The organism is Streptococcus australis (assembly GCF_003943615.1).
Taxonomy (GTDB): domain Bacteria; phylum Bacillota; class Bacilli; order Lactobacillales; family Streptococcaceae; genus Streptococcus; species Streptococcus australis_C.
The window spans coordinates 1-57,671 of sequence record NZ_RJPZ01000003.1; the positions used below are offsets into that span (position 1 = coordinate 1).

The 57,671-nt window shown below is 42.0% G+C and carries 48 protein-coding genes and 8 pseudogenes (1 of these 56 running past the window's edge); 20 read left to right on the top strand and 36 right to left on the bottom strand.

Features of this window, described 5'->3' with window-relative positions; all coding sequences use genetic code 11:
* The 4 genes from D8785_RS03665 to D8785_RS03680 all read right to left on the bottom strand — a co-directional run.
* The coding region (locus tag D8785_RS03665; RefSeq protein ID WP_142999348.1) for a DUF389 domain-containing protein at positions 1–388 on the bottom strand (388 nt) is incomplete at its 3' end.
* The gene (locus D8785_RS03670; RefSeq protein WP_001253404.1) at positions 385–708 is read right to left on the bottom strand and encodes a potassium channel family protein; all 324 of its coding nucleotides are present in this window, start codon (positions 706–708) and stop codon (positions 385–387) included. The genes D8785_RS03670 and D8785_RS03665, both read right to left, overlap by 4 nt.
* A 13-nt stretch (positions 709–721) precedes the next feature.
* On the bottom strand, positions 722–1,063 hold the full coding sequence (locus D8785_RS03675) for a hypothetical protein (protein WP_000397556.1): 342 nt from the start codon (positions 1,061–1,063) through the stop codon (positions 722–724).
* Positions 988–1,290, bottom strand: coding sequence for a TMEM175 family protein (locus D8785_RS03680; RefSeq protein ID WP_004240734.1), 303 nt, complete (start codon positions 1,288–1,290; stop codon positions 988–990). Before D8785_RS03680 ends, D8785_RS03675 begins: the two co-directional genes overlap by 76 nt.
* Before the next feature lie 794 nt (positions 1,291–2,084).
* Here D8785_RS03680 and gshAB point away from each other — a divergent pair.
* The gene (gene gshAB / locus D8785_RS03690; RefSeq protein WP_125374533.1) at positions 2,085–4,331 is read left to right on the top strand and encodes a bifunctional glutamate--cysteine ligase GshA/glutathione synthetase GshB; all 2,247 of its coding nucleotides are present in this window, start codon (positions 2,085–2,087) and stop codon (positions 4,329–4,331) included.
* Positions 4,332–4,467: 136 nt separating this feature from the next.
* A pseudogene (locus tag D8785_RS09910) lies at positions 4,468–4,789 on the top strand (transposase); the annotation flags it as partial.
* Between the two features lie 617 nt (positions 4,790–5,406).
* On the opposite strand, the pseudogene D8785_RS03700 reads toward D8785_RS09910, so the two are convergent.
* Positions 5,407–6,198, bottom strand: a pseudogene (locus D8785_RS03700) (DUF389 domain-containing protein); the annotation flags it as partial.
* Between D8785_RS03700 and D8785_RS03705 the strand changes: the two are divergent.
* Positions 6,184–6,464 (top strand): annotated as a pseudogene (locus D8785_RS03705) (transposase); the annotation flags it as partial. The pseudogenes D8785_RS03700 and D8785_RS03705 sit on opposite strands and share 15 nt — an antisense overlap.
* A gap of 91 nt (positions 6,465–6,555) precedes the next feature.
* On the opposite strand, the gene D8785_RS03710 reads toward D8785_RS03705, so the two are convergent.
* The 5 genes and pseudogenes from D8785_RS03710 to D8785_RS09735 all read right to left on the bottom strand — a co-directional run.
* Positions 6,556–8,619 (bottom strand): heavy metal translocating P-type ATPase, encoded by a 2,064-nt coding sequence (locus tag D8785_RS03710; protein WP_125374534.1) that lies wholly within the window; start codon positions 8,617–8,619, stop codon positions 6,556–6,558.
* Between the two features lies 1 nt (position 8,620).
* Positions 8,621–8,899: a DUF6110 family protein gene (locus D8785_RS03715; protein WP_002893755.1), complete on the bottom strand. Its 279-nt coding sequence runs from the start codon at positions 8,897–8,899 to the stop codon at positions 8,621–8,623.
* A gap of 180 nt (positions 8,900–9,079) precedes the next feature.
* Positions 9,080–9,670: pseudogene (locus D8785_RS03720) on the bottom strand (IS256 family transposase); the annotation flags it as partial.
* A gap of 148 nt (positions 9,671–9,818) precedes the next feature.
* A pseudogene (locus D8785_RS09850) lies at positions 9,819–10,152 on the bottom strand (diacylglycerol/lipid kinase family protein); the annotation flags it as partial.
* Between the two features lie 3 nt (positions 10,153–10,155).
* A pseudogene (locus D8785_RS09735) lies at positions 10,156–10,299 on the bottom strand (IS982 family transposase); the annotation flags it as partial.
* A gap of 350 nt (positions 10,300–10,649) precedes the next feature.
* On the opposite strand from D8785_RS09735, the gene D8785_RS03730 reads away from it, so the two are divergent.
* Together D8785_RS03730 and D8785_RS03735 are read left to right on the top strand one after the other, a co-directional pair.
* Positions 10,650–11,258 carry a DUF1269 domain-containing protein gene (locus D8785_RS03730; protein WP_002893760.1) on the top strand — a complete coding sequence of 203 codons (609 nt, stop codon included), beginning with the start codon at positions 10,650–10,652 and terminating at the stop codon, positions 11,256–11,258.
* A gap of 244 nt (positions 11,259–11,502) precedes the next feature.
* On the top strand, positions 11,503–11,724 hold the full coding sequence (locus tag D8785_RS03735) for a tyrosine-type recombinase/integrase (RefSeq protein WP_002893762.1): 222 nt from the start codon (positions 11,503–11,505) through the stop codon (positions 11,722–11,724).
* Positions 11,725–11,833: 109 nt separating this feature from the next.
* Here the strand turns inward: D8785_RS03735 and rpsI are convergent, their stop codons facing one another.
* The 5 genes from rpsI to rlmB all read right to left on the bottom strand — a co-directional run bounded on the left by rpsI (position 11,834) and on the right by rlmB (position 14,961).
* The gene (gene rpsI / locus D8785_RS03745) at positions 11,834–12,226 is read right to left on the bottom strand and encodes a 30S ribosomal protein S9 (RefSeq protein ID WP_002893764.1); all 393 of its coding nucleotides are present in this window, start codon (positions 12,224–12,226) and stop codon (positions 11,834–11,836) included.
* An 18-nt stretch (positions 12,227–12,244) separates the two neighbouring features.
* Positions 12,245–12,691 (bottom strand): 50S ribosomal protein L13, encoded by a 447-nt coding sequence (gene rplM / locus D8785_RS03750; protein WP_002876943.1) that lies wholly within the window; start codon positions 12,689–12,691, stop codon positions 12,245–12,247.
* 153 nt (positions 12,692–12,844) lie between these two features.
* Complete coding sequence (locus tag D8785_RS03755) at positions 12,845–13,708, bottom strand: DegV family protein (protein ID WP_125374535.1); 864 nt, start codon at positions 13,706–13,708, stop codon at positions 12,845–12,847.
* Positions 13,709–14,203: an NYN domain-containing protein gene (locus tag D8785_RS03760; protein WP_125374536.1), complete on the bottom strand. Its 495-nt coding sequence runs from the start codon at positions 14,201–14,203 to the stop codon at positions 13,709–13,711.
* Between the two features lie 29 nt (positions 14,204–14,232).
* Entirely contained in the window at positions 14,233–14,961 is a 729-nt protein-coding gene (gene rlmB, locus D8785_RS03765; protein ID WP_125374537.1) for a 23S rRNA (guanosine(2251)-2'-O)-methyltransferase RlmB, read from the bottom strand.
* 104 nt (positions 14,962–15,065) lie between these two features.
* On the opposite strand from rlmB, the gene D8785_RS03770 reads away from it, so the two are divergent.
* The 3 genes and pseudogenes from D8785_RS03770 (at position 15,066) to D8785_RS09930 (ending at position 19,433) form a co-directional block, all read left to right on the top strand.
* Positions 15,066–16,031 carry an aromatic acid exporter family protein gene (locus D8785_RS03770; protein ID WP_125374538.1) on the top strand — a complete coding sequence of 322 codons (966 nt, stop codon included), beginning with the start codon at positions 15,066–15,068 and terminating at the stop codon, positions 16,029–16,031.
* Positions 16,032–16,202: 171 nt separating this feature from the next.
* Positions 16,203–19,166, top strand: a pseudogene (locus tag D8785_RS03775) (M14 family metallopeptidase); the annotation flags it as partial.
* 102 nt (positions 19,167–19,268) lie between these two features.
* On the top strand, positions 19,269–19,433 hold the full coding sequence (locus tag D8785_RS09930; protein WP_398575130.1) for an LPXTG cell wall anchor domain-containing protein: 165 nt from the start codon (positions 19,269–19,271) through the stop codon (positions 19,431–19,433).
* 59 nt (positions 19,434–19,492) lie between these two features.
* Here D8785_RS09930 and D8785_RS03780 read toward each other — a convergent pair whose 3' ends face one another.
* The 10 genes from D8785_RS03780 to D8785_RS03830 form a co-directional block, all read right to left on the bottom strand.
* Positions 19,493–21,160, bottom strand: a complete 1,668-nt coding sequence (locus D8785_RS03780) for a glycoside hydrolase family 13 protein (protein ID WP_125374540.1) — start codon at positions 21,158–21,160, stop codon at positions 19,493–19,495.
* Between the two features lie 64 nt (positions 21,161–21,224).
* Entirely contained in the window at positions 21,225–22,355 is a 1,131-nt protein-coding gene (locus D8785_RS03785) for an ABC transporter ATP-binding protein (RefSeq protein ID WP_023024380.1), read from the bottom strand.
* Positions 22,356–22,478: 123 nt separating this feature from the next.
* On the bottom strand, positions 22,479–23,339 hold the full coding sequence (locus D8785_RS03790; RefSeq protein ID WP_125374541.1) for a helix-turn-helix domain-containing protein: 861 nt from the start codon (positions 23,337–23,339) through the stop codon (positions 22,479–22,481).
* Positions 23,339–23,734 carry a Mini-ribonuclease 3 gene (locus D8785_RS03795; RefSeq protein WP_023024384.1) on the bottom strand — a complete coding sequence of 132 codons (396 nt, stop codon included), beginning with the start codon at positions 23,732–23,734 and terminating at the stop codon, positions 23,339–23,341. The genes D8785_RS03790 and D8785_RS03795 overlap by 1 nt, the downstream gene beginning before the upstream one ends.
* Positions 23,727–25,070, bottom strand: a complete 1,344-nt coding sequence (gene cysS, locus D8785_RS03800) for a cysteine--tRNA ligase (protein WP_125374542.1) — start codon at positions 25,068–25,070, stop codon at positions 23,727–23,729. Before cysS ends, D8785_RS03795 begins: the two co-directional genes overlap by 8 nt.
* A gap of 17 nt (positions 25,071–25,087) precedes the next feature.
* On the bottom strand, positions 25,088–25,609 hold the full coding sequence (locus D8785_RS03805) for a dihydrofolate reductase family protein (protein ID WP_117744705.1): 522 nt from the start codon (positions 25,607–25,609) through the stop codon (positions 25,088–25,090).
* Between the two features lie 22 nt (positions 25,610–25,631).
* Complete coding sequence (locus D8785_RS03810; protein ID WP_125374543.1) at positions 25,632–26,498, bottom strand: GNAT family N-acetyltransferase; 867 nt, start codon at positions 26,496–26,498, stop codon at positions 25,632–25,634.
* Between the two features lie 12 nt (positions 26,499–26,510).
* A complete protein-coding gene (cysE, locus tag D8785_RS03815) occupies positions 26,511–27,128 on the bottom strand; it encodes a serine O-acetyltransferase (protein WP_125374544.1) in 618 nt (205 codons plus the stop codon).
* Positions 27,129–27,152: 24 nt separating this feature from the next.
* Complete coding sequence (gene pnp, locus D8785_RS03820) at positions 27,153–29,369, bottom strand: polyribonucleotide nucleotidyltransferase (protein WP_260469864.1); 2,217 nt, start codon at positions 29,367–29,369, stop codon at positions 27,153–27,155.
* Between the two features lie 650 nt (positions 29,370–30,019).
* The gene (locus D8785_RS03830; RefSeq protein WP_125374546.1) at positions 30,020–31,336 is read right to left on the bottom strand and encodes a DUF6287 domain-containing protein; all 1,317 of its coding nucleotides are present in this window, start codon (positions 31,334–31,336) and stop codon (positions 30,020–30,022) included.
* 176 nt (positions 31,337–31,512) lie between these two features.
* Here D8785_RS03830 and pepF point away from each other — a divergent pair, with 176 nt between their 5' ends.
* The 5 genes from pepF (at position 31,513) to D8785_RS03855 (ending at position 37,731) form a co-directional block, all read left to right on the top strand.
* Positions 31,513–33,309 carry an oligoendopeptidase F gene (gene pepF / locus D8785_RS03835; RefSeq protein WP_123160616.1) on the top strand — a complete coding sequence of 599 codons (1,797 nt, stop codon included), beginning with the start codon at positions 31,513–31,515 and terminating at the stop codon, positions 33,307–33,309.
* Positions 33,310–33,781: 472 nt separating this feature from the next.
* On the top strand, positions 33,782–34,519 hold the full coding sequence (locus tag D8785_RS03840; protein ID WP_125374547.1) for a response regulator transcription factor: 738 nt from the start codon (positions 33,782–33,784) through the stop codon (positions 34,517–34,519).
* On the top strand, positions 34,516–35,853 hold the full coding sequence (locus D8785_RS03845; protein WP_023024409.1) for a sensor histidine kinase: 1,338 nt from the start codon (positions 34,516–34,518) through the stop codon (positions 35,851–35,853). Before D8785_RS03840 ends, D8785_RS03845 begins: the two co-directional genes overlap by 4 nt.
* Before the next feature lie 200 nt (positions 35,854–36,053).
* Positions 36,054–36,803, top strand: a complete 750-nt coding sequence (locus D8785_RS03850) for an amino acid transporter (RefSeq protein ID WP_125374548.1) — start codon at positions 36,054–36,056, stop codon at positions 36,801–36,803.
* Between the two features lie 52 nt (positions 36,804–36,855).
* Positions 36,856–37,731: an ABC transporter ATP-binding protein gene (locus tag D8785_RS03855; protein ID WP_123160618.1), complete on the top strand. Its 876-nt coding sequence runs from the start codon at positions 36,856–36,858 to the stop codon at positions 37,729–37,731.
* 902 nt (positions 37,732–38,633) lie between these two features.
* Here the strand turns inward: D8785_RS03855 and trxA are convergent.
* From trxA to D8785_RS03885, 5 genes are all read right to left on the bottom strand, one after another.
* Positions 38,634–38,948 (bottom strand): thioredoxin, encoded by a 315-nt coding sequence (gene trxA / locus D8785_RS03865; protein WP_125374550.1) that lies wholly within the window; start codon positions 38,946–38,948, stop codon positions 38,634–38,636.
* A gap of 12 nt (positions 38,949–38,960) precedes the next feature.
* Positions 38,961–39,185 (bottom strand): DUF4649 family protein, encoded by a 225-nt coding sequence (locus D8785_RS03870; RefSeq protein WP_023024402.1) that lies wholly within the window; start codon positions 39,183–39,185, stop codon positions 38,961–38,963.
* 187 nt (positions 39,186–39,372) lie between these two features.
* Positions 39,373–40,017: a CadD family cadmium resistance transporter gene (locus tag D8785_RS03875; RefSeq protein WP_125374551.1), complete on the bottom strand. Its 645-nt coding sequence runs from the start codon at positions 40,015–40,017 to the stop codon at positions 39,373–39,375.
* A gap of 608 nt (positions 40,018–40,625) precedes the next feature.
* Positions 40,626–40,895, bottom strand: coding sequence for a 30S ribosomal protein S15 (gene rpsO / locus D8785_RS03880; protein ID WP_004193424.1), 270 nt, complete (start codon positions 40,893–40,895; stop codon positions 40,626–40,628).
* 174 nt (positions 40,896–41,069) lie between these two features.
* Positions 41,070–41,798 carry a pseudouridine synthase gene (locus D8785_RS03885; protein WP_125374552.1) on the bottom strand — a complete coding sequence of 243 codons (729 nt, stop codon included), beginning with the start codon at positions 41,796–41,798 and terminating at the stop codon, positions 41,070–41,072.
* 171 nt (positions 41,799–41,969) lie between these two features.
* On the opposite strand from D8785_RS03885, the gene def reads away from it, so the two are divergent.
* On the top strand, positions 41,970–42,584 hold the full coding sequence (gene def / locus D8785_RS03890) for a peptide deformylase (RefSeq protein ID WP_125374553.1): 615 nt from the start codon (positions 41,970–41,972) through the stop codon (positions 42,582–42,584).
* 28 nt (positions 42,585–42,612) lie between these two features.
* On the opposite strand, the gene D8785_RS03895 is transcribed toward def, so the two are convergent.
* Positions 42,613–43,464, bottom strand: a complete 852-nt coding sequence (locus D8785_RS03895) for a mechanosensitive ion channel family protein (RefSeq protein WP_125374554.1) — start codon at positions 43,462–43,464, stop codon at positions 42,613–42,615.
* Positions 43,465–43,615: 151 nt separating this feature from the next.
* Here D8785_RS03895 and sstT point away from each other — a divergent pair.
* Positions 43,616–44,832: pseudogene (sstT, locus tag D8785_RS03900) on the top strand (serine/threonine transporter SstT).
* A gap of 154 nt (positions 44,833–44,986) precedes the next feature.
* Here sstT and D8785_RS03905 read toward each other — a convergent pair.
* From D8785_RS03905 to D8785_RS03920, 4 genes are all read right to left on the bottom strand, one after another.
* Positions 44,987–46,405: a C69 family dipeptidase gene (locus D8785_RS03905; protein ID WP_125374555.1), complete on the bottom strand. Its 1,419-nt coding sequence runs from the start codon at positions 46,403–46,405 to the stop codon at positions 44,987–44,989.
* Between the two features lie 80 nt (positions 46,406–46,485).
* A complete protein-coding gene (locus D8785_RS03910; RefSeq protein ID WP_125334950.1) occupies positions 46,486–48,822 on the bottom strand; it encodes an endonuclease MutS2 in 2,337 nt (778 codons plus the stop codon).
* Between the two features lie 96 nt (positions 48,823–48,918).
* Positions 48,919–49,473, bottom strand: coding sequence for a CvpA family protein (locus D8785_RS03915; RefSeq protein WP_048688423.1), 555 nt, complete (start codon positions 49,471–49,473; stop codon positions 48,919–48,921).
* A gap of 10 nt (positions 49,474–49,483) precedes the next feature.
* Positions 49,484–49,774: a cell division protein ZapA gene (locus D8785_RS03920; protein WP_023024429.1), complete on the bottom strand. Its 291-nt coding sequence runs from the start codon at positions 49,772–49,774 to the stop codon at positions 49,484–49,486.
* 152 nt (positions 49,775–49,926) lie between these two features.
* Between D8785_RS03920 and D8785_RS03925 the strand changes: the two genes are divergently transcribed.
* The 4 genes from D8785_RS03925 (at position 49,927) to recD2 (ending at position 54,523) form a co-directional block, all read left to right on the top strand.
* Positions 49,927–50,406, top strand: coding sequence for a glutathione peroxidase (locus D8785_RS03925; protein ID WP_048715183.1), 480 nt, complete (start codon positions 49,927–49,929; stop codon positions 50,404–50,406).
* Between the two features lie 55 nt (positions 50,407–50,461).
* Positions 50,462–51,352 carry a ribonuclease HIII gene (gene rnhC / locus D8785_RS03930; RefSeq protein ID WP_048715185.1) on the top strand — a complete coding sequence of 297 codons (891 nt, stop codon included), beginning with the start codon at positions 50,462–50,464 and terminating at the stop codon, positions 51,350–51,352.
* A gap of 3 nt (positions 51,353–51,355) precedes the next feature.
* Positions 51,356–51,994 (top strand): signal peptidase I, encoded by a 639-nt coding sequence (gene lepB / locus D8785_RS03935; protein WP_125334952.1) that lies wholly within the window; start codon positions 51,356–51,358, stop codon positions 51,992–51,994.
* Between the two features lie 93 nt (positions 51,995–52,087).
* Entirely contained in the window at positions 52,088–54,523 is a 2,436-nt protein-coding gene (gene recD2 / locus D8785_RS03940) for an SF1B family DNA helicase RecD2 (protein WP_125334954.1), read from the top strand.
* Between the two features lie 28 nt (positions 54,524–54,551).
* Here recD2 and dinB read toward each other — a convergent pair whose 3' ends face one another.
* Complete coding sequence (dinB, locus tag D8785_RS03945) at positions 54,552–55,664, bottom strand: DNA polymerase IV (RefSeq protein ID WP_125334956.1); 1,113 nt, start codon at positions 55,662–55,664, stop codon at positions 54,552–54,554.
* A 225-nt stretch (positions 55,665–55,889) separates the two neighbouring features.
* Here dinB and pflB point away from each other — a divergent pair, with 225 nt between their 5' ends.
* On the top strand, positions 55,890–57,671 hold the 5' portion of the coding sequence (gene pflB, locus D8785_RS03950) for a formate C-acetyltransferase (RefSeq protein ID WP_125334958.1). The gene runs 534 nt beyond the window's last position; the window shows 1,782 of its 2,316 coding nt (coding positions 1–1,782); it begins with the start codon at positions 55,890–55,892; the stop codon falls past the right edge of the window.

A 57,671-nucleotide genomic window follows, 5' to 3' on the forward strand; every position in this document is an offset into this window, starting at 1 on the left:
CTGCTATCCCACCCGCAATAGCAATGAGAACATCCCAAATGGTTGGAGAGGTTCGTGCAATCAATTCGCTACTTGCATAAGATAAGGGAGAAATCCAGAAATATAGAGTCGAGACAAGCAAACTGACCAATACTTGAGTAAATAAAACCCCTAGAGATTGCTTGATTAAACGCGTATCAAAAATAGCTAAACCAAACCCCAGTCCAATAATCGGTGTCATAAGAGGGGAAATCAGCATGGCTCCAATAATAACAGCTGTTGAATTCATATTTAGACCGATAGAGGCAATAAAAATTGCACACATCAAAATCGCTGTATCTCTCAATCGAACATGAAGGTCATCGTATAATTTCTCACGGTATTCCCGTGTTGAATAATTGGCAGTCATTTGTCCTCTCCTCTTTCCTTATTTAAATCGGTATAATAATTAATAATAACAGCTGATAAACAGCCAAAAAATATGAGCCCATAAATCGTCAAGAAGACACTGGTAATCCTTCCAATCAAGGTCACAGCTAGGAGATCCCCGTAGCCGACAGTCGTCGAAGTCACAAAAGCATACCAAAGACCGTCTCCGTAATTTGTGATAGCAGGTTCAACTAGGAAAAGCACGCCTCCTGACCCAAAAACAAAGGTCACAAAACTCAGAGCAAACCGAGTAAAACCCGTAACCTGTATAATATGCCATAACATTTTTAAACGTCTCATTTGTTCTCCTTATTCATACTAGCTCCTGACCGAGCCGTTTTTTCCAATAATCAAAGTGAAGATAGGACATGATCTCCATCAGAGAAAGATAGACAAACTGATAGATCTGATTTAAGCTGATTATCAACTGATATTGTTTGAAAAATGACTGGAAGAAAGACCAGATATGACTGTCTTGAATCAGTCCCTTCTTAACATCAGACAGGATATTAGCTAAAGCTCCCAAGGACTGAAACGGTAAATCCTTGACATTTATATAGATCCGGTCCACCACATCATTCAGACTGGTATCTTGGATGGCATGAAATTCTCCAAAGAGAACTCCTGCCGCTCCAAGAGTAGAAACAAATTCCACCAAATAATTTCTGAGGAAATTTTCTCAACCTTTTCCCATAATGTGTTTAGTGCCATCCATAACGATCCCAACCAGAAAAAGGAAAGAAAACAAGCAAAGAAATTTTGCCGTAAATCCCAAAAAGCTTCAAGACTTGGTGTTGTTGGTTTTTCTAACTCTAAAATCAAGATGGTCATAATAATTGCTAGAACAGCATCTGTCAATACAATTAATCTGTCTTTCTTCATCGGATTGCATCCCCTTTCTTTTTTGTAACATTCTATCTTATCGCATAATATTGGATATTCTTTCATAATCCGACTACAAACAAAAATAAACCAAAAAGTCTGTCCCTATTATGCTATATTTAACTCTAGAAGTATTCATCCATCTAATTAATAAATATATCATATTTCACAATAAATGAATACTATCAAAGATTCATCCCCTTTCACTTCATCATTTAGTGTTGCTTAGATTTATCAAAAACAACCAAATTTGTATTAATTTCAAGTATCACCTAGTTACAAAAATTTGGGGTGAACAGAAAAAGCATCCCGTATTTTTGATACGAAATGCTTTCAATAAGTTTAAATAAGTTTTAACGTTTACTAAATTGTGATGCTTTACGAGCTTTTTTCAAGCCTGGTTTGGAAAGTATGGATTTCAGTTGGACTAAAAACAGCGTAATATAACGGCTTTTCAGAACTATATCTACTAATTAATTTCATAAAATATGAATCATTATTTTTTAAATAGGGGAATAGTTTAGGTCTGTAAGAATTAACTTATACACTTACAAGGTTTATTCTGATCGACTTTATAACTGTCTACGAAAAAAAGACAGAAATGAGAGATTGAGTGTGGGGAAAAAACTATTAGGTGTAGTTTCAATACTTCTACTAATGCTTTTGCTTATATTTAATGCAAGTAAATAGTCAATTCGTCTGAGCATTTCCTTCTCCATCTCCGTAGCAGAAAGTTGAGTTTATTTAACAAACTGATAAAATAATAGAGAAACTAGTTATTTCGAGGCCCAATCATGAACCTATCAAACGTATTTCAAAAATTATCCCCAAATACTCCCATCTTACAAGCTACCTTTGGTCTGGAGCGCGAATCTCTACGAATCAATACTGAAGGCCGTGTCGCTCAAACGCCACACCCTGAAAAATTGGGTTCTCGCAGTTTCCATCCCTATATCCAGACAGATTATAGCGAACCTCAACTAGAGCTCATTACACCGGTAGCACAGTCGACCACGGAAGCTCGTCGCTTCCTCGGGGCCATCACCGATGTGGCTATTCGCTCAATGGATAAGTCAGAATATCTTTGGCCTTTATCCATGCCACCTGTGATTGTAGAAGAAGAGATTCAGATTGCCCAGTTGGAAAGTGACTACGAGTATCAATACCGAGTTGGTTTGGCAGAACGCTACGGCAAATTGCTCCAGTCCATATCTGGAATTCACTATAATTTTGAACTCGGCAAAGATCTGACCCAGCAGCTCTTTGAAGTCAGTGACTATGACGATTTACTGACCTTCAAGAATGCCCTCTATCTCAAGTTAGCTCAGAACTTCTTGTGTTATCGCTGGCTCTTGACCTACCTTTACGGAGCAAGCCCGCTAGCAGAAAAAGGGTTTTTGACAGATGAAATTGGTTGCGTGCGGTCGATTCGTAACTCCAACTACGGCTATGTCAATGCCCCCGATGTTCACATTTCCTTCTCTTCACTGGAGCAATACGTGACCGACATCGAAAACGCTGTTGGATCTGGGCAACTGTCCTCTGAAAAAGAATTTTACTCTGCCATCCGTTTACGCGGTGCTAAGACTAGCCGGGACTTTTTGACTAAGGGCATCTCCTATCTAGAGTTCCGCAACTTTGACCTCAACCCCTTTGAGCCACTGGCAATCAGCCAAGAAACACTAGACACCACCCACCTCTTTGCACTCGCACTCTTGTGGCTAGACGACATGGAGCAAGTCGACGAAGAATTGGCAGTAGCTGCTACTCTCAACAACCAAATCGCTCTCAGCCATCCCCACACACCACTTCCTAAAGAGGCTGACCCTAAACCTATCGTGACAGCCATGAAGGACATCGTCGCTCACTTTGGACTGGATGACTATTATAGCCAGCTTATCACTAAGGTGGAGGCCTCTCTTCTTGATCCACGTTTGACCCTTTCTGGAAAAATAGCAGAGCAGGTTGAAGAAGGGTCCCTTGAAAAATTTGGCCAACAACAAGGACAAGCCTTTCATGACTATGCTTGGACAGCACCTTATGCCCTCAAAGGCTATGAAAACATGGAACTCTCCACCCAAATGATTCTCTTTGACGCCATTCAGCTGGGCTTGAACGTAGAAATTTTAGATGAGGAAGACCAATTTCTCAAACTCTGGCATGGTGACCATGTGGAGTACATTAAAAATAGCAACATGACATCCAAAGATAACTACGTAATTCCACTGGCCATGGCTAATAAGGTTGTGACCAAAAAGATTTTGGACAAGGCTGGTTTTCCAGTACCTGCGGGAGCAGAATTTGCTAACAAGGACGATGCCTTGCGGTACTACGGACAAATAGCCAACTCTGCTATTGTTGTCAAACCCAAATCCACCAACTTCGGTCTGGGCATTTCCATCTTCCAAGAGTCAACAAGCCTTTCTGGCTATGAAAAAGCCCTAGACATCGCCTTTTCGGAAGATAGCCATGTGCTAGTCGAGGAGTTTGTGGCAGGGACCGAGTACCGTTTCTTTATCTTGGATGGAAAATGCGAGGCTGTCGTGCTCCGCGTTGCGGCCAATGTCGTAGGCGACGGAAGCTCAAGCATCCGAGAATTAGTCGAAAAGAAAAACCAAGACCCTCTGCGTGGTCGCGACCATCGCTCACCTCTTGAAATCATCAATCTGGGTGATATTGAATTACTCATGTTGGAACAGCAGGGTTACACACCTGATACAGTCTTGCCTAAAGGTAGCCAAACCTTTCTGCGTGGTAATTCTAATATCTCAACTGGAGGCGACTCCATTGACATGACTGACCAGATGGGCGAGAGTTACAAACAACTAGCTGCCGATATGGCGACTGCTATGGGGGCTTGGGCCTGTGGAGTCGATTTGATTATCCCAGACTACACCAAGCCTGCTAGTAAGGAGCTACCAAATTGCACCTGTATCGAACTCAACTTCAATCCTGCCATGTACCTGCACGCCTATACTTACGTAGGGTCAGGACAACGTATCACACCGAAAATTTTACGGAAGTTGTTTGGAGAGATATGAGAATAAGATCAGAGATTTTCTGAGCTTACTTTTTTATATTTGATAAATGGTAAAATATAGTGCAACAAAAAACTCATAGAGCCCAATCTCGTGTAAACTGTAAGTAACCACACTAAACAGAACACGGGAGAAATCTATAAGCTACTATCATATTACCATAATTGAGCGAATTAAGATAGAGACTTACCTAGAATTAGGTCTCAAACCCTGCCAAATAGCTAGAAAATTAGGCGTTCACAAATCAACCTTCTCAAGAGAATTAAGTGTGGTAATGACACTTACTCTGCACAAGCAGCACAAACACACAATGAACAATTGGCGAAGCAGAAGGGAAGAAAATCGAGTTAGACTCCTGTGAATTGAAGTAGGAAATTAAAGAGCGATTACAATCTTCATGGTCTCCAGAACAAATTTGTAGTCGTTATCAACTTGAAAATAGGTCCATTGTGTCCTTCAAAATCCAATTTGTAAAATTAAGCTAGAAAAAAAGCATCTCGTATTTTTGATACGAAATGCTTTTAATAAATGTAAATAAGTTTTAACGTTTACTAAATTGTGACGCTTTACGGGCCTTTTTCAAGCCTGGTTGGAAACATTTCTATTTGAATAAGTTTCAAGATGGGCTTAAAATCAATGTTTACCCACGTTTTCAGAAAGAACAATTTCATCTAATTTGAATATATTTCATTTAAATAGTGTGAACTTTATCCTAAAAATACATGAATTGAGCTGATAAATACTAAAAAGTTCACACCATTAGTTAAATTATTTTTTGTTACATACATTTTTTTAGATGATAGACCTCCTAATTTATTTCTTATAGCATTTGAGCAAACCTCCGTTATCAGAAAACAACCAGAAAGAAAGACCGCAAAATTAATATTTTCTTTCTGGTTGTTTTTTTATAAATTGAATTTGCAGTAAAATACTTTACTCATTTATACTACCCCTAACTTCTATGTACTTTCTTTCATCTAAAGAAAAATCTCGTATTCATCAATTTTATTTCGTTATAGGTAAGAAAGAAGAACAAACAAGAAAAACACGGCATAAAAACCTATTCAGTTCATCGTCCTCAATCCTTGTCTGCTTCATTTTCTTTTACGAGATCGTTTTGTGAATCTTTTTCAGAGAGTTTTTGATCGATATACTTGTCAATGTTTTCGTAAAATTCCTTGGTCGTCTCACTATCTAATTTTGTCGAATTATGGACTTGATTGACTTTCAATTGAACAGATTGAATACCGTAAGAGGCTTGTTTTTGGCGAATGGTTTCTAATTCTTCTTCTGAAATTGGATCTCCAACAACCGTCAAGACCAATTCATTATTCCTTGACCTGTAGACTTGATTAATGACTGTATGATTGGCGAACTCTTTTCCTACAAACTGTTTGATCCCTTCTTTTCGCGCTTGATCTATCGTCAGAGTGACTGCTGAATAACTGGCTGGAAGAACCAATAATACAATCAAGGATATCAAGCCAATTTTCATTTTAATGTTTAGCTCTTTAAATGAACTTAAAGGAGATTTTCTCATCAAAATTCTTGTTCCAACAATGTTGGTTAGCATGATAAAGACACAGTTAATCAAGAAAAGATAGAGAGCCCCAAATAAAAATCGTACATTTCCATTAGCTAAACCATAGCCTGCAGTACAGATAGGTAGCATCAAAGCTGTTGCAATGGCTACTCCTGGCACGATATTGTTTGCTTCTTTTTTTCTTGAACCAATGACACCTGCTATCCCACCAGCAATAGCAATGAGAACATCCCAAATGGTTGGAGAGGTTCGTGCAATCAACTCGCTACTTGCATAAGATAAGGGAGAAATCCAAAAATACAGAGTCGATACAAGCAAGCAGACCATCTCTTTGAGCTTATTGAAGAAACAATTTCTTGTGTAAATCCTATTTTTCAAACTGTTTTTAAGACCTTTTTGAAAGATAAGGGCAAGATCATAAATGCACTAGAACCGCCCTACTCAAACGCAAAACTAGAAGCTACTAATAACCTCATCAAGATCAACAAACGAAATGCTTTTGGCTTCCGGAACTTTAAAACTTCAAAACTAGAATCCTCATTGCATTGAACATCAAAAAGGAGAGAACCAATTTGGTCCTCTCCAGGGTATAATTTTCCATCAACCCACTACAGTTGACAAAGAGCCGTTATTCTCAAATGAGACAACTCCTTTTAGTTTTTATAACCTCAGCTTCTCGGTCTCTTACCTACTTTTAATAGAAAGACTACGAAGGACGATTCTTAAAGTAGTCAGATTGTGCAATATCGAAAGATTAGATGGGCTTAACCAATTTAACAACCCAAATCCAATTAAACTTCCATTTATTACAACTGTTTCTTGAATATTTCTTTGAATTAATTTCTGCAACGATTCAGATAAAGAATTCAATTCCTCGAAGAAATCTAAACGATTATCTAATAATAAAATATCACTCATCTGCTTAGAAATATCAGCACTTTCATTCATCACAACCCCAATATCTGCAAGCGTCAAGGCAGCAGAGTCGTTTAACCCGTCTCCAACCATCAAAATAGTTCGGCCAGCTTTCTGTAATTCCTGAACCAACTGAAACTTACCATCTGGTTTTAAATCAGTATAAACGTTGTCAAATGGCAGATCTTTAACCAACTCTTCTGTTCTAGCCAACGTATCACCAGTTGCCAGAATCAGTTTTTTCCCTTGGCGTTTTAGCTTTTTCAATGCAGCTTTCGCCTCGCTTCTCAAGGGAGTGTGGATACAAAACATCCCAATTAATTCTTTCTTATAAGCCAAAAACAATAAATTGTAATGAGTCTTATATTGCTCAATCAAGGCCAGCTGCTCAGAACTAATTCTTACCTGTTCGTCTTGCATTAGTACATAATTTCCAATGACAACCGATTGACCATCAATTTGCGATTTAATCCCTTTGCTTGCAACATACTGAAGCTTGCCATGCATTTCTTCGTGTTCAATGCCTTCAATTTCAGCTTGTTTAACAATTGCATTGGCAATAGGATGATAGATATGTTCCTCCAAACATGCACTTATTCTTAAAATATCTTTCTCAGTATAATCTCCGAAAGGAAGAACCTTTTCAACCAAAGGATAACTCGTCGTGATGGTACCCGTTTTATCAAACAAGAAAGTATCCACTTCCAGATATTTTTCTAATACATCACCATCTTTAATAACCATTTCTCGATTTAGACCTTCCTTTATGGCCGTAAGGTAGGCTACAGGTGTGGATATTTTTAGAGCACATGAAAAATCCACCAATAAAAAGGAAATGGCTTTTGAAAACGAACCTGTTAACAGATAAGTCAAACCAGCACCTAAGAAGTTATATTTTACAACCTTGTCTGCCATCCTAATAAAATGACGTTGTTTTGTCTTCTTACTCTCTTCAGATTTTTTCATCAGATTGATGAGTTGCAAAATACGACTGTTTATCTGATTATCAGTCACACGAATTCTTAACTCTCCTGTTTCCAAAACAGTATTCGCACATACAGAATCTCCCTCTTTCTTTTCAACAGGGAAGCTCTCTCCAGTCAAGGAACTCTCATTGACCATGCCTAATCCTGAAACCACTTGGCCGTCAAACAAGATTTCATTCCCTTGGGAGACAACTAATACATCACCTACTTGAACATCAGAACTCTTGATGCTGATGACCATGTCTCCCCGCACTAAGAAAACATCACTTTCTTTAGCAAGAAGGCTTTGTTCCAAATCTGTTGCTGTTTTTTTTAAAGACCACTGATCCAGATGATTACCCAAATCAAGCATAAACATGATGTTGCTAGCTGTCTTGGATTGGTTCATAAACAAGGACAACAAAATGGCCGAACAGTCCAAGACCTCCATGGTTAGTTCCTTGCGCGCTAAAGTTTGATAGGCTTCTTTGACATAACCCAAAGCCTGATAACAAGTCCAAATATAACGAATAGGGTAGGGTACAAAACTTCGAAACAGCAAACGCTTAATCGCTGCACCCGATACAATTGAATAAGCACTCTCTTCTCTACGAATGGGAAGAGTCATCAAGTCCGAAACTTTCCCCTTGTCAATTTTTTTTAAAAAGGCCTCTGCATTTTCTAATACAGAGAAGCCTTCTTTCATACGTAGAGTAAAGTGCTGCTGATCCATATAAAACTGAATAGAGTCGATCCCTTTTTCATCTTTAGCCAAGGAACGAAGATAATCTTGAATATCCAAGGTCAGTGAAAACGAGGACGATAATCGGATATGTTGATATCCTCTGTGTAGCACTTTAAAAGACATATTATTCACCTGTCAGGCTATCTAATTGTTCTTCTTTCTTTTCCTGTTCGTATAAATATTTAGCGTCTTGTAAAACATCATCACCGTGTTGTTTTACAACAGAAACAGATGCATCCAGTCCATCTTTCAATTTGTAAGCTTTAGCCAAGGCCTTAGAATAGCCTTTCTTAGCTTCTTTACTTGCTAAGACTTTCAAGCCAAGCGTCCCAAATGCTACCCCTCCTAAGAAGAGAGATGATTTTTTCGCAACTTTTGCGACGTTTAATACTTCTTTTAACATGTTTATTTCCTCCTTGTAACTATTGTAGCGAAAAATGACAGCAAAAGCAATTGCTGATATCTGATATATAGATAAAATTCTCTATACTGATATCTAATTATATTATGATGAAAACAATATACTTTATTTTTTGATACTGTCAATAATTATGTGTAAACACTTAAGTAGAGTTACGGAGTGTTAATTAAATAAGCTTTCAAGTGTATCAGAACATTGACCAAACCCTTTATGGATTCGTTGACTTCGCTTGAAATTATAATCTTCAAACAACGTAACTAAGTAACGTTCCAGAGCCTCCTCATTAGGAAAAAGAACCTTCTTTTTCGTTTGACGTTTGATTTCTTTGTTAAGAGACTCAATGAGGTTTGTCGAATACATGCTGTGCCAAATCTGGTAGGGAAACTGATAAAAAGTTAAAAGATTATCCGTCTTCTCCAGACTTTCCATGACTTTCCTATACTTTGGTTTCCATTCGGCGAGAAAGTCCTCTAAAGCTTGTCCTGCCATTTCTAAATTTTCAGCACGATAAATCATTATAAATTGCCCCAGAATAACCGCTCTATCTGCCCGTTTCACTTTACTAGCTAGATTTCGACTAATATGAATTAAGCAACATTGTTGTTTAGCTAATGGGTAAGCCTGACTGATAATCTGCTCAAGCCCCTTAAAGCCATCTGTAACTACAAGAGAAACCTGTTGGATTCCTTGGTTTTGAAGCTTGTCTAACAGGGTGGACCAAGAAGCATTGTTTTCTTGAGGCAACTGTGCATAGCATATCTCTATGCGACTAAAGTCGCTAGAGCTATCCTAATTGCGCACCGCCAGTTCTCATAGAAAAAAACACCTTGCAAGATGCAAAGTGTTTTCGTTTGTATTCTGCTGTCCAGCAACGAATTAACGTTTAGAGAACTGGCTAGCTTTACGAGCCTTTTTCAAGCCTGTTTTCTAGTATTTTTATATCTATTGGCAGATTATCCGACTTATCCCCATCAACATCTGACTCTAACTCAACCTCTGAAGAAATCCTAATATTGCGTACTTTGATATATTCGATATTATTGTTACCTACTAGATCCCCTTTTTAATAAATCTGGGATAGCCGATAATTTAGAAATGATGGATGAATCCTTTAAAATCAAGATATTTCCATATTCATCTGTATTTTCATCAAATAGTTTTTTGTCTGCATAGTAATTGGATAGAAGAACTAAGACCTGAGTAGCTTCACCTTCATAATTGCCATTTTTGCTTTCAAAAGGTAATAATTGCTTGTTCATAGCTTGGCGAATCAGTTGCACCAGCCAAATTAATTGTCTTGACCGACGAATAAAGCGACTTCTTTCAAGGATTCGACCATAAGGAAACAGTTGGCAGATTCTATAAAAGTGTCGATGTGATTCGGCACGCTCATCAGACTCGCTACACAGAGCTGGTACATAATATCTGCTATAATTTTCTGGAAGATTTGGTCAAGCGGTCTTTTAGCCGTGTGACAGGCATACAGGAAAAACACTATTTATTTACTTTTTGCACGGGAGGCTTTAAGATGTTGCTGGACGCCTTTCTTGATAATCACTCAGAGTCGCCAGAGTGTCTGGGCTGGGATATGGCAAAGATATACCGCTGCCTGAAACTGTTCTTTGACGCTGATAAACGCGACATATCAATTAAAATGTCGCACTAAAATGATTGAAAAGTGATTGAAACTGTATTATAATGAACGTATATATTTAGAAAAGAGGTACTAACTATGGAAAACCTAGTAGTTTCAGTCTTTAACACTGAAAGCGAAGCTTATCAGTCCTTTGCGGATTTGAAGGCTTTCCGCCAAACTCAGACGACCAAGGTTGCTCAAATCGCCTTGGTCAAAAATGAAAACGGTCACATCGTTGAAAAAGAACGCTATGACTTTGAAGATTCAACGACGGATGCAACCCTAGAAGGTGGCTTGCTCGGTGCAGTTATCGGGCTTTTGGGTGGTCCTATCGGCGTCTTGTTTGGTTATGGTATTGGCAGCCTCTATGGTTTGGCTGCTGGTGATACCGTTGATACGGCAGAAGCTGGCTTGATTGACGTTGTGTCTCAAAAATTGATCGACGGCGAAACAGCCGTTGTCGCCTTGGTGCAAGAAAACAACGAAGCAGTCATCGATGCTTACTTCACCAAGTACGACACCCAAATCGTGCGTTGGGATGTAGCAACCGTCGTAGCCGAAATCGAAGCAGCTCTGCAAGTCCAAGAAGACCTCTACAACCAGGCACGTGCACAAATGAAGGCTGAACGTAAAGCCGAACGCAAGGCTAAACTTGAAGAATTCAAGGCAAATGTCAAAGCAAAATTTGACAAATTGAAAGCCTAACGTCTAAGCGTCTCATAAATTTAAATGTGACTGAGACGCCATTTAAAATTTATGTGCGTCGGATTCTCACAGTTAAATAATTGCGTTGACAAAGCCGTTACAGCCGTTCTTCCATTCTTTGAAAAGAATGTTTAATAGACAAGAAATCTGGACTAGTATTGGTCTGGATTTTTTTGTGAATATAGAGGTCATAGCTTTTTGACTATGCTTCGTTATAATTAGAAAAATTTTAAGTTTTATCAAGATGAAATCAGTCAGACGAAGACATCCCGAATTAGCACCAGCATCACCACACAAACTAAGACATACTGGTGCTACTCTTGCTAAACAAGCAGGTGTTTCTCTTGAAGCCTTCTCAGAAGCTCTTACTCATAGTGATAAAGAGATTACAAAAACTTACGTTAATATCAAAGATAAAGTCAATCAGACTGTAGGTGATATTGCTTTTCGTAGTTTAAAAAATTGATGGGGTGAATATGGGGTGAATTTTGGGGTGAACTTTGATTTTTTGAAACAAAAAAGACATCCAAGAAATAATTCTTGAATGTCTGTAAACGTTGATATAATCGTATTGATTAACGTTTTGAGAATTGTGATGCTTTACGAGCTTTCTTAAGACCTGGTTTCTTACGCTCAACTTTACGTGAGTCACGTGTAAGAAGTCCTGCGCGTTTCAATGAATCGCGGAAGTCTGGGTCTACTTGAAGAAGGGCACGAGCGATACCGTGACGGATTGCTCCTGCTTGACCAGCGTATCCACCACCTACAACGTTAACGAAAACGTCGTATGAACCTGCAGTTGAAGTAACTGCGAATGGTTGGTTGATTACAAGACGAAGGTCAGCGTGTGGGATGTACTCTTCAACATCTTTTTTGTTAACAGTGATTTTACCAGTTCCTGGAACAAGGCGAACGCGTGCAACAGCGTTTTTACGACGTCCAGTACCTGCATATTGTGCTTGTGACATACTTTATTGTTCCTTTCCTTAGATAAGTCCTGAAATATCAAGAACTTCTGGTTGTTGTGCAGCGTGAGTGTGCTCAGCTCCAACGAATACTTTCAATTTCATACCTTGAGCGCGGCCAAGAGTATTGTGTGGAAGCATACCTTTAACTGATTTCTCAATCAAACGAACTGCATTTTTAGAACGAAGTTCACCAGCAGAGATTGATTTCAATCCACCTGGGTGGTTTGAGTGAGTGTAGTAGATCTTATCAGTTGCTTTTTTACCAGTCAATTTAACTTTTTCAGCATTGATAACGATTACGAAGTCACCTGTATCAGTGTGAGGTGTGAATGTTGGTTTGTTTTTTCCGCGAAGCACGCTTGCAACAACTGCTGAAAGGCGTCCAAGAGGTACATCAGTTGCGTCAACAACGTACCATTTGCGTTCTACTTGGCCTGGTTTAGCCATGAATGTAGTTTTGTTCATGATTTCTCCTATTATGAATATCGTTTTTGTTTACAGGGCGGATGTTCCGGTCCGCAAGTTATTTGAAAGGTTCCGGGGCCTTACAAATGGGGTAAACAATACCGCCTACTATTGTATCAAATTTTTAAGATAAAAGTCAACCAATTTAAAAAATTATTTGCGATTTTCTTTTCCTATAACAAAGCCGATGAGAGAATTAGGACCGACGTGAGCAGCAATGACGGGACCTAGTGGCATGATCAAGACTTGGGAGATAGCTGGATTCTCCAACAATTGATCCTTGAGCTCCTCTGCTCCTGCCAAATCATCTGTATAGGAAACCAAGGCTGTGCTGTGACCGATATCTTCCTGGATCAGAGAAAGCATTTCCCGCATAGCTTTTTTACGTCCACGTACCTTAGCGATTGGAGCTAACTTGCCTTCTTCATCAATCCAAAGAAGGGGTTTGATATTGACCAAACTTCCGACGATGGCTGAACTCTTAGAAAGGCGTCCCCCGCGCATAAGATGGTAGAGATCATCCACCAAGAAATAGGTCCGCAACTTAGGAGCGATTTCCAGCAGTTCTTCCTTAACTTGATCCAAACTCTTACCGGTATCACGCGCCTCAACTGCTAGCATAGACAAGTAGCCTTCTCCAATCCCTGCAGCTTTTGGATCGATGATTTCGATGACAGCTTCTGGGTAGTCTTCAAGGACCAAGTCTCTTGCCATGACCGCACTCTGGTAGGTCCCTGACAAAACTGAAGAAAAGGCGATATAGAGGAGATTTTCCTTGCGTTGAGCGTAGCCTTTGAAAATCTCTTGGAATTGCCCAACATTGACCTGACTGGTCGTTGGTTTAGCACCCTTTTGCATCTCTGCTAATAATTGGGGGCTGGTCAGTTTATCTGGACCTACTGTCTCATAATGAGTACCATCGATTTGGATCGACAAACCGACGATCTCTACATCATGCTCCTTTGCCCATGTTTCATCTAAATCTGCAGTTGAATCTGTTAAAATTTTAAAGGTCATTTACTTGCTCCCATCTCTTTTTGTAGTTGACGTAGGCCGTATCGGTGGTTTTTGATCGTTGACAGCTCCTCGCGCCTGGTTCAAGTCGGCTTTGACAACGGCGACTCTCTTCTCTAGCTCACGTGCCGACACCCGAAGTGCTCCTTGAGCAAAGACCGTCCATTGCTCATTCAAGTCACTCGTCGCGACTGATACTTGGTGGAGGGGTGTATTGAGCTCTGCTGCCAAGCGTTCAATGTAGTCATCGGCGGTCTCCTCCTCTGCAGTGAAGACCACTTGGACCTGAAATTCTTCATAGGTCTGGCGAATCCCTGGCATGTATTGGGCATCAAAGACACAAATCACGCGAATGCCTTCAAAGCTAGCATAGTGACTTAGCTTCTCTAGGAGGATCGTTCGTGCAGCATCGAGCTCACTTTTCTTAAAGAGCTGCCGGGTCTCCTGCCAGAAGGCAATCATGTTGTAGCCGTCCACTAACAAAATCTTTTCTTTCATGGATTGCCCCCTTCCTTTGATTTCTTCTATTATAATTTATTGCGAAAGACCTCATACATGAGGATTGCTGCTGCGACACTAGCATTCAGACTTTGGACATGCCCCTGCATCGGAATCGTAATCATTTCATCCACTTGCTTTTTAATATTGGACGAAATGCCCTTTCCTTCGTTTCCAATGATGAGGGCCAACTTCCCACTGGTATTCCATTTGTGAGAAGGCGTTCCATTCATATCGGTCCCAAAGATCCAAAAACCTGCTTCTTTGAGCTTATCCAAGGTTTGGCTAAGGTTGGTCACTCGAGCAATAGGGACATGCTCTACTGCTCCAGTTGAGGTCTTGGCGACAACAGGTGTCACCCCAACAGCACGGTGCTTGGGAATGATGATTCCAGCCACCTGGGTAGCATCAGCTGTTCGGAGAATGGATCCTAAGTTATGGGGATCGGTCAAGCCATCCAAAATCAAGAGCAAGGGATTGTCTTGATCAGCTACCTGGGCCAAGATATCATTCAAGTCCGTATAGGCAAATTCTGAAACTCTCAAGACAAAGCCTTGGTGGACAGCTCCTTCTGTCATTTCTTGCAAGGTTTTCTTAGGGGTCCAAGAAATGGACACCTTCTTATCTGCAGCCAGATCCTTGATTTTTTCTACATTCTTTCCTCGCAAATCGTCCTGGATATACAATTTATTTCCTGTATTTGCGATCAGTGCTTCTGTGACGGCATGAACGCCGTAAACAATATCGTTTTTTTCCATGAAACTAGTATAACACAATTGCCATATCTGGTGAAACATTTGAAGTAGCCCACTTTGCTTGTGGTATAATAAAACTAGTTTAGAAAAAGGAAAGAATCAGCATTATGCCACTTATTCACCGAACCATCAAGATGGTCCTCGCCACCTGTTTGGCCATCTTGCTTGCAGAGTTTTTAGGTCTGGCCTACGCCACCTCTGCGGGGATCATTGCCATCCTCAGCATTACCGATACCCGTCGCAGTACAGCTAGATTGGCCTACAACCGCTTTATGTCCATGCTTCTAGCCCTGTTCCTTGGAAGCTTAGCCTTTCAGATTCTCGGCTACAATCTCTGGGCTCTTGGTTTTTATCTGGCTACCTATGTCCCACTTACTTTTCTACAAGGCTGGGAAATTGGCATCACACCAAGTTCTGTCCTGGTTACCCATCTCCTGCTAGAAAAATCCACTTCTCTAGCCCTATTAGGAAATGAAGTGGCTATTTTCCTAATTGGAACCAGCTTTGCTCTCCTTGCCAATCTCTATATGCCTTCTCGACAAGAAGAAATTGATCGCTATCACGAGATTGTTGAGGAACAACTCAAGAAGATTCTCTATCGGTTTGCAGAATTTTTAGGAAAAGGAGATGGAAGCAACGATGCCAGCTTGATTCGTGAGCTAGATTCTATCTTAAAAGAGGCTCTCGATTTGGTATATCTAGACCATTCCAACCACCTCTTCCATCAGACCAACTACCATATCCACTATTTTGAAATGCGCAAGCGCCAAAATAATATCCTGCGAGACATGGCCAACAACGTAAACAACTGCCAATTAGCAGCGAGCGAGAGTCTTATTTTGGCTCAACTCTTTGCTAAAACAGCCAGCCAACTCAGTCAGGAAAATCCAGCTCAATTCCTTCTTGATGAAATCAATCGCTATCTAGCAGTCTTTCGTGAACGACCTCTTCCTCGATCTCGTCAAGAATTTGAAACCCGAGCGACCCTTTTGCAACTCCTGCGAGATCTTGAAACCTTCATCTCCATCAAGGTCGAATTTTATCAAAATTATCAGAAGGAACTTCAAGCTTAGCTCTATCTTTAGATCTATAAAAAATAGACTGGAAAGATTTTTCCAGCTCTTTTTTCTTTGTCATCAATTTATAACGAATTTTAAGAGAAAAACCTCCATATATATTGAAAGCGCTGTCATAAAGTGTTATGATAGGGGTGCATACATGTAAAGAACAAAGGAGGTCTCTTTATGCATTCTTCTTATAAGAAGCGTTTGTACACAAACGCACTCAGTCTCTCTACCGCTGTCCTCTTAGCCTTCCTCGCACAAGGCCAAGTTGCTGCGGACACTGTTGAACCAGCAAGTCCTGCTACACCTGTCGAAAACGTCCTCAAGCCAGAGGAAACCAGTACTAGTCCGGCAAGCAGCACAGAGGCAACAAATCCTGCCCCTGCAACAGAAGCGACTGCTAGTCCAGCTGGGACAGGAGAAAGCTCTCCTACCGCTTCAGACACAGCGAGTCCTACAGCCAAAGTAGAAGCCCCTGTAACAGAGCGGGCTGCAAACGCAGAGCCTACTATCAGTCTTACTGATAGCCCTATTTACATGTCTGAAAAAGGGACGCTGACGGATACCGTCAAGGATCAAGCTCAGGCTGCCGGAAAGATCAACTGGACCTTGGACGACAAACCACTAGAAGAATGGAAAACTTGGGATATGGAGACAGGTACTCTGTCCAAAGATCCCTTCATCACAGTTGAAGAGAACAAAAACGGAAATGATTTGGATCTAACCTTTACTGTCAAGGAACTCTTTGGTGAAGATTTAAGTCTTCGGAGCCCCAATAATATCCGTCGGACCTATCGAAACTATATCGGTGAACACACTTTGGTTGGAACCAGCGCAGATCTTGGACTAACTATTCGCAAGAATCTAACCTTCCGTCCATATAAAGACTTCCATACCCACGAGGAAATGCTAGCTTCCATTGAACAGACAAAGGCAGAAGCCAAAACAGACCGTCTGGTTCAGCTCGAAACTCTTGGTAAGAGCGCCCAAGGCCGGGACATGAAGATGGGAATTGTGAGTAAGGATCAAGCAAGTATTGACCACTACCTCTCATCTACCAATCCAAAAGCTTTGACCAAACCAAGTGAAATGCTGGCAGCTCTGAAGGACAAGACCTTGGATTACAAACTGCCTGTCCTAGTTCATAATACGCATGCGGATGAACAACCTGGTATTGATATCATCACCGGTCTCTTCCGTACCTTCGCCACAGAAGATCAAGTCACTTTTAAAACGACAGACGAAGCTGGTAATGTCAAGAATGTAACTCTGGATATCCCAACTCTCTTAAACAAATTTATCTTCTTGTTTAACTTTACCGAAAACCCAGATGGGGATGCTCTCAACCTGCGTGCTTTGGCCAATGGACTGGATCCAAACCGGGATGCTAGCTACCAAACCAACCCAGAAGTGCGTACCGTCATCCAAATGATCAACAAGTGGAATCCAATCGCTCTCTATGATATCCATGGATTTGTCAAAGAATTCTTGATCGAGCCTGCAACACCTCCACATGATCCGAACTTTGAATACGACCTCATGTCCAACCTCATGTTGGAAAATGCCCGTCATATGGGACGGGCTGGAGTTGCCAATTCCAAATACGATAGCTACATCATTCCAAAACTAGACTGGGGAGATGGCTGGGATGATTCCTTCTCTGGATATACAGGTGTCTATGCTGTCTATCACGGTATCTTAGGCCATACGATTGAAATTCCAGAATCCAACCAGGAATCTTATTATGCTGGTCGTAATGCTGTCCTCGGAGGCATTGACTTCCTCAACCAAGATCCAGACAAACTCCTTGAGATGCGTCTCAATTTCTACTTACGTGGTCTCAACAAGATTGAAGATCCAAAAGCAGAAAACGAACTGGTCGGTCCAAATGGGGAAATCGTTGGACGTGTGAAAAATGGTCGTCCGAAATTCTTCCCAGACTACTATGTCATCCCAATGAGCCTCGACAAGGACAATGACGCCCAAGAAGCCTTCAATATGATCGACTACTTCAAACGAAACGGTGTCCTCGTTAAAGAACTCAAAGAAGATACAGGCAGCTACAAAAAAGGGGACTTAGTCATTGATATGGCCCAAGCCAAACGGGGCTACGCCAACCATATCCTCTATAAAGGTTCGAATGAATCCGCCTGGGCAGCCATGTATGCAGAACTTCTCGTTAACTTCCCTGATATGAAAGGCTTCAAGGCAGAACCTGTATTCAAGGACGGTCTCTTTGCTGGAAAACTTGGAGAAGTCACAACCACTCGCGCGACTAGAACCTCTGAGATCGATCCAAAAGCGCCTTACTACGTCATCGCCAATACATCAGCTAGCGCTGTTCAAGCGGTAAACAAAGCGATTTCCCAAGGCAAATCTGTTTACCTAACAGATGATGGTTACATCGTTGACCGCGATACCTTCGCATCGCTCCTTCCAAATTATGCTATTTACGGGGAAGCCCTCTACAAGGTTCCAAACGGTCCAACCTTAAAACCACTGAAAATCTACTCACCTAATTATCACTACAATTGGACTGGAGTAGATGCGCCTGCTCATACTAGTTTGGTTCTTGAAAAATTAGGTTTCCAAATCGTCGATACTCCTGAAGAGGCCGATGTCATTGTGCTTGAAAACAATCGCTATGATGCCTCCATCTTCGGCAAGAAACCAACCCTCGTCATCGGCGGGGAAGCCATGCAGAAACTGGAAAAATTGGGAGTTCTTTCAGGATTTGATGCTGAAAAACTAAAAGGTGGCAGTGACTACGAAGGCTTGATGAAGGCCATCATTGATGACCAAGACCCACTGACCAGTGGTTACAAGAAGAACGCCCTCTTCTACTCCAACTCAGGAAACTGGATTGAAAAAGTTCCAAGCAACTTCAAGACCTTGATGAGTATCGCTTCAAGCGACTACTACATTGCGGGCTGGTGGCCAAAAAATGAGGTCCTAGCCAATAAGGTCATGGCCATTTCTGGAGAACTTCTCGGCCAACCACTCTTTGTCTATGCTGGAAATCCAACCAATCGCCAACACCCTGTCCACTTCTTCCGCTGGGTAACCAATGCGATCTTTGGCAGCAAGTTGGCTACCTTGACAGACTACGTTCCAGCCAAAGACCCAGATCAAGTGGTGGTTCCAATTCATAACCAAACAACCACTCAACAGCCAATCTTGACCAAGAAGGACACTCCTACAGTTCTCCTTCCACAAAAAGAAACTGTAGCTGAAACTGGAGAAAGCGTGCAAGCCTTGACCTACCAGGTTGGACAAAGCTTCCAAGAAAATCCAGCCAAGGCACAATTGCCACAAACTGGAGATCACTCAAGTGGACACTTTATCCTTTCAAGCTTCTTGCTAGCCGTTAGCGGTGGATTCCTCCTCTTGAAAAAGAAAGAAGTTGAATAAGTTCCAGGTTTAGACTTGGACGACATGAAAAGAACCTTCGCAGACGCGAAGGTTCTTTTCTATTCTGCTAATTCCAACACGATGGTTTGGTAAGGGGCCAATTCTAACACTTGGTCTCCTTCTTGGAATAGTCCCGTGACATTATTTAAAATGACAGTTTCAATCGGAGCTGGCAAGTCCAAGCTAGCTTGACGATTTTGAAAATTGCTGACAATTAAGAGACGCTTGTCCCCACGACGTTCGAAGGCGATGATGTTTTCACGATCCCGATAAGCTGGGATCATATCTCCAAACCGGATGGTATTTCCATAGAGGGGATGGCGATACAAGGCCGTCAGCTGACGATAATAATTCAAGATGGAGTCTGGGTCCTTTTCCTGGTCTTCCACATTGATGGAATAATCCGGTTTGGGACTGATCAACCAAGCTGGTCCATCGCTAAAGCCCAGACCTGGTTCTGCTGTCCACTGCATCGGCGTCCGCGCATTGTCTCGGCTGTAGTTGGCAATCGCTGCCAAGGCTTCTTCCTCGCTCAAACCAGCTTCTTTAGCCACATGGTAGCCATTGATCGTTGCGATATCATCAAAATCCTCCACTGATTCAAAGACTTGGTTTTCCATCCCAATTTCTTGACCTTGATAGATAAAAGGAATTCCCTTGCGCAACACTTGAATGGTTCCTAGGGCTTTTTTACTGGTATCGTTTACAGGACCTTCTGCGATATAGTGGGACACACCACGAGGCTCATCATGATTTTCAATGATGGTTGAGAGGACCCCAATGCTATCCGCGCGCTCATGCGCTTGAAAAATACTTTCCTTAAGTTCATCTGCTGTTGGAAGAGTATGGTCAAACCAGCCCTTTCCTTCCTGACCTAGCATGGTTTGCTTGAAGTCAAAAATCGAAGAAAAGACACCATCTTTTCCGATAAAGAAATGCAATTCTTCGTCGGTTTCATTGAAAACTTCCCCTACAGTGAAGGCATTGTACTTAGCAAAGGTTCGCTCCTTTAACTCTTGCAAGAAGGGTTCAATCGGTTGGGCATTCACCAATGATTCCGGCACTGGGACCAGGCCATTGGCACGATCTGATGGAAGCGAACGCCATTCCAAATCCTTTTTAATATTGATAATGGCATCGATCCGAAAACCCGCAATCCCCTTGTCCAACCACCAATTGATCATGGTGTAAATTTCTTCGCGCAGGACAGGATTTTGCCAATTGAGGTCTGGCTGATTCTTATGGAAAGAATGGAGATAGTATTTGTTAGTGCCAGGTACCGGTTCCCAGACACTGCCTCCAAAATAACTTTCCCAGTTGTTGGGTTCCTTGTCACTTTCGATAAAATAAAAGTAATCCGCATAAGGGCCATCAGGATCCGCTAAAGCTTTTTGGAACCACTCGTGATGGCTGGAGCAGTGGTTGACCACCAAGTCCATAATAATGGAAATGCCACGCTTCTTGCCTTCCGCAATCAACTCTTCCATGTCTTCCATAGTCCCAAAGAGGGGATCAATGGCATAGTAGTCTGAAATATCATAGCCCTGATCAATAAAAGGACTCTTGTAAATAGGGGATAGCCAGAGAATATCGATTCCAAGTTTTTCAAGATAATCTAGCTTTTGAGTAATTCCTTTCAGGTCCCCAATCCCATCGCCATTGCTGTCCTTAAAGCTTTTCGGGTAGATCTGGTAAGCGACTTTTCCCTTCCACCAATCTTTTTCCATTTCTTGTCTCCTTTAATAAATAGAAGGCCAAGACATGCGTCTCAGCCTCTATATTATTCAAATTTTAGTATACTGTTTTTTCAGTTTCTTTATCGAAGAAGTGAGCTTTGTTCAAGTCAAATCCAAGTTCGATAGTTGCACCTGTTTCATGGTAGTCACGCGCATCCACTTTAGCGATGAATTCGTTGTCACCAACTTGGCAGTACAAGTGAGATTCAGAACCAAGCAACTCAGATACAGAGATGGTTGCTTTTACTACTGATTCTGGGAATGTTTCAAGGAAAGCAGCCTCTGTATTCACATCTTCTGGACGGATACCAAAGATCAATTCTTTGCCTTCATAGCCTTTTTCACGAAGAACTTTCAAAGCACCTTCTGGAACTTTCAAATTCAAACCGTTAGCAACGATGTAGCCATTTTCCAATTTCACGTTAATGAAGTTCATCGCTGGGCTTCCGATAAATCCAGCTACGAATTTGTTCACAGGGTTTTTGTACACTTCTTGCGGAGAACCAATTTGTTCAACACGTCCAATTGTACCAGTACCAGCAGGGTTCTTAGTTGCTGACATGATAACGATACGGTCTGCCAATGTCATCGCTTCTGTTTGGTCGTGAGTTACGTAGATAGTTGTAGCTCCGATACGACGGTGGATTTTAGCGATTTCAGCACGCATTGATACACGCAATTTGGCATCTAAGTTTGACAAAGGTTCGTCCATCAAGAACACTTTTGCATCACGGACAATGGCACGACCCATAGCCACACGTTGACGTTGACCACCAGAAAGGTCAGCTGGTTTACGATCCAAGAATTCTTTCAAGCCAAGGATTTCTGCTGCTTCTTGTACACGTTTGTCGATATCTTCCTTGCTGTATTTACGCAATTTCAAACCAAAGGCCATGTTGTCATAAACAGTCATGTGTGGGTAAAGAGCGTAGTTTTGGAATACCATGGCGATATCACGGTCTTTCGGTGCCACGTTGTTTACAACAGTACCATCGATCGAACATTCACCTTCTGTGATGTCTTCAAGACCAGCGATCATACGAAGAGTTGTTGATTTACCACATCCTGAAGGACCTACGAAAACGATAAACTCTTTGTCTTTGATGTCCAAGTTGAAGTCTTCAACTGAATAGTGTTCGCTGTTTGGATATTTTTTGTAAATATTTTTGAGATTTAATTCTACCATGATGGTACTCCTTTGATTTTTATAATTCTATTGTAAATGAAAACGTTTTACAAAGCTATGGCAAGTCTCACAAAAAAGAAAAAGAGTTTTGTGCAAGTTGCACAAAACCCACTATTTATTCCGTTACATCACATCCTGTAGAACCAAATGGTAACAAAGAGCTAGATCTGTCAGGTTTTTCAGTTGGAGACCTGTTAGCTCTTCCCATTTGTCCATCTTGTATTGAAGGGAATTCCGATGGAGATAGAGTTGCTGAGCCGCCTTGGTCACAACTGCCCCGTTGTCCCACAGTGCAACAATGATATCCTGCAACTGGTCTTGACTCCCGATCAACTGATGCAAGCGTTCTTTGATAGGATGGAGATCCAAATCTGCCTGCTCGATTCCCCACAGGTAGAGTTGAGAAAAGCGGTAGACGCCTTGGTGCCCTTCTCGGATCCAGGCTCTAAAGGCTGCCCATTCTGCTCGGATGACAGAAGACACTTTTCCATCTTTTGACTCTGTCCATACCTGCCCGACCATAATGGATAAGCGAATATTAAAGTCATACTCCATGGCAGAGACAGTATCTTTTAAGATATCAGCCACAGTTAGCGACTGCTCTTGATCCAGAATGAGTACATAATCTTGTCCACTCAGTTGCAAGGTTGCTCGAAAATTGGGCAAGAGCGTCTGCATCATCTCTAGCCAGGAAGAAATACCTTCCGCTGTCGAATGTGAGAGGTGACAATAGACGAGTTGCATCTTTTTGATGACTTGAGGGGCTTCCCCTTTCCCATCAATCAGGTATTGGTACCAAGGATTGGGAGTAAGATCTTCCTCACTAGCCAACCAGGCAATCAAATGTTTTTCTCTCTCGGTTAGCTCTTCTTCCTTCAATTGCAACCATTGCTGGGCCTGTAGGGGAATGGCCACAAAACCCTCTGGTGGATTGGGGTGATCCGTCACCTCTGCCTGAGGGAACCACTCTCTGATATCTTTCACTACTTTGTCCCTTCTTCCACTTTTTGAATACACCAAGCCACCAATTCCTCTAAGCGGTTGATTTCGTCTGTCAAATGCAAGTAACCCATGACCGCTTCAAAACCTGTCGACATACGATAGGTCACGACGTCAGCATTTTTGGCCTTGGTGTGGCTATTGGTATTACGACCGCGCTTATAGATTTCAACTTCTTTCTCTGTCAAAACATCTTCCTCAAGCATGGTCGCAATCAGATTAGCTTGCGCCTTGGCAGAGACATACCTAGTTGCAGTCTGGTGGAGTTTATTAGGCTTGGTCATCCCTTGCAGAATCAAATGCTTACGGATATACATGGAATAAACCGCATCTCCTTCAAAGGCCAGGGCAATCCCATTAATCAGATTGACATCAATCACGTGTCCACCTTACACCTTCTTTTGTATCCAAAAGCTTGATCCCTTGCGCAGCCAATTCATCGCGAATTTCATCTGCTCGCGCAAAATCTTTCTTAGCCCGCGCTTCTTGGCGTTCAGCGATCAAGGCTTCAATATCCGCATCCAAGACTTCTTCGACAAAGACCACTCCAAAGACTTCTAACATCTTTGCCAAGGCCTCCTTGACATCTTGGTTGTAATGTCCTGAGTTGATCCATTTGGCCAATTCAAAGACGACGGTGATTCCGTTTGCCGCATTGATATCTTCATCCATAGCCGCTACAAACTTGTCCACAAAGCTTTGCAAGTCTGCTGGATCCACTTCTCCTGTGAAAGGTTGCTCGTAGGTATTTTTCAAATACTTGAGGTTGGTTTCCGCATCGCGCACAGCTTTTTCTGTGAAGTTGATGGGCTTGCGGTAGTGCTGGGTCGCAAAGAAGAAACGAAGCACTTGGCCATCGATGGTCTTGAGAGCATCATGCACAGTGATAAAGTTGCCTAAGGACTTGGACATCTTGACATTGTCAATATTGACAAAGCCATTGTGCATCCAGTAATTGGCAAAGGTCTTGCCTGTTTTAGCCTCTGACTGAGCGATTTCATTGGTATGGTGCGGGAATTCGAGATCGGCTCCACCCCCATGAATATCAATGGTATCTCCTAAAATCCCCGTTGACATGACCGAACATTCGATGTGCCATCCCGGACGACCAGGCCCCCAAGGGCTTTCCCAAGAAACTTCACCTGGCTTGGCAGCTTTCCAAAGGGCAAAGTCGACAGGATTTTCCTTGCGAGCCGTCTCTTCGTCTGTCCGACCTGAAGCACCGAGCTCCAAGTCTTCTAGAGTTTTATTAGCCAATTTGGCGTAGTTGTGGGATTTTTCCACACGGAAATAAACATCCCCTTGACTCTCGTAGGCATAGCCTTTTTCGATCAAGTCGGTGACAAAACGAATAATATCATCCATAAACTCAACCACACGAGGGTGACGGGTAGCAGGCTTGACCCCCAGAGCCGTCACATCCTCACGAAAAGCCGCTATGTACTTGTCTGCCACTTCCTGAGGCGTAATGCCTTCTTCATTGGCACGGTTGATGATCTTATCATCCACATCTGTAAAGTTGGAAATGTAGGTAACTTCGTAGCCACGATACTCAAAGTAGCGACGAATGGTGTCAAAGGCTACCGTTGAACGGGCATTCCCCACGTGGATATAGTTGTAAACCGTTGGCCCACAAACATACATGCGGACCTTTCCTTCCTCGATGGGGACAAATTCTCGCAAGCTGCGGGTCATGGTGTCGTAAATTTTAATCATGCGGTCCACTCCCTTCTCTATTTCTGACTTTTTCGGCTGAAAACCAGCTCTGCAAAAGGACCAAATTGTCTGAGGCTATCCAGTTGGTAAAAGCGCTGCCCTTCCTCTTGGGTAAAGAGGGGAACCCCCTTTCCTAGGATAAGGGGCGCTATCTGAATAATGAGGTGGTCGAAAAGATCCGCATCCAAGAGCGGTCCTACCAAGGAATTACCACCAATCACAAAGACATTTTTGCCTTTGTCAATCTGGTGAACAAAGTCCACCACATCCCCAGCTACTGGCTGGTAATTGCTGACAGGCAGATGCCTATCATGCGTAAAGACATAGTTTTCCGTAGCTTGATAAAAACTATCTACATCTTGCAAATCTTGGATTTCCTCAAAGGTCCGCTTGCCCATGATGGTGATATCCATTTGCCTGTAAAAGGAATCATAGCCTGTATCCTCTACAGAACCAAGCTGATGCAGCCAGTCTATCCTGTACTGGCTGTCCGCCAAGTAGCCATCCATGGTGATACAGCCGTAAAAATATACTGCCATTCTTGTAGTTTCCTTCCTAGTTCTACACTTTTGCTTTCAGATAAACCACCTGGGTCTGTTTGACAAAACCGATCTTTTCATACAAACGCTTGGCACCTAGGTTGCTGTCTTCCACGGCAATCTGAAATGCCTTGTCATTTTGTTCAATCAGTTGGTTGATAAGGGATTTTGCTAGATAAGTTCCATAGCCTTTTCCACGTTCAAGTTCAGCTATTGCCAAGCCAAAGAGGTAATTAGTATTACTCGACAAATCAACCGTGCAAGTTCCAATAACCTGACCGTTTTTTAATAAAATATATAGGAGACTTTCTGGATCCTTCAGAGCTTTAGCGACATATCTATCCACAACTTCTCTAGATTCATGGTCCTCTGAGAATGCCTGAAATTTTAACTGACTAATTTGATCCTGATACGAACGATCTGCTAACAAAACTTCCAGATTGGAAACATTTGCTAACGGATAAGGTCTTCTATCCTTACCTAACCAAGTTTCTGTCTCTTCATCCTCAACCAGTCCCCAGTTGCTGGCGAAATCAGGATGGCGCTCTAGAAAAATACGCTCAGTCTGAAAGGTAACAGACTCAATTGGATAAGAGGCCGTTTCTTTCTCAAAACTTCTATATAAAGCACGCGCAATGCATTGACAACGATGGTTGGGGTGGACCAGTATCGCCAATTCCACATCTGGGTCATCTGCATAGACTGTTAATAGGCCAACAAGTTCGCCTTTTTCATAATAAAGGAAAAAGGCGGGCATGTTTGTGTCAAAATTAAGCATGTTAGAGAGATAGGGATCACGAAAAGTTCCGTCATAGTTCTGACAGGTAGCAATCAGGGCCTTGACTTCCAATAGTTGGTGGTCATTCAATGTATTGGTTGCTTGAATCATGTAGCTATTTCCTTACAAGCTAGAAGACCGATGACTGGCCTCCTTGGCGTGCTCCATCTTATTCACGTAGTATTCACGCTTCTCTTCTTCCTGGTGAATGATTGGCTCATCCTTCTTGCCGTGAACACGAACAATTTTAGCAGGGACTCCGACAACGGTTACATCACTCGGCACATCGGAAACGACGACGGCACCTGCTCCAACCTTGGCCTTGGCTCCAATCTCAATAGGTCCAATGACCTGAGCATGGGCGGATACCAATGCTCCTTCTTTAACGGTTGGATGGCGTTTCCCAGTATCTTTCCCAGTTCCACCAAGGGTCACCCCGTGGTAGAGCATGACGCCTTTTTCAACAATCGCTGTTTCTCCGATAACGAGGCCCGCTCCATGGTCGATAAAAACTCCCGAAGCAATGGTCGCTCCTGGGTGGATTTCAATCTGGGTCCAAAAACGCCAAAACTGACTGTGCATCCGAGCTAGAAGCTTAAAGCCATGATTCCACAAAAAGTGAGAAACACGGTGAGCAGCCAGCGCTTTAACCCCAGGATAGGTCAAGAGGACTTCCAGCGAGGTACGTGCTGCTGGGTCATTTTCTTTTACAATATCAATGGTTTCACGCCACCATCCCATACCGTGCTCCTTTCTTTTGATTGCTTATTCTTTTGTTTCTTCACCTGCATCTTTGGCAAAGTCTTTTCTAGGTTTGTGGTGACGAGGACGATCGCCATGGCGATGACCCTTTTCACCTCTTTCTTCTGAATGTTCTGGTTTTGGAGGACGTGGTAAGAGAGCCTTCATAGAAGCATCGACACGGCCTTTTTCATCGATCTTGATAATCTTCACATCGACTTCATCTCCAATCGCTACCAAGTCTTCGACACGGTTGGTACGAGTCCAAGCCATTTCAGAGATGTGAACGAGGGCATCCGTCTTGTCAAAAAGGTTAACAAAGGCACCGAATTTCTCGATACGAACAACTTTGGCATGGTAAACTTCGTCCACTTTGGCTTCACGAACCAAACCAGCAATGATTTCTTTAGCACGGTTAATCGCTGCTTGATCACTTGAGTAGATAGATACATTACCTTCTTCGTCGATATCAATCTTAACGCCTGTTTCAGCGATGATCTTGTCGATGGTTTCTCCACCTTTACCGATGACAATCTTGATCTTGTCCACATCAATCTTGATGGTATCAATTTTCGGAGCAGTTGGAGCCAATTCTGGACGAACTTCTGGAATGGTTGCTTCGATCACATCAAGGATTTCAAAACGAGCTTTCTTGGCTTGAGCAAGAGCCTCCGTCAAGATTTCTGCAGTAATCCCTTGGATCTTGATATCCATTTGAAGGGCTGTAATCCCGTCGCGAGTACCTGCAACCTTGAAGTCCATGTCTCCAAAGTGGTCTTCCAAACCTTGGATATCTGTCAATACTGTATAGTTATTACCATCAGAAATGAGACCCATTGCAATACCAGCTACTGGCGCCTTGATTGGCACACCACCAGCCATAAGGGCAAGAGTTCCCGCACAGATAGAGGCTTGAGAAGAAGAACCGTTTGATTCCAAGACTTCTGCTACCAGACGGATCGCGTATGGGAATTCTTCCAAGCTTGGCAAGACTTGCTCAAGAGCACGCTCACCGAGAGCACCGTGTCCAATCTCACGACGACCAGGCGCACCGTAACGACCCGTTTCTCCTACAGAGTATTGTGGGAAGTTATAGTGGTGCATAAAGCGTTTCTTGTACTCTGGATCCAAACCATCGATGATTTGCGTTTCACCCATTGGTGCCAACGTCAAGGTAGAAAGAGCCTGCGTTTGTCCACGAGTGAAGAGACCTGAACCGTGCACACGGGGAACGAAGTCAACAACCGCTTCCAAAGGACGGATTTCATCGACCTTACGACCGTCAGGACGAACCTTGTCTTCTGTGATCAAACGGCGCACTTCTGCGTGTTCCATTTGTTCCAAGATTTCAGCCACATCCCGCATGATCCGGTCAAATTCTTCGTGGTCTGCATATTTTTCTTCGTAAACAGCTGTGACTTGGTCTTTGACTGCTTGGGTTGCAGCTTCACGCGCCAATTTTTCTTCTACTTGGACTGCTTTTTGAAGGTCACTGTTGTAGGCTGCGATGATTTCAGCTTGCAATTCCTCATCTACATGAAGCAATTCAACTTCTGCTTTTTCTTTGCCGACTGCCGCAACGATTTCTTCTTGGAAGGCAATCAATTCTTTAACGGCTTCATGCCCTTTCAAAAGAGCTTCCAACATGATTTTTTCTGACAATTCTTTGGCACCAGACTCTACCATGTTGATAGCGTGTTTGGTACCAGCTACTGTCAATTCAAGAAGCGAGCGCTCTGCTTGTTCTTGGGTTGGGTTGATGATGATTTCCCCATCGACATAACCTACTTGTACTCCAGCGATTGGGCCGTCAAATGGAATATCTGAGATAGACAAGGCCAAGGATGAACCAAACATGGCTGCCATTGGTGCAGAGGCATTTTCATCGTAAGAAAGGACAGTATTGATGACTTGCACTTCGTTACGGAAACCTTCCGCAAACATCGGACGGATCGGACGGTCAATCAAACGCGCTGTCAAAGTCGCATCTGTTGAAGGACGTCCTTCCCGCTTCATAAAGCCACCAGGGAACTTCCCAGCTGCATACATTTTTTCTTCGTAATTGACTTGGAGTGGGAAGAAATCCCCAGTTGCCATCTTCTTAGACATGACAGCTGCCGTCAAGACAGTTGACTCACCGTAACGTACGACAACAGAACCATTTGCTTGCTTGGCAACCTGGCCAGTCTCTACGATCAACTCACGACCCGCAAAAGTCGTTTGAAACACTTGTTTTACCATTTTAATCCCCTTTGGATTGATAATATTATACGACTTGCCTACAAAAATCAGGATACAAAGGGCGTGAAGAATCCCGTATGAAAACAGGAGATTGACGCAGTGTGCCACGCACACAAGGAAATCTCTCTTTTTCACTAGGGATTTAGCCCGTGTTCAACTATCAAGATATTTTGGACGGTTCGGCTTGCCGAACATTTCTGTAGAAAAATAGGAAGGTGACGCCGCACTCGATGAGTGCTAGGAAGCTTATCTTTTTTCCTAAGAAATGAGGCCAAAATTCAATTCCCAAGATACTAAGCCGTTAAACAACTCAAAGGAAAATAGGAAATCCAACGACGGAGCGACCGCTCCTAGGAAGATTTATCTTTTTCCACAGAGTTGTAGGCGGGTTCAATTACACCTGATAGTATAGGATTTCAAGCATCCATCTGTATCTTATATCCTCATCTTTGTATCCAAGCACGTATAACCTTTATTTTACCATATTCAAGCCCAAAAGAAAAAGGCTTAAAAAGCCTTTTTCGAGGAATATTTGATTTCCACTTATTTTAAAATTCTAGAGCTAGATATAGGTGCTATCTATTTTAAAGTTTACATGAAATCTCTACTCACTACACAACTAAGTGCTTCCTAGGTAAATGACAATTCTATTAATCCACACGATAGAAGAAGTCCTCTGGGTTCCAAATGTACTGCTGCCCAATCCAAATTCGATCTTTTTTAGTATCTGACGGATCACTATTCTGGTTACTATCTGGTTTGATAGATGTCCCTGCTGGTAAAAACGAAATTGCTGCTCCACCAGCTGTATTCGGTTTTGAACTGTGGATAGCTCCAGTAATATAGCTATGATCAGGATTAATGTTATTGACGACCCCACTACCATCTGTAAAAAATTGATTTCCGGTCAAGCCATCTTTATCAAATTCCAAAGTCCATCCCAAGCCATTTCGCCAAGTCCCCGAAATACTTGAAAAATCTCCGTTCTGAATCTCTTGAATATTCATCCCGACACTTCCCTTATTTGAGGTAGCCGCATTAGAACCTTCCACTCTCGTCGTGAATTCAAGCGCAATCCACCCTTGGCCAGACTGGAGCTTTCCCCAGGTATAACCGTCAGCTGAAACCTTCTCTGTGATCGTATAAACACCTTGTGGGATCATTCCAACTTCCTCTCCCTTGATCGATGCTTCTTTACGAATCCGAAGATCTGAAACTCCTACGCGGACTTGAAAACTACTTGTTTGCGACTCTGAGTTACTTCCTTGGCTCGTCGCCTTCTTACCGGTCTCTAGTTCTTTCCATCCAAATTTTGCTTGATCCAATTCTTTTGCTGTAATCCCCAAGGCTTTCTCTGGCTTCTGGCCGTCCCCATTTTTTATTTGGATCTGATTGACAGTCTCAAGCTTTCCTTTTTGGAACTTGTAATGAATTAGATCCACCTCTGGTTGAAGAGACGAAAAGCTAGCATAAATGACTGAACCATCCTCAAAAATTTGGAAACCTGAACGAGAACCGCCAGAGGAAGCTACAAAAGCTGTATGTAGCAATTCTGGTTGCTGGCCTTTTAGATAATAAATCGCTGAGACTGTTTGGCCATTTCCAATCAAGAGCTCATCCCGCCCATCTTTATCCAAATCCGTATAAAAATAGGAAAGACTTGGTTTTCTACCCAGGGTTTGAAGATACCTAGCATAAACATACTCATCGGATTGAGGATCTATTTCTTTTAGTTTGGTCTCTAAACCTGCACTATCACCTGCCTCGATAGCCCTAGAGTAGGCCTGATAACGTTCAAGAACCGTTTGATAGTACTCATGCCCAGACGATGTTTTCTTAGTTTCTTTTCCATCTGCTACTTCACTCTGAACTGTAGAAGGTTGCGTCCTAGGACGTCGCTTAGGTCCACATGCCACCAGGGTTAGCAACGTCATCGCTGCCAAGCTAACTTTATAGATTTTTTTCATCATATACTCCCTAAAACTTTCTCCATTTTATTATACCAAACGAAGTTCAAAAAGCTAGAAAATCCTTGTTTTCTTATTGGCTCAGTCAGGCTTTGACAAGATCCCCCATCCACCTATCATTCTGCCCTTTTTTCTGCTATACTTAGTATAGTTATTTGATCAAAAAGGAGAACACTATGGAATTAAAAAAACGTTCTGAATTTCCTGAGAACGAACTCTGGGATCTCACAGCCCTCTACCAAGACCAGGAAGACTTCTTGCGTGCCATTGAAAAGACGCGTGAGGAAATCAATGAATTTGTCCGCAACTACAAGGGCAAGCTCCACACTTTTGAAGACTTTGAAGCTGCCTTTGCGGTCTTGGAACAGATTCAGATCCAACTCAGCCACATCGGCAACTACAGCTTTATGCCACAAACGACAGACTTTGGTGATGAAGCTTTTGCAGAAATTGCCCAAGCGGGGATGGATTTCGAAACTTGGGCCAGCGTCGAACTCTCTTTCTTTGATGATGCCTTAGTCGAAGCGGATGAAGATGTCCTCGAACGCCTCGGACAATTGCCTCATCTTACGTCTGCTATTCGCCAAGCCAAAATCAAAAAAGCCCACTACTTGGGAGCTGATGTGGAAAAGACTTTGACAAACCTCGGTGAAGTCTTCTACGGACCGCAAGACATTTACACCAAGATGCGGGCAGGTGACTTTGAAATGGCTGATTTTGAAGTGGATGGAAAAGTTTACAAGAATAGCTTTGTCACCTATGAAAACTTCTACCAGAACCATGAGAATGCAGAAGTCCGTGAAAAAGCCTTTCGTTCCTTCTCAGAAGGATTGCGCAAGCACCAAAACACTGCTGCTGCCACCTATCTAGCCCAAGTCAAGTCTGAAAAGCTGATCTCAGATATGCGAGGTTACGACTCTGTCTTTGACTATCTCTTAGCCGAGCAGGAAGTGGATCGTTCTATGTTTGACCGTCAGATTGACCTGATCATGAAGGACTTCGCTCCGGTCGCTCAAAAATTCCTCAAACACGTGGCCAAGGTCAACGGCCTTGAAAAAATGACCTTTGCTGATTGGAAGTTGGACTTGGACAGTGCGCTCAACCCTGATGTTAGCATTGATGATGCTTATGACTTGGTCATGAAATCTGTAGCACCACTTGGTGAAGAATATTCTCGCGAAATCGCCCGCTACCAAACCGAACGTTGGGTCGACTTTGCGGCCAACGAAGGCAAGGATTCCGGTGGTTATGCAGCTGACCCCTATCGCGTCCATCCTTATGTCCTGATGAGTTGGACAGGGCGCATGAGCGATGTTTATACCCTGATCCACGAGATCGGACACTCTGGTCAATTCATCTTCTCAGACAACAACCAAAGCTACTTCAACGCCCACATGTCAACCTACTATGTGGAAGCTCCATCTACCTTTAACGAGCTCCTCCTCAGCGACTATTTGGAACAGCAGTTTGACGATCCTCGTCAAAAACGTTTTGCCCTGGCTCACCGTTTGACAGACACCTACTTCCACAACTTCATCACCCACTTGCTGGAAGCGGCCTTCCAACGCAAGGTCTACACCCTGATCGAAGAAGGTGGTACCTTCGGCGCTAGCAAGCTCAACAGCATCATGAAGGAAGTCTTGACCGAATTCTGGGGCGACGCTGTAGAAATCGATGATGATGCAGCTTTAACCTGGATGCGCCAAAGCCACTACTACATGGGGCTATACAGCTATACCTACTCAGCTGGCCTAGTTATCTCAACCGCCGGTTACCTGCATTTGAAGAACTCCGAAAATGGCGCCAAAGATTGGCTGGACCTTCTCAAATCTGGTGGCAGCAAGACCCCACTTGAGTCTGCTATGATTATCGGAGCAGATATCTCAACGGACAAACCACTTCGCGATACGATTCAATTCTTGTCAGATACGGTTGATCAGATTATCGCTTATAGTGAAGAGTTGGGTCAGTAAGAATTCCTCCAGTGTGGTTTTCTTAATTTTGTTAATCATTTACATAAAAAGTCACCAATTTTTGCTGACTTCAGATTGAAGAAAGAGTCCAAAATGGACTCTTTCTTCAATCTTTTTCTTTTACTAGAGAAAATTTAAAAAACTCAAGAATAGCATTAAATCAGCATTTCCAAAAGTTTTCGCTATATGGTAGGATATCTCTATTAGGGCAATTTAAAATTAGAAATTCATTCTTAGTTTACTGTGCCCGATTTTTTATAAACACATCTACTTTAACCAAAGATGTTCCTTGAGGTGTGTTTATGATAAAATAAGGATTATGAACAAACCATCTAGCTGTAAAAATTATCATTACAGAAAAATGAGAAACCATATTCGATAAACAAACAGTGTCTTCAAAGACAAGTTTACGAGAAAATATGACTGAATTTTTTCTAGGATGAAAGGATCAATAAGTTCAGAAGGGAGAAATATGCTAAATATCTTTGTATTAGAAGATGATTTTCTACAACAAACTCGTATTGAAACAGCAATCAAGAAATGTATGACAGATCATCATCTAAAGTATAAATACTTAGAGGTATTTGGGAAGCCAACACAATTGTTAGAGGCCATCAAAGAGACAGGGAATCACCAATTCTTTTTTTTAGATATTGAAATTAAAGGGGAAGAAAAAAAAGGAATGGAAATTGCGCGTGAGATTCGTGATAAAGATCCTAGCGCTTCAATCGTATTCGTAACGACTCACTCAGAATTCATGCCCGTTACCTATCGTTATCGCGTCTCCGCTTTGGATTTTATTGATAAAGGATTAAATGATCAGGATTATCAAGAAGCGATCTCATCTGTTTTGATACATGCTGCTGAAAACGTCAATAAGACAGTAGGGGAGGATTCCTTCAGCTTTAAATCAGAGCATTCCCAGATTCAAGTCCCTTTCTCAGATATTCTATATTTTGAGACATCTTCGACCGTTCATAAGGTCGTTTTAACAACTAAAAAAGGCCACATGGAATTTTATGGTAAAGTCTCAGATATTGCTAAAACCGACAAGCGACTTTACCAAAGTCATCGAGCTTACGTTGTAAATCCAGAGAATGTCGTTCGTATTGATAAAGCAAATCATATTGTTTATTTTGAAAACGATGAATCATGCTTTGTATCACGTTTAAAACTGAAAGGGCTAGTTGAAAAGGTAGATAAAAAATGACTCTAGAGTTTGAAGGTGTGTTTTTTGTTAGTTGGTTAATAAGGTTGGTTATTTTTCAACAAATTAGTTATTCAAAATTTAAATTACCATATTTGTTTTTAATACCTGCCCTACTGACATTGATTGAATACTATTATTATGATGTTGTCTTTTGGGGAGAAATATTATTTTTACCTTCCATCACTTTCTTTCTAAAATCTCGAGAAAGATGGAATTGGTTACAATACATATTCTACTGTTTTTTTACTTTAACAATTTTTGATATGTTGAGTAGTCTATCATCTATCTATTTCCAGTTTTTATTTAGAGTATCAGAGGAGGTTTTAAATAAAAATATATGGATGGATTGGATACCAATACTTTTAACCTTTCCTGTATACATTATATTTTTTAAAATATTTCGAATTAATATCGAGTTACTATCACAAGAGGTTAGAAATAATAAATTTTCAATGGTAGTAAAGATTTTTAGTATAACGATGATAATCTATTACCTCTTAAGTTATATATTCTCAAGTATACCTACACTTGAATATGCTGGTTTATTTCCTACCCATATAGACGATATATACTACAAAAGAATAGTTATCTTCAGTTACATCCCTATCTTTTTAGGTTTTTTATTTTATATCCAACACATTATTAAAGAAAATATCAATTTAGAAATTCAAAAGATGAAAGATTCACAGATAGATTCAATAAGTAAATATAGCAATCACATTGAATCTCTTTACAAAGAAGTGAGAAGTTTTCGTCATGATTATACAAATATATTAGTCAGCTTAAATGAATCGATAAAGAAAAGAGATATGGATGGGGTAGAGAGGATCTATAATGCCGTACTGAAAGAGTCTGATAAATCCTTTTACAATAGTCAATACGATATTGCTAAACTTGTTCATTTAAAAAACCTAGCAATGAAATCGGTTGTATCTGCAAAATTGATTGAAGCACAAAATCGAGGAATTGATGTCTCTGTAGAAATAGCTGAGCCTATCGGAACTCCTCAAATAGATTTAGTCGATTTTATTACGATACTATCTGTCTTTTTAGATAATGCCATAGAAGCTGCAGTTAACGCAGAAGCTCCAAGAATTAGTTTTACTTATTTTCAAGAGAATGAAAATAAAATTTTAGTTATCTATAATACCACTGCTGACTATAAGATCCCTACTAAAAATATTTTCCAATATGGAGTCTCAACCAAAGGAGAGGGACGAGGTATCGGTCTTTCCAATGTCAAACAAATCCTTTCCAAATATCCTAAAGTCACTTTAGAAACAAAAAGTATAGATCATGAATTTACTCATGAATTAAAGATGTACGAAGGATAACTTTAAAACTAGAATAAATGGTCTGTTTTTTATAATTCCATTCATTATAAAAAACAGACCATTTATTAGATTGATCATTTCTTTTATTAAATTTGAAATATACTGTTGTGTGTAAGAACTTAGAAAACGAAAACCGAGTTACAATTGTTTAGTGAACTCACCCACATTCTGTTTATGATTATAGTTAGGAGAACTAGCCCATGTTTAATAGATTAGCAAGCTCTGTATTTCAATCTATTTTAAAAAGGAGAGATACGAAGATCTTCTTATCCTTTTGTCTATTACCTATTCTTGTTCCATTTTTGGCAGGAAATATGGAAGATATGAAAACCGACTATACGAATAGTTTTTTATCTTTCTTTGATATCACTCTTTTAACACAGTATCGTTTAACAATCCCAGTACTCATTTTTTCGATCCTGATTTCTTCCGTTTTTAGAGATGAAATTGATAGTAAGATCATGTTTTTATACAAAGATATTAAGCGTTCTAAAATTTTCAACGCAAAAATACTCGGACTATTTTTAGTCTATATCCTCTATTTATTTGGAACTTTTTTTGCAACTTTCATTACCTATTATGGCATTATGTTGCCTAGATTTGGAGTTAATTCTAACTTCTTACCTTCAAGCTCTATTTTAGTTGAGAAATCTATCTTGTCGATTCTTTCTGTGGTTTTACTTAATCTTATAACAACCGTCATGGTTGCGATGGTTTCCATTAAATCTAAGACCTTAGTGGCTGTTTTAGTAGGAATCTTCTTCACTTTATTTGCCTTCACAGCTCCCTTACTGATTGGAGTAAAGTATATGATTCCAACCACTTATGCAAATACTTTACAAGCAGGTGAGTTTGGTTTAACGCTGTTAATCATCATTGGCTTATCTTGCATTTACCTCTTACCTAGCTATTTCTCAGCTAGAAAGAATTTTGAAAGAATAGAGTTTTAAAAAGAGCAAGCTGACTCATTTATTATTTATAAAAATTGAAAGGAAACTAGATATGCTAAAAATCGAAAGTATTTCAAAAAAATTTGTTGGGAATGACTTTTATTCACTCAAAGACGTCAATATGGAAATCAATAAGGGTGAGATTGTCGGTTTGATTGGTAGAAATGGTGCGGGTAAATCGACACTTATGAAGTTGATGGCAAAATCACTAAAACCAACTTCTGGACTTATTACCTATAATGGGATCGATATTCATAGTAAAGACAATGTATTAACAGACTTTGGTATTATGATTGATCCAGTATTCTACCCAGAAATGTCCGTTATTGATAACTTAAAATTTTATCTACGTTTACATGGGAAAGAAGAGCTTTTTTCAAATATTGAACCAACTCTAAAATTGGTAGAACTATGGGAAGCTAGAAATAGAAAACCAAAAGGATTTTCTTTTGGTATGAAGCAAAGGACAGCCTTGGCAATTGCTTTGGTTGCCGAACCAGACTTCCTTATTCTAGATGAACCATTCGTTGGACTAGATCCGATTGGTGTTCAGAAATTAATTGATATTTTGAAACAGTGGTCTAATGAGAGACAAATTTCAATGCTTATTTCTAGCCACCAATTAGGAGAGCTAGAAGCCTTGTGTGAACGTTATGTCTATATTGAGGCAGGGCAGTTAGCAGACGCTTTTGACGGTGCGACTTGTCCTAGTTTGCTTGTGTACTTGAAGGAGACTAAGAATCTTGAAGGGATTCAGTCTTTATTAAGTGATGACGCCATTCTAGAAGGCAACGTTTTAGACATTTCGACAAACATATCCTCTGAAGAGGTTAATGAGATTTTTAAAACTTTAGGAAATCATGCCTTGATTGAGAAGATAGAGGTGAAAGAGAACCACCTAAAAGAGATCTTTACGAAAGGACAGTAATATGAAACAAATCTTACCTGCCATTTTCACATCTGTCTGGAAGCGTAAAGAAAGCAAGATTTACCTGCTATTTGTTTTATTTCCAGTTATCTTTCTTCTAGCTTCCTTTTTTGGAAAATCTAACTTCATGCAAATTTCCGTAATAGGAGACAATAGAGTAAGTGGAATAGCCTTTCTAGATATGATGATCAGTTCAGCAGATTCATTTATCTTACCTACTCTTGCAATCTATTTCTTGACAATTTCTGTCTTTAGACGAGAGATAGATGATCATACCATGTTTCTTTATAGAGATTTAAGCCGTAAGAACATATTTTTTTCAAAATATCTTAGTTTACTCTCAATCTTGGTACTATTTTATATTCTATTTACTTGTGTTTCTACTACAGTCTATTTTACCAGNGTCGTTCAGTTTCCTTTTGCCTCGAATACCTTTTTTGATAATGATTTATCTATTACTTTATCAACCCTAGAGGATATTTTTGGAATCTTTTTAAAAGACATTTTTTCAGTAACTGTCGCTTCTGTGTTATGCCTTTATTTAAAAACAGGCTCAACCATAGTGGTAGCAATTATTTTAACAATTGCAAGCATGATGACTTCAATGATTGGCGGAGGCATTGCAATGCTTTTCCCGAATGGATATAACAGATTGCTTAATGACGACATTTTATCCACGCCACAAGCATTCTTGGGAGCCCTGGGCATTACCCTCGTCTATGGCTTTATTCTCCTAATCATTGGTTCTAAAAAGTTTCAAAATTTAGAGTTTTGATGTGACAAGACTTGACCTGCTACCTATAATCTAATGACGTATACCTTGTCTACAATGTACGATTGAAAGATACAGGTTTCTCTTTATCATCAAAAAAAGATTGGAGCTATGTTCCAATCTTTTTTTCTTAACTCAACTCAGCCACAATGGACTTGATTTGCTCTGCGGTGTGTACACCTGCTACTTGTTTGACAACTTGCCCATCTTTTTTAAAGAGCAAGGTTGGAATGGACATAATGCCGAAAGCACGAGCTGTATTTGGATTTTCGTCCACATCCATTTTCAGGATTTTTAATTCATCTTCTGAAAGTTCTTGGGATAATTTTTCTAGGATAGGGGCTTGCATGCGACATGGACCACACCAGGTCGCCCAAAAGTCTACCAAGACCAATCCTTCTTTTGTTTCTGCTTCAAATGTTGCGTCTGTAATTGCTTTTACCATTTTCTTTCTCCTTTAGTTTTTGTATTGATCGAGGTCTTGCTTCATCAAATAGAAAAAGACATCTCCGTAAGTTCCGTGATAATCGAGTTCGTGCCCATTATAAGTCAATTTCTGTACTGGATAGTAATCCGCCACACCAATCAAGCAGGTCTGTTGGGAGCGTTCAAACTCTTCATAGGAATCAAAATGCATGACCCTTTCTTGTTTTGCACCATCTAGATATGTAATTTCAATCATATCGGTAACCTCTATTTCTTAAGATGTATCCATTGTAACTCCGTTCGTTACATCTGTCAAACAAAACGACTTCCTCAGAATGATGGATCTTGTGCGATAAAGAAAAGACAATAAAACAAAAAATCTCCCCGAAGGGAGATCGATCTGGTCTATTTTACCTTACGATGCTAGGAACCGTAGCCGAAGATTATACTGGATAAAACCGTTCTAGAAAAGGCGACGAACCGAAGATTGTAGGCTCTATCGTGCCATTTTCATACATGATGTATAGTCCAAGTGTAATGAATACTAAGGGCACAACGATTCGCTCATATTTTTCAATTGTCTCGGATATTAACGGCATAGAGGATAGCACACGACTAAGCTCGCAAAAGATAATTATGCCGATTGCAAACACAAGCAACGCCACGAGTGTCTGTGACCAATCTAACGAAGCAAAATAAGGTATATAGATACCTAAATTATCTCCGCCAGACGCAATTGTCAGCAATGTAACTGTCCAAAACAGTTGATTTGCCTTGCTTTGTTCAAATCTTTCAATAATTTCTTCCTCTTCTTCCTCACCTTCTCCAACAATTGCAAAGCGAATCCCTAAATAGATAGGGATTAAACCAAGCAATCCAACCATCCATGCTTCAGGCACGAAATTGACTACATAAGCAGCAACTAAACTCGCCCCTACAAGTAAGCCTGTGCCTAGATATTGCCCCGCATAAATATGCCATTTCTGTTTATTCTGTGATAGCTGTGCAAATAAAATAATTAAAATAATTAAATAATCGATACTGGTGGAAATATAAACACCAATAGCAGATATGATTGTCTGTCCCATAAAAAAACTCCTGTATTAGTCAGTAATAAATCAGCAGATTTTAGGGAAGCACAGACACATTAATTTAGCTATCGCTAGTGGGTAATGTCGAACGTAGGAAAGCATTTTACTCCTCCTCAAAACGTAGTTACAAAGTAATTTCTAGCTGGAATTCGGTGACTACTTCCATGTAAAGTATAACCCACTATACTTTACTTCGTAAAGTGTAGGCTCTCCGAGGGAGCTTGCAGACTGCTACTATTTGAGTTTTTGTAGTCTCCAAAATTGTGGCCGATAAAACCCGGCTAGTATGAAGTCAATCAACCAAAAAGTTTTTGTAGTCTCCAAAATTGTGGCCGATAAAACCTCAATAAAAAAGCCCCCTGAATTCAGAAGGCTCCATTCTTGCTGGATAAAACGTTTCTAGACAAGGCGCCGAGCCGAAGATAATATTGAAATTCTAGTAAAAAAAGAAAAGCTACTCTACAATAGAGTAACTTAACTTTTTTGTATTCAATCGAACACGGCCTAAGCACTTGGCAAAAAAGATAAAATTTCCTAGAAACTGAGGTTTCTTCGTCAATTTTCCTATTTTTGCTTTGTACTTTTGACGGCCTTTGTATCTTGAATTAACGACGAAGTCCAAGAGAGTTGATCAACTCACGGTAACGGTTAACGTCGTTCTTACGAAGGTAAGCCAACAAGTTACGACGGCGACCGATTTTCTTCATCAAACCACGGTAAGTAGCGTGGTCTTTTTTGTGTTGTTTGATGTGGTCGTTCAAGTGGTTGATTTCCCAAGTAAGGACAGCAACTTGAACTTCTACTGAACCAGTGTCACCTTCGTGACGTGCGTATTGTGCAATGATTTCATTTTTTTTCTCTTTTGAGATTGCCATGATAAGCTCCTTTTCTTTATGCTCTATCCGAGTGGCAGGTCTGGCATAGCCTGCTACCAAGAAAGAGTTAGTTGTCTATTCGACTTATTCATTCTACCAAGATTTCATCTTTCTGTCAAACACTTATGCTTTTCCAACAGAGTCCTTCAAAACCAAGACTACAAAAATTTCTTATTATAGATTAACTCGAAAGTCAGTTAAGAGTTCTATTTCTTCTGCTGTCAATCTACGCCACTGCCCCAATTTGAGAGCGGAATCTAGCCTCAATGGCCCCATGGAAATCCGCTCGAGATCGGTGACTTCCTTGCCACAAGCAGCGACCATGCGCTTGACCTGGTGGAATTTTCCTTCAGCGATGCGAATCTGAACCAAGCAACTATCGGCTTCTCGATCAACTTCCAGAATTTCCAAATCAGCTGGCAGGGTAGTGAAATCCTTCAATTCTATTCCTTCTTTGAAGCGGACGACATCTTCCTGGGTCATGATTCCAGCTACTTGAGCAAGGTAGACCTTGTCCACATGTTTCTTAGGCGACAGCATGGCATGAGCCAGCTTACCATTATTGGTCAAGAGGAGCAAACCATGGGTATCGATATCCAGACGTCCGATAGGAAAGACTTCCTTGTGTCTCGCCGTGTCATCTAGCAAATCTAAGACTGTTTGATGGTGGTCGTCTTCCGTTGCTGAAATAACCCCTTTGGGTTTATTGAGCAGATAGTAAACAAACTCTTCATGAAATAAACTTTCTCCCAGATAGGTCACTTGGTCTTTATCTGGATCAATGTGAACCTTGGCAGATGTCTCCACCTTCCCATTGACTTGAATTTTTTTCTGCTTGAGGACTTGCTTGACTTCTGTTCGGCTTCCCACTCCACAGTCCACTAAATATTTATCTAGACGCATGCTTATCTCCTTCATTCTTCTTATCATTATACCATGAACTAGCCTAAGATTCTTTCCTTTCCTAGTTTACAGCCCTTCTAGTCCGTCAGCACCCCTCAATCAATTGGGAAACTTTCATTCTAGAAGGAATTATGATATGATGGTTTCTAGAAAAAAGGAGTGAATGAGAACATGTCTGCAATTGAAACCATTACAAAAGCTGCCCATCTAATTGATATGAATGATATTATCCGCGAAGGCCATCCGACTTTACGAGCTATCGCGGAAGAGGTCACTTTCCCACTGTCAGATCAAGAGATCATTCTTGGGGAAAAAATGATGCAGTTCTTACACCATTCACAGGATCCTGTCATGGCGGAAAAATTGGGTCTTCGAGGAGGAGTTGGACTCGCAGCTCCTCAATTAGATATTTCTAAACGCATCATTGCTGTCCTCGTCCCAAACCCAGAGGATGAAGAAGGAAATCCTCCAAAAGAAGCATACTCCATCCAAGAAGTCATGTACAACCCTAAAATTGTCTCCCACTCAGTCCAAGATGCGGCTCTAGGAGATGGCGAAGGGTGTCTCTCTGTGGACCGCAATGTTCCCGGTTATGTAGTTCGCCACGCGCGTGTGACAGTTGACTACTATGACAAGACAGGTGAAAAGCACCGCATCAAACTCAAAGGCTACAACTCCATCGTCGTCCAACATGAAATCGACCACATCAATGGCGTTATGTTCTACGATCGGATCAATCCGAAGGATCCTTTCGCTGTTAAAGAGGGCATGCTCATTTTAGAGTAAGAAAAAAGACCGATGGGTCTTTTTTTTATTAGGGTGTGACAGAAAAAGTTGTTGGAATCTCAATCCCATTTTGTAAGAGGGCATCGTGATAGAGTTTGTAATAAAGGTGGTAAATGGCCACTTGGCTCCCCGACTGGACCATCATAGCGACGCGGAAGGAATAGCGACCCGTTCCCTTTTCGATTTGAGGTCCTAAAATCGTTGGACCATCTAAGATTTCTGGATGTTTCTGTGCCTGTTCATCGTTGACTTTCTGGAAGATTTGATAAATCTGATCGAGATCCGTTTGAGCAGAAATCGGCATATCAATTAAGACGCGCTGGTTGCCCCGAGAGAGATTGCTGACAACCATAATATTGCGATTGGGGATAAAATGCAAGGTCCCATCTGCATCTCTTACCTGGGTCGTCCGAATGCCGACACTCGACACTGTCCCAGCGATGGTAATCGGACCATTAGTTACTCGAACAGTATCTCCAACATCCAATTGGCGCTCAAGGAGAATAAAGAAACCATTGACCAAATCCGATAAGAAGCCTTGAGCTCCCATCCCAATGGCAACTCCTGCAATTCCCGCTCCAGCTAAGAGACTAGAAACAGGTAAGCCGAGGATGGAAAGAATCCAGTAGATCAAAATAAAATAGAGGCAGTAATTCAACAGACTTTCTACCAAACGTAAAATCGTTTTCTTCCGAGCGTCATCTTGTCCCACATAGTTTAAAGATGGTTTTAAAATTCGTTTCACCAAGCTACGAAGTAGTTTTTTTGCAAGTAAAAATAAGATAAATAAAATAGCTAAGGAAATCAATTTCGAAACCAATTCATCCATGATCTTGGTCCAATCAAACTGACTGACATAGCGGGAAAAAATATTCTTCATACCTTCTATCAATCTCCTTCTCTCTTTTTCTAATGGTTTGATTATATCAAATTTTAAGCTATCGGACCAGTAACCTCCTCCTAGGCTTACCTTGATTTTCAGACTTATCTATCGTATAATGGACGGTAAACTTTCAATAGAGGAGGTCCTTATGGTCAAACGATTCATTCAAACTTGGAACAAAACCAACCTTATGAAGCGGATTGCAATCGGAATCTTCCTTGGGGCTCTCTTAGCTCTGCTTCTTCCTCAAGCTTCTGCCATTGGTCTATTAGGGGAAATCTTTGTAGGCGGCTTGCGGGCAATTGCTCCTCTTTTAGTCTTCGCCCTTGTCGATAACGCCCTCTCCCAACATCAAAAGGGAACCCAAACCAATATGAGATCAGTCATTATCCTCTACCTCCTGGGAACTTTTGCGGCTGCCCTGGTAGCGGTCTTGGTTAACTATCTCTTCCCTATTACCATTTCTTTATCGGGAACTAGTGCTGAAGGAACTTCTCCTGATGGACTAGGGGAAGTCATTAGCAACCTTCTCTTAAAAATCGTGGACAATCCCCTCAATGCCCTTATCCAGGCTAATTATATCGGGATTTTATCCTGGGCCATAGTCTTTGGAGTTGCTATGAGAGAAGCTAGCGAACACAGCAAGGACCTCCTTCAAACCCTAGCAGATATTACTTCCAAGATTGTCGAATGGATTATTAACCTAGCTCCATTTGGAATTCTAGGCTTGGTCTACACAACGATTGCTGGACAAGGCTTTGATGGACTCAAGAGCTATGGCCTCCTCTTACTTCTCTTAGTTGGCACCATGTCCTTCGTTGCACTAGTCATCAACCAGATTTTTGTCTACATCATGATTCGCAAAAATCCTTATCCGCTAGTCTTTAAATGTCTACGAGTGAGTGGATTGACTGCTTTCTTTACTAGAAGTTCCGCTGCTAATATCCCTGTCAACATGAAACTTTGTAAGGAACTAGGTCTCAATCCCGATACTTACTCAGTTTCTATCCCTCTGGGATCTACTATTAATATGGCCGGAGCTGCCGTCACTATTAACACCTTGACCCTAGCTGCTGTCAATACCTTAGGCATTCAGGTCGACTTTGGGACTGCCCTGGTCCTCAGTATCGTGCAACCGTCTCAGCCTGTGGGGCTTCTGGAGTAGCTGGTGGTTCCCTCCTCTTGATTCCTGTCGCTTGCAGCCTCTTTGGTATCGACAATGATATTGCTATGCAAGTAGTCAGCGTGGGCTTCATTATTGGTGTCATCCAAGATTCTTGTGAAACAGCCCTCAACTCATCAACAGACGTCCTCTTTACAGCTATTTCTGAAATGAAAGATTGGCCCAAAGAAAAACGCTATTAATTCAGAAAAACCAGATCACACGATCTGGTCTTTTTCTTTTTTCATAAAGTAGCTTTTGCTTTCCCTAAACATCGAAGGCGAAAGAGCGAATAAAGCAATTAGATGATATTTACGTTTTCAGAAGTTTCCATGAAAATTCCCCAGCAATCCCCAACTAGTCACTCAAAGAGAAACGGTTGGTCATCAAGTTGCTTGCATCTAATAAGACCTTATCCAACAAGCGATCCGTCGCTTCTTGAATCTGATCACTCATTTCCTGATTTTCTTTTTCAAAGTCAACAGTTTCCCCTGCCGCCAAGGCTAGGTCCACTCGTCCAATCCGGGCATGTCCAAGGGCCATAGTGCTTTCTTGGTAATCTTCTAAATCTCCAACATGATGACTATAGTGGGCATCTGCCAGACCAGCAATAATTCGATTGGTCCAATAGAAAGAATTCGTCGTCACTTTTTCTGTTGTGTTGGCAAAATAATCCGGTGTCGTATCTACCTGCGTAAAGAAAGGAACGGCCGTATTGAAAGGCATAGACCCATAGCAAAGCCATTGAATTCCTGTTGTTTCTTGAGGACGATTTGGTCGCAATTGGAGAATAGCCGTCTGGCTAGTCCGGTTGATGCCAATGGTACGGAAGGTCCGACGACTTTGAGTATCCCCTTCTGAACCATAGGGGTCATAAACTGAATTCTGATAGTGACTGCTAAGGACATATTTGACATCTTCAATCGTAATCTTGCGATAAGGTTTTTGACACCAAGGAAGGAAGAAGGAACGAGGATCTTGTTCCACTTCTGGGTTGAGGAAACGTTGAATATCCCAAGCACGTGGTGTGTTGTAATGACGGTCCTTGTCTCGCTGGCTACCAAAAGCATAACGAGGGTTAAAGGACGAACCATCGAAATCCAAGGCCAAGTGGTGACGTTCCACGAAATCTTTCAAGTCTGGATCACATAAAAACTCTTCCGGACGATCAAACTCAAAACGATCACTTCCCAATTGATTGGGATTGGTCACATAGGCATCGTCAGGTACACGGCGGGCCATCCAGTGATGACCTCCGATGGTTTCCAACCACCAGATTTCATTAACATCGCTGATAGCCACTCCATTAGACTCATAGGTCCCGTATTCCTCTAGGAGCTTCCCCAAGCGAAGCACTCCTTCACGAGCAGTCTGGACATAAGGAAGAACTAAGGTCAGCATATCTTCCTCTCCAATTCCACTTTCCACCAGAGGGTCCGCCCCCAGGACTCGGCTATTGGTCGTAATGGTCTCTGTCTCACTCATGGCCACATTGTAACGATTAATCCCCGCTTCTCCCCAGATACCATCTTTTGGAATGGCATCCGGAACAGCTGTGTAACGAACAGGGTTATCTGGCAGGTCTATCTCAAAAGGAGATAGGACCGACCGATAATGACGGGGTTGATCCTCTGGCTGAACAACGATAAATTTCTTAGGGGTAAATACTCCATTTTGAGAGTCTTCCGTGCGAGCTACAATGGTTGAACCATCATAACTGGCATCTTTTCCGACGAGTATAGTGGTACAAGAATCAGACGAACGATTAGGGGTCATATACTTTCCTTCTTTCCGTTTAAACTGACTGTATTATAGCAAAAAGCGTGCCTGATTAAAAGGCACGACTGACTCTTTGCTTATTTAAAGGTCACAATTGTCGCTCCGCTTCCTCCTGCATTTTGAGGAGCGTACTCGAAGCTTTTGACATGCTTATTGCGACGGAGGTACTTGGTAACTCCTTCCCGGATGACCCCTGTTCCGATACCGTGGATGATATCGACTTGGGCCATATTATTGAGAAGGGCTTGGTCGATAAAGCTATCCAATTCTTCCATGGCTTCCTCATACCGTTTGCCACGAAGGTCCAATCGAGCCCGAGGCCCGTTGGTGTTGGAACGTTTGACTACGTGGACCTGGCGTTTTTTCGGTTGTGAAGCATCTTTTTCAGCTTTTAACAGATTAAATTCTTTTTCTTCCAAGGTCATCTTGATCAGTCCCACTTGGGCTTCCCAGCGACCATCCTTGAGCTGCTTAGTAAGACTTCCTCGTTGCCCATAGCTAATCACCAAGATCTCGTCTCCGACTTTTGGAGCACGGGCTTTCTTAGCCTGTTTCAAGACCTTGTTTTTCGATAGGTCGACCGTTTCTGGGGCCAATTTCTTCAACTGAGACTTGGCCTCAATAATTTCATGGGGCTTGAGTTGCGATTTGGCATGGAGACCTTGTAAGATCTGATCGCTCTCTGCTAGAGCAAGATCCACAATTTCTTGCGCTTCTTTCCGCGCCTTGTTGAGCTCTGTTTCCCGCTCTCGGGTCAACTCATTATACAATTTCTTGAGGACGCGGTTGAATTTCAGATTTTCCTGTTCAACATCTCGGATGGACTCGAGTCGTTTGCGACTTTCTAGGGTCTGAGCTTCCAACTTTTCAATGATGCGGTTGACATCCCGATCCTGATTGGTCAACCCCTGCGCTTGACGAACAATCACTTCTGACAAGCCTAGACGACGCGCGATTTCAAAGGCATTGGAACGTCCTGGTACCCCCTGCATAAACCGATAGGTCGGACGCAGGCTGTCCGTATCAAATTCCATGCTGGCATTTTGAACACCAAGTGTCTCAATCCCATAGGCCTTAAGTTCTGGATAGTGGGTGGTCGCCATGGTCTTGATCCCTCGTAAGCGGAGATCTTCTAGGATGGCGATCGCCAGTGAAGCCCCTTCCTGAGGATCCGTTCCAGCTCCCAACTCATCCAGCAAGACCAAGGATTCCTCATCGACCTGCTCCAAAATAGAGACAATATTGGTCATGTGACTGGAGAAGGTAGACAGGCTCTGCTCGATCGACTGCTCATCCCCGATATCAGAGAAGATTTGCGTGAAGACAGCTACCTTACTCCCAGCATCTGCTAGGATTGGCAAGCCCGACTGGGCCATTAATTGGGCTAGTCCCAGGGTCTTAAGCATGATGGTCTTCCCACCCGTATTCGGTCCGGTAATCACAATCTCTGTGAGGTCTTTGCCAAAGTGGATATCATTGGGAACAGCCTGCTCAATCAAGGGATGGCGAACCTGCAAGAGCTGAATCTCCCCTTGATCTGACAAGGTTGGAATAGTTCCTTTTCGGTCCTGTAAAAAGCGATGTTTGGCACGAACGAGGTCAATATGACCGATCAGCCAAGCATTGTTTCGGATTTCCCCCGCATGAGGACGAAGGAGGTTTGAAATTTCTTCCAAGATCCGGAGCATCTCGAAGCGTTCATCTGCACGATGGTTGGCAATCTCTTCATTAAGATTGACGACCGCCCGAGGTTCGATATAGACGGTATTTCCACTAGCTGAAATATCGTGCACCACACCGGCAATCCGATTGCGGTAGGTGTTTTTGACTGGCAAGACATTCCGTCCATTCCGGCTCGCTACGACCTGATCAGCCAGCATTTCGGACTTGGTCTTCAACAATTCTTGTAAAATGTCTCGCACTTGGTGTTCATTCTCTTGAATCCGTCGACGAATTTTTGCTAAGGTTTCACTGGCAAAGTTTTCAATAAATCCTGCCTCATTAATGGCATGGAGACTTCCCTGCAACTGTGGAAGGTCGACTAGATTTTCAAATATCCGATCCAGTTTTTCCAAGCGGACATTTTCTAATTCATCATAAAAATTTCGCAATTCATGGGTCACGCGCAGGACTTTCTTCACCGCTAACAATTCATCGATATTGAGCGATGTTTCTAGTTCTAAACGCTTGGTCACTGGACGAATTTCTTGGATGGTGGGCACGCTAAAGTGCGGATGCTCCACAAATATCTGAGCCATATCCGCCATTTCAAGAAAGGCGGTTTCAATTGCTTCTTTTTTTGTAAGTGGGGCTAATTCCTGCAACTCCACTTCGCCCTGCTCCGTTTGCAAATAGGGCTCTACTAAGTTTTTGACTTTTTGAAACTCTAAGGTTTCGAGAATTTTTTGATTCATGTTTCTCCACAACAGAAAAGGAGGCTGATTTTGGTTTGAGCCTCCCCTTCCTTTCTATAATAACTCTCATGAACTGTTAGACATGATGAGAAGTGATTACGCACCTAAGATTTTTACAACCCAAAGTTGTTTCAAGAGGCCTGCTGTAAGGGGGCTATGCTGCACCATAAATCGAATGAGGAAACTTCCATGAAGTCGATCTTGAATGGCTGCCATGGGGATGGTTGACAAAATCGTGAATCCCATTTGCAGAACAAAGTAGGTTACTAGGACAGCTAGCACACCACTGGCAATCTGAAACGGATACTCCTCCCATTTTTCAGGCGTTGGAATCAAGGGAATAAAGAGTCCAATCACTCGACCTATCGCATAGACTAAAACAAACAAGATGAAGTAAGCCAAACCAGCGTAAAAAACTTTGTCTAAGTGAAAGAGTTGGTCTGCACCATAAAAATAGCTTTTTGAAGCTTGTGTTGCACTCGAAAATGGAATCCATAGACTAATGGTTTTTGCCAAGGACTGATAGCCTGATCCTGCGACCAACATGGCCACAATCATGGTTAAAAAATAATATCCTTGAAGCAAAATCCCTCGTGAATACCCAATATAAAAACTCCAAGCTAGGATGAATAAAATCAGGATTGAAAACATGCAACTCCCCTTAATTAGATGATCTACCGACTAGGCCATCTAGGGCCTTGCGACGAAAATCTTCCAATTCTTTTTCCTTATCGTCAAACTCAATCTCACGACTCAATTGTGTTGACAAACTATTGATTGCTAGTAAAATGGCCAGGGTCTCATCATCAGCAGCTGGCATTTGTTCTTTAATCGCTTCATATTTTTCTTTCGCGACCCGTTCAACCTCTTCCATAAAGAGATTATCATGATTAGTTGTAAGAGTCAGCGATTTATTACCGAAAGTAAATTTGTATCTATTTAAGCTGGACATAAAAATCACCTCACGATATTATATCAAAATCTAGCCCGCTTGTCAGTAGGAAAATCCCCTTCCCATAGGAAATACCGAAGCACTAGGACCACGGTTTAACTTTTTTCGACTCAAGCGTGATACAATAGAGAAAGTAGGAAAGGACGTGTAAAATGACTATCTATGATTTCACCGTAATGGCCCAAGATGGGAGCCCCTTCTCCCTCGAAGCATATCGAGGCCAAGTACTCCTCATCGTCAATACTGCAACCGGTTGTGGGCTTACGCCTCAATACCAGGGATTACAAGAGCTCTATGAGCGCTACCATGACCAAGGATTTGAAATCCTTGACTTTCCATGTAATCAATTTATGGGCCAAGCACCGGGTAGTGCGGAAGAGATTAATCAATTTTGTAGCCTCCATTACCAAACCAGCTTCCCACGCTTTGCAAAAATTAAAGTCAATGGGAAAGAAGCCAGCCCCCTCTACCAATGGTTAAAAGAACAAGCTAATGGTCCCTTGGGCTCCCGCATTGAATGGAATTTCGCCAAATTCTTGATCAATCGCCAAGGCCAAGTTATCCACCGCTTCTCTTCAAAAACTGATCCTCAAGCAATTGAAGCAAGCCTAAAAGAAGTTCTTTCAGACTAAATTCGGCTGGTCTTTTTCTGGCCTTTCATCTAGCTTTTATGATACAATAAGGGCTATGGAAACAATTACATTGTCCCCTCAAAACGAGGACATCCAAGCATTTGTTCGTCAGCACCAAGACCATCTGCTACCTTCAAAAAATCCATATATCCGTTATTTTTTCAAGGCACCTGGTGCAACCATTTCGATTTACACATCAGGAAAGGTTGTCCTACAAGGTAGTCAGGCGACGCGCTATGCTGCCTTCTTCGGTTACCAACAAGATCCGATAGACCAAGCACTTGCCGGACAAGACTTCCCCTTAATCGGAACGGATGAAGTTGGAAACGGTTCTTACTTTGGAGGGCTTGCCGTCGTAGCTTCACTGGTCAGCCCGGAGCAACATGCCCGCTTAAAAAGTCTAGGAGTTGGGGATTCTAAGACCTTAGATGATCGAAAAATTCGAGCTCTCGCACCGATCCTCAAAAAAGAAATCCCGCATCAGGCCTTACTGCTGACACCTAAAAAATACAATCAGGTCATCGCCTCTGGCTACAATGCGGTATCTGTCAAGGTTGCTCTTCACAATCAAGCCATTTTTTTGCTCTTGCAACAAGGGACAAAAGCTCAAAAGATTGTAGTCGATGCCTTTACGACCAAGAAAAACTATGATCGCTATGTTCAAGCAGAAGCGAATCAGGTCCCACAAGTCGTCACCCTAGAAGAGAAGGCCGAAGGAAAATACTTGGCAGTAGCTGTGAGTTCCATTATTGCCCGTGACCTCTTCCTCCAAAATCTGGAAGATTTGAGTCAAGAACTCGGCTACACCCTTCCTAGTGGGGCTGGTGCGCCCTCAGACAAGGTAGCTGCTCAACTTTTAAAGGCCTATGGCATTCAAGCCCTTGACTACAGTGCCAAACTTCATTTTAAAAATACAGAAAAAGCAAAAAAATTGATAGAAAGATAAAGCATGAAACGTTCAAAAAAATCAACTAATCCAGTCCGTTCTTTCCTGAAAGAATGGGCGCTCTTCGGCCTCATTATTGGAGGCATTATTCTCTCTCGTATTTATCTGTGGACGCCTGTCCGTGTCGATGGCCATTCTATGGATCCGACCTTGGCAGATAGTGAATACCTTCTCGTTATCAATAAACTGCCTATCGACCGTTTTGATATCGTAGTCGCTAGTGAAACAGATAATGGAAAAACCAAAGAAATCGTTAAACGGGTCATTGGACTCCCTGGTGAAACCATCGAGTACAAAAACGATGTCCTCTATATCAACGGCAAAGAAACTGACGAGCCTTACTTGAAAGACTACATTCAAAAATTTAAAGAAGATAAATTGCAATCAACCTATTCTGGAAAAGGGTTCGAAGAAAATGGAGAGCTCTTCCGCCAAATGGCACAGATTGCCGAAGCTTTCACCGTTGATAAAGATGGAAGTGCGACCTTCACGAAAAAGCTCTTGGATGATGAGTATCTACTCCTTGGTGATGATCGAATCGTTTCAAAAGATAGCCGCCAGGTGGGGGCTTTCAAGAAGGAACAAATCAAAGGGGAAGCCGTCCTTCGCCTCTGGCCACTCCTTCCATTCCAGACTTATTAACCCATGATGAGGTTGGGACTCTTGTTCCAATCTCTTTCAATATCTTCATGAGAGATAAGCTCTCTCAGACCATTACTTAAAAGGAAACTCTGCATGGAATACTATTTCTCAGGAACCATTGAGCGGGTCATTTTTGAAAATCAAAGTAGTTTTTTCCGTATCTTATTGTTGGATATCAATGATACAGATGCAGAGGACTATGATAACTTTGAAATTATCGTCACTGGAACGATGGCAGATATCGTCGAAGGAGAAGATTATACCTTCTGGGGAGAACTGGTCCATCATCCGAAATATGGCCAACAGTTGCAAATGAATCGCTATGAACGAGCCAAACCCACTAGCAAAGGCTTGGTGAAATACTTTTCTAGCGACCATTTTAAAGGGATCGGACTCAAAACGGCCAAAAAAATCGTGGATCTCTATGGCGAGGATACCATTGATAAAATACTGCAAGCACCTGAAAAGCTAGCCTCCATCTCCGGACTTTCTAAAAAGAATCGCGAGGCCTTTGTCGAAAAACTACAGCTCAACTATGGTACGGAACGGGTCCTCGCCCAACTTGCTAACTATGGCATCCCTAATAAACTAGCCTTCCAAATCCAGGATTTCTACAAGGAAGAAACCTTGCAAATCGTCGAATCAGCTCCTTATCAACTGGTCGAAGATATTCAAGGAATGGGCTTTAAAATTGCCGACCAATTAGCAGAAGAATTAGGGATTGCCAGTGATGCTCCTGAACGCTTCCGAGCTGGACTAGTCCATAGTCTTTTAACCCTCTCCTTAGAAACAGGGGACACCTACGTTGAAGCCAAAGAATTGCTCCAAGCCACCATCCAACTCTTAGAAGCATCTCGTCCAGTCGAGCTCGATCCAGCCAGCGTCGCCCAAGAATTGGCCAGTCTCATTGAAGAAGACAAGGTGCAAAACATTGACACTAAGATTTTCAACAACAGCCTCTTCTTTGCAGAAGAAGGGATCCGAAGCCATATCGGTCGCCTGCTAGAAAAAGGAAAGCAAGAATCTTTCGAAGCAGAAAAAATCGAACAAACGATCGATGACATTGAAGAAGATCTCCATATCCACTACGACCCTATCCAACGGAAGGCTATCCAGGAAGCCATCCAGCAAAAGGTCTTCGTGCTAACAGGTGGACCAGGAACAGGGAAAACAACCGTTATCAATGGAATTATCGGAACCTATGCCCGTCTGCACCAATTGGATCTTCGGAAAAAATCTCAATTACCAATCCTCTTAGCTGCTCCAACCGGTCGAGCAGCCCGTCGAATGAGTGAACTGACAGGTCTTCCGAGCGCCACTATTCATCGTCACTTAGGAATGACGGGAGACGACGACACGAGTCACTTGGACGATTATCTCGATGCGGATTTTGTCATTGTCGATGAATTCTCTATGGTGGATACTTGGCTGGCCAATCAGCTCTTCAGCAATATCTCTTCCAATACCAAGCTCTTAATCGTTGGAGATGCCGATCAGCTTCCTTCTGTGAGTCCTGGACAAGTCTTGTCCGATCTCCTACAGATCCCCAGCATCCCTCAAGTCAAACTGGAACACATCTTCCGTCAAAGTGAAGATTCGACTATCGTCACTTTGGCCAGTCAGATTCGCAAAGGCCAACTGCCTCCTGATTTCACAGAGAAAAAACCTGATCGTTCCTACTTTGAAGCGCCGAGTGAGCTCATCGCTCCCATGATTGAAAAAATCACCAGCGCTGCCCTTCGCAACGGCATTCCGGCTCGAGACATCCAGGTCCTCGCTCCGATGTATCGAGGTTCTGCAGGCATTGACCAGATTAACAGTCTCATGCAAGAGCTTCTCAATCCATTAGAAACGGGTGCTCTATTCTTTCAAGCACTGGACTGCCAGTATCGAAATGGTGACAAGGTCATCCACCTGGTCAATGATGCCGAAAGCAATGTCTTTAACGGAGATATTGGCTACATCACCGACCTCTTGCCAGCTAAATATACCGAATCCAAGCAAGATGAACTCACCATCCAATTTGATGGCAATGAATTGGTCTACCCCCGCAATGAATGGTACAAGATTCGCCTGGCTTATGCCATGAGCATCCACAAGTCACAGGGAAGCGAATTTCCTGTGGTCATCCTTCCTCTGACCAATCAGAGCCGCCGCATGCTCCAACGCAATCTGATCTACACAGCCATTACCCGTTCGAAAAGCAAACTCATCCTCCTGGGAGAATACACCGCATTTGACTTTGCGACAAAGAATACTGGAACTGCTCGCAAAACCTATCTGATTGAGCGTTTTTCGGACGGAATCCCTCAAGGTAGAGACTCTTCCTCACATAGCCCTGTCCACCTAGAAAAGCCCATAAAAAAAACAGAGCCCCAAAAGGAGCTCGTCTCAGTTGAAAACCACTCTGACTCATCTGCTTCTCCAGCTTCTCAGCAAGGCTATCGATTAACAGAGGACAATTACTTAAGCATTGATCCCATGATTGGCCTCACCGAGGAAGAGATTCAACAGTTTTTCAAAAACTAGCTAAAAATTCCCCGTAGGTCAAGTATACCTACGGGGTTTCTTCTATTAGAGATCCTTCATGGGTTTCCCGAGACTCGGAAGAAAAATTAGTGAGGGTCACCCCTAAAAGGCGAATACCTGAGGAGTTACTTTCTAGGCTCTGGTAGAGCTCCTGGGCCAGTCTCTGAATGACTTCAGGGTCTCTGGTTGCTTCCTCTAAACTTCGTCTCTTGGTCAAGGTCGTAAAATCGGCATAACGAATCTTGATCACCAAGGTCTTACCAATTTTCTGATGCTTGGCCAAACTGTTCGCTACCTTTTCAGATAGGTTGGTTAATTCTTTTAGCACATCATCCTCGGCCACCAGCAATTTTCGATAGGTGCGTTCCTTCCCAATGGACTTGCGAATGCGATTGCTCTTAACCGGACTATTATGAATCCCCCGAGCCTTTCGATAGAGATCAAAACCAAAACGACCGAAGTGATCGATGAGAGTCATTTCCGGCACTTCTAAGAGATCTGCACCAGTATAAATTCCCAAATCATGAAGTCGCTCCACTGTCCGTTTCCCCACACCATGAAACTTAGCAACATCCAGCTGACTTAAAAAGTCTTGAGCTTGCTCGGGTAAAATGACGGTCAGTCCCTGAGGCTTCTGGTAATCACTGGCAATTTTTGCTAGAAACTTATTGTAGGAAACTCCGGCAGAAGCAGTTAGGTGCAATTCATTCCAAATAGCATGCTGAATCAAGCGAGCTACCTTGACAGCAGACTGAAGACCAAGCTTATTGTTGGTCACATCCAGATAGGCTTCATCAATGCTCATAGGCTCAATCAGATCGGTGTAGCGTTTAAATATTTCTCTGACTTGGAGACCGACTGCCTGGTACTTCTCGTAGTTTCCAGGGATGAAAACTGCCTGAGGACACCGTTCATAGGCCTCTTTGGAACTCATAGCCGAATGGACACCATATTTTCTGGCTTCGTAATTACAAGTCGACACCACTCCTCTTCCGCCAGACAAACGGGGATCATGGCCAATAATGACAGGCTTTCCCTTCAATTCAGGATGGTCACGCTCTTCAACGGACGCAAAAAAGGCATCCATATCGATATGAATGATTTTACGGCTCGTATCATTGACTAAAGGAAATATGAGCATGGGCAACCTCCTCTTTCATTATATCCCTATCAACGATTTTTTCCTACTAATTCCTACCTCTTCTAAGACAAAAATATAATACAGTTTATTCATATTTACCCTTCTGTATTATAAAAGAATCCAAAATCTTTTTGCTATTCCCTTTGTGAAACCGATTTCCATATGGTATACTACTATTGTAAGTGCAACAGATTTGTTGCTAGAAAGACAAAAGAGGATTTAAACATGGTTGTTAAAACAGTTGTTGAAGCACAAGACATTTTTGACAAAGCCTGGGAAGGCTTCCAAGGTGAAGACTGGAAAGAAAGAGCCAGTGTCTCACGCTTTGTACAAGCTAACTACACTCCATATGATGGAGACGAAAGCTTCTTAGCTGGCCCAACAGAACGTTCACTTCACATCAAGAAGATTGTTGAAGAGACAAAAGCACACTACGAAGAAACTCGTTTCCCATACGATACTCGTCCAACTTCTATCGCTGATATCGCAGCTGGATACATCGACAAAGAAAACGAAGTCATCTTCGGTATCCAAAACGATGAGTTGTTCAAATTGAACTTCATGCCTCGTGGTGGTATCCGTATGGCGGAAACTACTTTGAAAGAAAATGGATTTGAGCCAGATCCAGCTGTGCATGAAATCTTCACAAAATATGTGACAACAGTTAACGACGGTATCTTCCGTGCTTATACTACAAACATCCGTCGTGCACGTCACGCTCACACAGTAACTGGTCTTCCAGATGCATACTCACGTGGACGTATCATCGGGGTTTATGCTCGTTTGGCCCTTTACGGAGCTGACTACTTGATGGCTGAAAAAGCAAACGACTGGAATGCGATTACTGAAATCGATGAAGAATCAATCCGTCTTCGTGAAGAAGTAAACCTTCAATACCAAGCACTCCAAGAAGTTGTTAAATTGGGTGACCTTTATGGTGTAGACGTACGTCGTCCTGCCTTCGATACAAAAGAAGCAATTCAATGGACAAACATCGCCTTCATGGCTGTCTGCCGTGTGATCAACGGTGCTGCTACTTCTCTTGGACGTGTGCCAATCGTTTTGGATATCTACGCTGAACGTGACTTGGCTCGTGGTACTTACACTGAGTCTGAAATCCAAGAATTCGTTGATGATTTCGTTATGAAATTGCGTACTGTTAAATTTGCTCGTACAAAAGCTTACGACCAATTGTACTCAGGTGACCCAACCTTCATCACAACTTCTATGGCTGGTATGGGTAACGACGGACGTCACCGTGTTACTAAGATGGACTTCCGTTTCTTGAACACTTTGGACAACATCGGTAACTCTCCAGAACCAAACTTGACAGTTCTTTGGACTGACAAATTGCCATACAGCTTCCGTCGCTACTGTATGCACATGAGCCACAAACACTCTTCTATCCAATACGAAGGTGTAACAACAATGGCGAAAGACGGATACGGTGAAATGAGCTGTATCTCATGTTGTGTATCTCCACTTGACCCAGAAAACGAAGAACAACGCCACAACATCCAGTACTTCGGTGCTCGTGTAAACGTGCTTAAAGCTCTTCTTACTGGTTTGAACGGTGGTTACGACGACGTTCATAAAGACTACAAAGTATTTGACATCGATCCTATCCGTGACGAAGTTCTTGAATTCGAATCTGTTAAAGCAAACTTCGAAAAATCACTTGACTGGTTGACTGACACTTACGTAGATGCTTTGAACATCATCCACTACATGACTGATAAGTACAACTACGAAGCTGTTCAAATGGCCTTCTTGCCAACTCACCAACGCGCAAACATGGGATTCGGTATCTGTGGATTCGCTAACACTGTTGATACTTTGTCAGCAATCAAATACGCTACTGTTAAACCAATCCGTGACGAAGATGGCTACATCTACGATTACGAAACAATCGGTGAATACCCACGTTGGGGTGAAGATGACCCACGTTCTAACGAATTGGCAGAATGGTTGATCGAAGCTTACACTACTCGTCTTCGCAGCCACAAA

What these genes read in the sequence shown, in the direction of transcription:
- D8785_RS03670 (WP_001253404.1), bottom strand. Translation starts at nt 708, where the DNA reads ATGAGACGTTTAAAAATGTTATGGCATATTATACAGGTTACGGGTTTT.
- D8785_RS03680 (WP_004240734.1), bottom strand. Translation starts at nt 1,290, where the DNA reads ATGAAGAAAGACAGATTAATTGTATTGACAGATGCTGTTCTAGCAATT.
- gshAB (WP_125374533.1), top strand. Translation starts at nt 2,085, where the DNA reads ATGAACCTATCAAACGTATTTCAAAAATTATCCCCAAATACTCCCATC.
- D8785_RS03710 (WP_125374534.1), bottom strand. Translation starts at nt 8,619, where the DNA reads ATGTCTTTTAAAGTGCTACACAGAGGATATCAACATATCCGATTATCG.
- D8785_RS03715 (WP_002893755.1), bottom strand. Translation starts at nt 8,899, where the DNA reads ATGTTAAAAGAAGTATTAAACGTCGCAAAAGTTGCGAAAAAATCATCT.
- D8785_RS03730 (WP_002893760.1), top strand. Translation starts at nt 10,650, where the DNA reads ATGGAAAACCTAGTAGTTTCAGTCTTTAACACTGAAAGCGAAGCTTAT.
- D8785_RS03735 (WP_002893762.1), top strand. Translation starts at nt 11,503, where the DNA reads ATGAAATCAGTCAGACGAAGACATCCCGAATTAGCACCAGCATCACCA.
- rpsI (WP_002893764.1), bottom strand. Translation starts at nt 12,226, where the DNA reads ATGTCACAAGCACAATATGCAGGTACTGGACGTCGTAAAAACGCTGTT.
- rplM (WP_002876943.1), bottom strand. Translation starts at nt 12,691, where the DNA reads ATGAACAAAACTACATTCATGGCTAAACCAGGCCAAGTAGAACGCAAA.
- D8785_RS03755 (WP_125374535.1), bottom strand. Translation starts at nt 13,708, where the DNA reads ATGACCTTTAAAATTTTAACAGATTCAACTGCAGATTTAGATGAAACA.
- D8785_RS03760 (WP_125374536.1), bottom strand. Translation starts at nt 14,203, where the DNA reads ATGAAAGAAAAGATTTTGTTAGTGGACGGCTACAACATGATTGCCTTC.
- rlmB (WP_125374537.1), bottom strand. Translation starts at nt 14,961, where the DNA reads ATGGAAAAAAACGATATTGTTTACGGCGTTCATGCCGTCACAGAAGCA.
- D8785_RS03770 (WP_125374538.1), top strand. Translation starts at nt 15,066, where the DNA reads ATGCCACTTATTCACCGAACCATCAAGATGGTCCTCGCCACCTGTTTG.
- D8785_RS03780 (WP_125374540.1), bottom strand. Translation starts at nt 21,160, where the DNA reads ATGGAAAAAGATTGGTGGAAGGGAAAAGTCGCTTACCAGATCTACCCG.
- D8785_RS03785 (WP_023024380.1), bottom strand. Translation starts at nt 22,355, where the DNA reads ATGGTAGAATTAAATCTCAAAAATATTTACAAAAAATATCCAAACAGC.
- cysS (WP_125374542.1), bottom strand. Translation starts at nt 25,070, where the DNA reads ATGATTAAAATTTACGACACCATGACCCGCAGCTTGCGAGAATTTGTC.
- D8785_RS03805 (WP_117744705.1), bottom strand. Translation starts at nt 25,609, where the DNA reads ATGGCAGTATATTTTTACGGCTGTATCACCATGGATGGCTACTTGGCG.
- D8785_RS03810 (WP_125374543.1), bottom strand. Translation starts at nt 26,498, where the DNA reads ATGATTCAAGCAACCAATACATTGAATGACCACCAACTATTGGAAGTC.
- cysE (WP_125374544.1), bottom strand. Translation starts at nt 27,128, where the DNA reads ATGGGATGGTGGCGTGAAACCATTGATATTGTAAAAGAAAATGACCCA.
- pnp (WP_260469864.1), bottom strand. Translation starts at nt 29,369, where the DNA reads ATGGTAAAACAAGTGTTTCAAACGACTTTTGCGGGTCGTGAGTTGATC.
- D8785_RS03830 (WP_125374546.1), bottom strand. Translation starts at nt 31,336, where the DNA reads ATGAAAAAAATCTATAAAGTTAGCTTGGCAGCGATGACGTTGCTAACC.
- pepF (WP_123160616.1), top strand. Translation starts at nt 31,513, where the DNA reads ATGGAATTAAAAAAACGTTCTGAATTTCCTGAGAACGAACTCTGGGAT.
- D8785_RS03840 (WP_125374547.1), top strand. Translation starts at nt 33,782, where the DNA reads ATGCTAAATATCTTTGTATTAGAAGATGATTTTCTACAACAAACTCGT.
- D8785_RS03845 (WP_023024409.1), top strand. Translation starts at nt 34,516, where the DNA reads ATGACTCTAGAGTTTGAAGGTGTGTTTTTTGTTAGTTGGTTAATAAGG.
- D8785_RS03850 (WP_125374548.1), top strand. Translation starts at nt 36,054, where the DNA reads ATGTTTAATAGATTAGCAAGCTCTGTATTTCAATCTATTTTAAAAAGG.
- D8785_RS03855 (WP_123160618.1), top strand. Translation starts at nt 36,856, where the DNA reads ATGCTAAAAATCGAAAGTATTTCAAAAAAATTTGTTGGGAATGACTTT.
- trxA (WP_125374550.1), bottom strand. Translation starts at nt 38,948, where the DNA reads ATGGTAAAAGCAATTACAGACGCAACATTTGAAGCAGAAACAAAAGAA.
- D8785_RS03870 (WP_023024402.1), bottom strand. Translation starts at nt 39,185, where the DNA reads ATGATTGAAATTACATATCTAGATGGTGCAAAACAAGAAAGGGTCATG.
- D8785_RS03875 (WP_125374551.1), bottom strand. Translation starts at nt 40,017, where the DNA reads ATGGGACAGACAATCATATCTGCTATTGGTGTTTATATTTCCACCAGT.
- rpsO (WP_004193424.1), bottom strand. Translation starts at nt 40,895, where the DNA reads ATGGCAATCTCAAAAGAGAAAAAAAATGAAATCATTGCACAATACGCA.
- D8785_RS03885 (WP_125374552.1), bottom strand. Translation starts at nt 41,798, where the DNA reads ATGCGTCTAGATAAATATTTAGTGGACTGTGGAGTGGGAAGCCGAACA.
- def (WP_125374553.1), top strand. Translation starts at nt 41,970, where the DNA reads ATGTCTGCAATTGAAACCATTACAAAAGCTGCCCATCTAATTGATATG.
- D8785_RS03895 (WP_125374554.1), bottom strand. Translation starts at nt 43,464, where the DNA reads ATGAAGAATATTTTTTCCCGCTATGTCAGTCAGTTTGATTGGACCAAG.
- D8785_RS03905 (WP_125374555.1), bottom strand. Translation starts at nt 46,405, where the DNA reads ATGACCCCTAATCGTTCGTCTGATTCTTGTACCACTATACTCGTCGGA.
- D8785_RS03910 (WP_125334950.1), bottom strand. Translation starts at nt 48,822, where the DNA reads ATGAATCAAAAAATTCTCGAAACCTTAGAGTTTCAAAAAGTCAAAAAC.
- D8785_RS03915 (WP_048688423.1), bottom strand. Translation starts at nt 49,473, where the DNA reads ATGTTTTCAATCCTGATTTTATTCATCCTAGCTTGGAGTTTTTATATT.
- D8785_RS03920 (WP_023024429.1), bottom strand. Translation starts at nt 49,774, where the DNA reads ATGTCCAGCTTAAATAGATACAAATTTACTTTCGGTAATAAATCGCTG.
- D8785_RS03925 (WP_048715183.1), top strand. Translation starts at nt 49,927, where the DNA reads ATGACTATCTATGATTTCACCGTAATGGCCCAAGATGGGAGCCCCTTC.
- rnhC (WP_048715185.1), top strand. Translation starts at nt 50,462, where the DNA reads ATGGAAACAATTACATTGTCCCCTCAAAACGAGGACATCCAAGCATTT.
- lepB (WP_125334952.1), top strand. Translation starts at nt 51,356, where the DNA reads ATGAAACGTTCAAAAAAATCAACTAATCCAGTCCGTTCTTTCCTGAAA.
- recD2 (WP_125334954.1), top strand. Translation starts at nt 52,088, where the DNA reads ATGGAATACTATTTCTCAGGAACCATTGAGCGGGTCATTTTTGAAAAT.
- dinB (WP_125334956.1), bottom strand. Translation starts at nt 55,664, where the DNA reads ATGCTCATATTTCCTTTAGTCAATGATACGAGCCGTAAAATCATTCAT.